The sequence below is a fragment of the Lactobacillus pasteurii DSM 23907 = CRBIP 24.76 genome (assembly GCF_000297025.1).
Lineage (GTDB): Bacteria > Bacillota > Bacilli > Lactobacillales > Lactobacillaceae > Lactobacillus > Lactobacillus pasteurii.
Window position 1 is genome coordinate 115,343 of sequence record NZ_CAKD01000023.1, and the last position, 57,671, is coordinate 173,013.

Sequence of the window (57,671 nt, forward strand, 5' to 3'; positions counted from 1 at the left end):
AGCCAAACTTTTGAAAAGCGTCCATACATAACTTGTTAAGCACGTCGTATGAAAATCTTACTTTGTTTCCTTCAGCCATAAAAAGCACTTCTTTCTTTAAAACGCTTACATAATTTTTACAAGTTATATTACACTCCTTTTTTTATTCTGAGTCAAGTAAAAATTTAAAATATTTCAAAAATGTGCTATATTTTTTCAACTTTTAAAAATTCTTTGATGTAATTTGCCACAACCATGCTTGCTTCTGCTTGCATCAAATGGCCGCAATTTGAAACCTTCTTGCCCTTAATCTTATTATTCAAATCAGCGATTTCATCAACAAAATCCGAATTGAAGTACGGAGACTGCTTACCAGCCAAAATCAACATTGGCACCGGTGTTTCTAACAACAAGTCGCGCCAGTCTTTTGTAGCATGATCAAGCAAAAAGTCGTAATTGCTCTCGGGATCATAAGGATGGCGTTGATTTTCCAATTTAGCTGCTTGAAAAAGTTCTGGATCAATCTGCGCATAAGTAGCCTTGCCAAGTGGCTGCTTCAAATATTCGGTTAGATTATCCCAGGTTAGATCCTTAAATCCATACTTCCAATTAGCATCATTAATCATCTTCGGCGATTGATCCAAATCAATCATGGCCTTCAGCCGGCCTTGTCCATATTGATCAAGATATGCCCAAAAAGTTGAAGCTCCCATTGAATTGCCAACGGCTACAACCTCAGTCAGCTTCAATTTAACCAGCAATTCTTCTACATCAGCAGCATGGCGGCCCATTCTCTGTCCTTTAAAAGTGCGCTGCGAGCGACCTTGATTGCGCGGATCGAGCATAATTATGCGAAAATTTCGTTCAAGATACTCATTTAGCTTTTGCCACATAATTAACGATCCACCAATCCCTGGTATTTCTAGCAAGGCAGGCTTAGCTGTCTGCGTATCTGTATAATGCAATTTAACATGATCAGTTGTAAGAAAATACATTTTATTCATCTCCTTATTTCTTATCCTAGCAAAAAAGATGCCTATACAGACATCTTTTTCTAAATATTTGCAAAATTATTTTTACCACATACCGATAATCTTCATCCAAAGCGTGCCAATTACGCCGAAGATAATTAGATATACAAAGCCTAGTACGACGTTCAATTTCCACCATTCGCCTTGCTTGACATAACCAGTCGATGCCAAAACTGAGGCAGGACCGTTAGCATAGTGAGTAGTTGATGCATTGAAGGCACCAGTAAAGGCCAAAAGCATTGCAGATAATGCAAGAGGGGCACCAGTTGCAACAGCAACTGATAAGAATGGCAAGTAAAGAGCTGTCATGTGAGCAGTACCACTAGCAAAGAAGTAGTGAGTGTAGAACATGAGCAAGACTAAGATTGCCAAGACAACGCCCCAACCGATTCCCTTAACATCAGTTTGGATAGTTTGTGAGAACCAGCCAATAAAGCCAAAGGCAATCAATTTACCAGCCATGAAGATCAAAATTGATAGCCAAAGCAAAATGTTCCAGGCACCAGTTTCTTTCAAGGCATCCTTAACCGTCAAAACGCCAGTGACAAACAAGATTGCAACAGCTAAGAAAGCAACAAATGTTGAATCAAGTTGTGGGATCTTGAAGAATCCAGCCAAAGTCCACATCATAATTGCAAGAACAAAGACGCAGGCCATAATCTTTTCAGGCGTAGACATTGGTCCCATTTCTTGCAACTTATCGCCAGCCCACTTCTTAGCGTTAGGGGTTTCCTTAATCTCAGGTGGGAAAATCTTGTAGATGATAAATGGAACAACTACTGCACCAATAGCTACTGGAACCAAAGCTGCAAAGAACCAACTGATCCAAGTCATTTGATAATTTTGCTTAGCGGCCATTTGTTGAGCAACCATGTTAGGCGCAGCCCCAGTGACGAACAAGGCAGTTGACAAGATGTTGGCATGAAAGGCAGTGAAGTCGATGTAAGCACCAATCTTCTTACGGGTTTCATCGTCTGGCTTTGAATCGTATCCTTCAGCAACTGACTTAACAACTGGCCAAACAACACCACCAGTTCTGGCACTGTTTGATGGAATCAAAGCACCCAAGATCAATTCCAAACCGGTAATTGCATAACCGATACCTAATGGTCTCTTACCGAATTTCTTAATCATGTTGTAGGCAATTCTGTGTCCAAGACCAGTCTTACTGATACCATGGGCCATAATGAAGGCCATCGCAATCAGCCAAGAAGCTGAGTTGCCAAAAGCACTCAAAACACCAGTGCTGACAACTGCGCCAGTTTTAGGATCTACAACATCCTTCATTGGTGCAAGACCAACTAAGACAGTTACAACCAAACCAACTAAAGTCGTACCACCAATTGGCAATGGCTTAGTAATACAACCAACGATTGTTGCTACAAAAATAGCAAACATTTCCCAAGCCTGGGGACTTAACCCGCCAGGTCTTAATGGCGTAAGAACCCATAAGAGAATTCCCACAATCAACGGGGCAATAAAGCCCTTGTAATTTACTTTCTCTAACTTCTTCATAAAACCAACCTAAAATCTAATCATGGACGATAGACATCATCGATAATGTCAAAGCCCTTATCCTCTAAACTACGATCCACCCAGCTAAGATCTACGCTACCTTGGCTAAAAGCAACTTGCTTAGCATCATCTTGCTGATGAAAGGCTTGTGCTTTTGGCAAAATTTGGTCTGCATCTTTTCTCGGAATGCAAATCACGCCATCTGGATCGCCTAAAATAACATCACCTGGATTTACGCTTACATTGCCACAGGCTACCGGAACATTAATCTCGCCCGGTCCTTCTTTATAGGGACCACCAGGAGTAGTTGATCTTGCATAAATTGGCAACTTCCAATTCTGCAAATTATCAATATCACGAATTGGGCCATCAACGACAATTCCGGCGATTTTCTTCTGATCGCGCAAATATGACATCATCACTTCGCCTATCAACGAACGAGTATTATCTCCTTCATCATCAATAACAACCACATCCCCTGGCTGACAAAATCTTAATGCGGCATATATCGCCAAGTTATCTCCAGCCCTAGTATGAACTGTGAAGGCAGGTCCGACCATTTCATGATCAGGCTTGGACATCAAACGGATTCTTGGATGCATAGCACAATTTCTGGCCATGCAATCCGCTACATTTGAAGCTGGAAGCTCAGCAAATGCCTTAACCACTTCTGGATCTGGTAAATTTCTCTTCAAGTAAATTCTTTTACCCACAGGCATTTAAGCTCTCCTCCTAAAAAACATGATTGTAAACAGCAACTTATGCATATATCTTTATATCGTTATGTTCCTCTTTACACAAGTTATTATAAGTCAGCGCTTCCATTTTTGCAATATTTTAAAAAATAAATTTATTTTTAAAATCATCCCTTGATTGGCTACCTTTCTTTGAATCATATTATCACTAATTTTCGCATACAAAAAAGCCCAAATACCCTTAAGTACTTGAGCTTTCTTAGTTTGTGAATTAACTATCTAACTACTTATTTTCTTTGATAAACTTAGCCATTTGAATACCAGCTTGACGACCAAAGACTACAGTTTCAGCGATTGAATTACCACCGATTCTATTTGATCCGTGTAAACCACCAGCTACCTCACCAGCAGCATACAAGCCAGAAATAGCCTTACCATTTGAATCCAAAACTTTAGTTTCTGGATCAATATGAATTCCACCCATTGTGTAGTGGATGGCTGGATGTACGTGAATAGCGTAGAATGGACCCACTTCAATTCCACGATCCATTCCAGTAGTTCTGCCAAAGTCAGTATCATCCCCAGCAGCAACTTGCTTATTCCAAGTAGCAACAGTTTCTGGCAAAGCACTAGCATCAACGCCAATCTTGTCAGCTAATTCTGCTAAACTATCGCCATGTTCAACTAGACCAATTGAATCATAGAATTCAACCGCCTTAACATGGTCACGGATGCCTTGATCAAGAATCAAGTATGCACCGTCTTCATTTAAGCCAGTAATAGCAGCTGAAACAATCTTACGGGTATTCAATTCGTTGACAAAACGCTTACCTGCCTTGTTAACCAAAATTGCACCTTCACCGCGGACTGCTTCACCGATCAAGAAGACTCTTTCGCCATCAGTTTGAGCAGTTGGGTGGACTTGAATAAAGTCCATTTGGATCAATTGCGCGTCTAGCTTTTCAGCCAGCATTAGGCCATCACCAGTTGCTCCTGCTTGGTTAGTGGTCTTGTAGTCTTCAAGATCTGGGCGGTATTTGTGGATGATTTCCTTTGAAGCACCAAATCCACCAGTTGCAAGCAAAACAGCCTTAGCGTGAACTTCCTTAACGCCTTCAGTTGTGCTTAACTTGATACCATTAACCTTGCCTGCTTCATCAGCCAAAAGTTCTTCAACTTTAGCTTGGTTAAAGACAGGAATTTGTTCAGCTTGGATATTTTTAAGCAAACCAGTTACTAAAAATCCACCTACTGGTGCCATTGAAGCTGGACGGTGAGCCCGCTTTTTGGACATACCACCAGTAATGGTCAAATCACTTAATTCAATTCCGCGATTTCTAAGCCAATCAACCGCTAAAGCTGAATGATCAACAAAGAATCTAAGCATATCGCGGTCATTAAGCAAACCACCACCGCGTAAAGTTTCCTTGTAAAAGTCTTCCTTGTTATCAATGATACCAGCTTGCAATTGATAATCTGATTCTGCCGCATTCATTCCTGATGAAGCCTTGTTAGTATTTCCACCAAGGCCAACATTTTTTTCAAAAACTGCCACCTTTAAACCCAATTCGTGAGCTTGAAGTGCTGCAGTCAAGCCAGTACCACCGGCACCGATAATTACTGCATCATAGCTGTCAGCTAAGTCAGAGATTGGATTTTGGGTAAAAACAAATTTCGCCATTAAGTATCCTCTATTCTTCAATATTTGAGCGATCAATGTTGGTCATTTGCATAAAGTCCATCCATTCATCGTATTGTTCTTCAGTAACCTTGCCACTCTTCAAGGCTGCTTCTTTCAAAGTAGTACCTTCCTTGTCAGCTGCTTGAGAAATCTTAGCTGCGTCGTGGTAACCAATGTGTGGTGACAAAGCAGTAACAGTCATCAATGAGTTTTCAAGTAAGTCGTCCATGCGTTCTTCGTTTACAGTCAAGCCATGGATCATCTTGTCAGCAAATCCTTCAATTGTACCAGTCAAAATGTCGCAAGAGTCTAAGAAGGCAGCAATCATAACAGTCTTGAAGACGTTCATTTCGAAGTTACCTTGTGAAGCAGTAAATGAAATAGTAGTGTCATTACCCAAAACCTTAGCTACAGCCATAGTTACAGCTTCTGCTTGAGTTGGGTTAACCTTACCTGGCATGATTGATGAGCCTGGTTCGTTAGCTGGAATGTTCAATTCGCCGTAACCTGCACGTGGACCTGAAGCCAAGAATCTAATGTCTTGAGCAATCTTGAACATGTCGCTAGCCAAAGTCTTAAGTGCACCGTGAACAACGTTAATGCCTGAGTGGTGTGCTAAACCCCAGAACTTGTTAGTATCAACCTTGAATTCGTGGCCATATACCTTGCTCAACTTGCCGGCAATCTTTTCAGTCATACCAGGAGCAGCGTTCAAACCGGTACCGACAGCAGTACCACCAATTGCTAATTCGTACAAGGTTGGCTTCAAAGTTTGGATATATTCTAAGTCATGCTTCAAAGCTGAAATGTAACCTGATAATTCTTGACCAAAAGTCAATGGAGTTGCATCTTGCAAGTGAGTACGTCCAACCTTGACAGTCTTCCAGTACATCTTTTCCTTAATTACTAATTCGTCGATCAAGTGCTTAATAGCTGGTTCAAGCTTGTCCAATGCTTCAACTGCAACGATGTTCATGGCAGTTGGGTAAGTATCGTTTGAACTTTGACCACGGTTAACATCATCGTTTGGCAAGATGTTAAGACCTGGATGAAGCTTATTAGCCAAGTTAGCTACTACTTCGTTAACGTTCATGTTGCTTTGAGTACCTGAACCAGTTTGCAAAACGTGAAGTGGGAAGTCCTTTCTCAATTCATCATCGCTTAATGCTAAAAGATGATCAATTGCATCTTCGATAGCTTCACCTTTTTCTTTAGGTTCGTCGCCAACTTCAACGTTTGATTCAGCGGCAGCCTTCTTCAAGTGTAAAAATGCACGAATGATTGCCAATGGCATTAATTCACCTGATGGGAAGTTGTTGCGACTTCTTTCGGTTTGTGGACCCCATAAAGCTTCCTTAGGGATCTTAACTGGACCGATGGTGTCACTTTCAATACGAAATTCTTGTTCTTCCATAATTTAAACCTCACTTTTGTCTTTTAAGCGTTTACATTTACATAAATTACACTAAAAATTTGAAATTTTTCGATTTTTTATAAAATAAAATATATTTTTGTAAATAGTAAATTATGGATTTAATATTAAAACATTTTCGTAAAAAAATCCCAAGAACTTGCCTATCTGAAGCAAATTTTTGGAATTTTTTAGCTATTACCGAGATTGGTGGTTGAGTTTTTTAGCAAAGTAATCGCCGATAACTTGAACGATAAAAATCAAGATAACTACTAGCAAAGTGGCCACAAGGGTTACATCATTGTTGAAACGGTTGTAGCCGTATGAAATGGCAGTGTTACCAAGACCACCAGCACCGATTGCTCCGGCCATTGCGGTTAAGCCGATCAAAGAAATGATTGTTACAGTTGAAACACGGATCAATTCTGAGCGAGCTTCTCGCAAGTAAACATCAAAAATAATGTCTGTAATTGTAGCACCGATACTTTGAGCAGCTTCAATTTTACCAGGGTCAACGCTTTCTAGTGCAACTTGAACCTGACGAGCATAAAATGGGAAAACTCCTAAAGTCAATGGTACCAAAGCCGCCTTGATACCGATTTGCGTACCAACGATTTTTTGCGTAACTGGGGCAACGAAAGCAAGCAAGATGATGAATGGCACAGCTCTAAAAATTGAAACCAATTTGTCGCTAAAGTTATACCAGAACTTGTTAGGACGAATGCCGCCTTCTTTAGTTAAAACTAGCAAAATACCAAAGGCAATTCCCAAAATTCCACCAAAGATACTTGACCAAAAAGTCATAAATAAAGTTTGAAAAATACTGGTCCCCCAGCCTGCATCTCCGCCCCAACCAAGTTGAAAGACATTAGGTAAAATTTGTTCTAGCCAATTAAGCATATACATTCCCCTTTTCATCTAATCGAGTCAAAGTTACCCCTTGCTCTAGCAAAAATTCTTGTGCTTCTTTTTGCTTAGTATTATCGCCTTTAATCAAAACTACCAAAGTACCGATTGGCTCCTCGTTTAACATTTCTACGTTACCGTAAAGCATTGATACTTCTACGCCCAATTGTTGGTAAAGTTCGATAATGATGGACTTGGTCACATTGCCTAAGCTGTAGACCAATTGGTAGATTGCTTCATTGTCAGATAGACTGCCAAGATTGAGCGAATTCAAAGTCGCAATTGCTTGTAAGGATCCACCAACAAAGCTCTTAGTTAATTCTTTAGTTGGTGTTAAGAAAATCTGACGCAAGTCGCCCTTTTCGATAACCTTTCCATGTTCCATTACGGCTACCTTGTTGGCAATTTGCTTAACAGCTTCCATTTCGTGAGTAATTAGGACAACTGTCAATCCTAATTCTTGATTCAACTTCTTCAATAATTTTAGGATCTGTTGAGTATTTTGTGGGTCTAGGGCAGAAGTTGCTTCATCTGAGATCAAGATATCTGGATCATTAGCCAAGGCTCTTGCAATCGCAACTCTTTGTTGCTGACCACCAGATAATTCTGCTGGATAAAAGTCTGCCTTATCCTTAAGGTCAACTAATTCCAATAATTCTAATGAACGCTTTTCAAGTTCATCATCTGATAAATTGGAGTGCTTTAAGGCAAAGGCAACATTTTCCAAAACAGTTGTTTCATTTAATAGGTTGAAATGTTGGAAAATCATACCGATTTTTCTGCGTTCAATTTGCAATTGCTTGTGGCTAATTACTTGCTTGCCATCTTCGACAAACTTAACGCCATTGACAGTAACATCGCCAGCTACCGGCTTTTGCAATAAGTTGATTGTTCTAACCAAAGTTGACTTTCCGGCACCTGAGAATCCTACGACACCATAGATATCCCCTTTTTCGATATGCAAGGTTACATCATCAACTGCGGTTACTCTTTGCTTTTTTTGTGTAAATTCGACCTTAATGTGGTCCAAAGAAATAATACTCATAGTCCACCTCTACTTCAGCTTAATGTCCCAAACAGCAATTTGCGTATTGCCATAATACTTCTTAGCCAATTCCTTAGTCTTCTTAGTTTGGTATGCCTTAACTACATCACGTAAAATTGGATCCTTTGCACGCTTCTTGCTTGCAACAATAACATTGATCCATTGTTGAGAATCCTTGTTAACTGGTTCAACGAAGATTGTTTGCTTGTCGGTCAAGCCTGCTGGAACTGCATAAGTGTTGTTAACAACTGATGCATCGACAGATTTAATCACACGACCAGTTTGTTCAGCTGAGATTTCCTTAATCTTCAAGTTGTGAGGATTGTCAGTAATATCACCAACAGTCACTAAAGTCTTGCCCTTGCGCAAGCTGATCAAGCCGGCATTCTTCAAAACGAACAGGGCTCTTGATTCGTTAGTTGCATCGTTTGGCACTGCGATGGTTGCTCCATCAGGCAATTGACTCAACTTTTTGTACTTAACTGAATACAAGCGAATTGGAGCGATGTAAGTTTCTCCAATTGGAGTTAAGTTAGCATGATTTGCCTCGTTCCAAGCATTCAAGAAAGCATAGTGCTGGAAAGAGTTAAGATCAATTTCGCCATCTTTTAAGGCTTTATTTGGTTGAGTATAATCAGTAAAGTTTTTTAATTTAATTGTAACGCCATACTTTTTCTTAGCAGTGGCAATCACACTATCCCAAATCTTTTCATCTGGTTTACTCAAGCCAACAACTCCCACTGTAACAACTTTAGCTGATGGGGATGACTGTGGCTGAGGTCCAAAACTGAACCAACCCGCAATTAAAATTAAAATTCCAATAATTGACCAAATTATGGTATTCCTTCTTCTTCTCCGACGCATATGTTTAACCTCCAGAATACTAAATATAAGCAAAAAAGCACTCATCCTAAAAGGACGAGTGCTCGTGTTACCACCTTTATTTCACTACTTACTTGCATAAGTAGCCTCTGCGACTATCAATCAATAGTCTGTTTGTTTAACGGAAACAACCCCGTTGCTGGCTAAATGTCACCAACAATGATCATTCCAAGCCCATATTCATCAGCGTCTTCTGATTAACTCTCACCATATGTTAACTCTCTTTGACAGAAAACTAGCTGACTACTCTGCTCTTCTAGATCTGAAATATTTATCTTGCAACTAATTTATCATCACTATCTAATATTGTCAAACTGTTTTTTTGAAAAAGTTAAAAATTTATAGTTGTACGAATTTCGGTCGTCTTTTGCAAAAGACTTAGACTTGATTAATTCGAATTTCTCCCAGTCTAAGTCTGGCATATAAGTATCGGCTGCAAATTCGCCGTCGATTTTGGTCATTTCTAGGCAGTCTACTTGATCACAGAGCAACTTAAATAGTGATACGCCACCAATTACCATGATAGACTCTGCTTGATGTTCATCTAGATAAGCTGATAATTGCGGTAAATCAAAGAATTCAACTTGTGAGTTGTCCGCAAACTGGCTATCTTGCTTTTTCTCATGAGTTAAAACCAGATGCCTTCTTCCTGGCAAAAGGCCCGGCAAAGAATCAAAAGTTCCCTTGCCCATTAGCATCTCATGCCCCATGGTCAATTCTTTAAAATGCTTCAAATCTGCCGGCAAGTGCCATGGCAAGTGACCTTGATAGCCTATTTCATGATTTTTTCCTTCAGTCCAAACATATGTAAGCATAATTTTCCCCTAAACTGCAACTGGAGCTTTAATAACTCCATGGTGTTGATAATCCTTGACCTTGATATCGGTCATCTCATAGTCGTTGATATCCTTCTTGGCTGGATTAAGCCATAGACTTGGACTGTCGTATGGTTTTCTAGACAACAATTCCTCAACTTGATTAAAGTGATTTTTGTAAATATGAGCGTCCCCGATAGTGTGAATAAATTCGCCAACTTCAAGGTTGCATTCCTTGGCAATCAAACTGAGCAATAAGGAATAACTAGCAATATTGAATGGTACGCCCAAAAACATATCGCCTGATCGTTGATAAAGCTGCAAACTCAAATGATTGTCAGCTACATAAAACTGAAATAGCACATGACATGGTGGAAGCGCACTGGTTGGCACATCTTCTGGGTTCCAGGCCGTCACAATCATCCGCCGAGAATCAGGATGGTGCTTGATTTGATCGATTACTTGGGCAATTTGATCAATAAAGCTGCCTTCACGCTTTTGCCAGCGACGCCATTGTGCACCGTAGACATCCCCTAAATTGCCATATTTTTGGGCAAAGTCATCATCTTCCAAGATCTTTTGAGTAAATTGGTCTAACTCTTGCTTATATTGCTCCTTAAATTCCGGATCAGCCTGACTTCTCAAACCAAAATCAGTCATATCAGGACCTTGATATTCATCGCTTTCAATCCAATTCTTAAAAGCCCATTCATCCCAAATGTGGTTATTATGCTCTAGCAAAAATTTGATATTGGTATCTCCGCGCAAGAACCAAAGCAATTCGCTTTTGATCAAACCAAAAGGCACCTTCTTAGTGGTAAGCAATGGGAAGCCTTGACTTAAATCAAAGCGCATTTGCGCACCAAAAAGACTTCTAGTTCCTGTACCTGTCCGGTCTGACTTGTCATTGCCTTCAGTCATAATCTTCTTTAGCAAATCTAAATATGCTTGTTCTAAAACTGCCATAATTGCTCCTTTTCTTCTAACCAGTTCAGTTTAACACAAGATATTGTTATTTAATAGAGTGCTATTACCATATTTTGTGTAAAAAGGAAACTAAGTACTTTGACAATGATATGGTAGACAGTCACTTAGTCAATAATTTCTGTTAGCATAATTTCATTGGCTAAGTCTAAGTTGTTCCAAGTGAAAAAATAAAAGCATTGTCCTGGACCGACAATGCTTTTTTGGTGTGTTCATCTAAGAATTCATTTTAGTTGCTACAGATATCATAGCATACCCTGACTAAAAGTAAAGGGAAATGATTGCTTTGAGTCTTGGCATACCTGATCTTTATACATAAAAAAGCTTGGTAAACCCAAGCTTTTTATTGGTAGATGACAAATGGGTGACATAGTTAAGATAAAGCTTTGATATATTAACATTTTCAACCCATATTTTAAGGAGAGTACAGGATTTGAACCTGCGCGCCGGTTATAAGCCAGTTCGCCGGATTTCGAGTCCGGTGCATTACCACTCTGCCAACTCTCCATAACCTAGCTTATTATAGCAATAATTCTCGTATCATACAATATAGTTTTGCTATTTTCAGACTTTTAACATAGTAGCTAAATAGATCCAATATAGTGACATCAAGATAATGCCAAAATAAGCCACTGATGCTAGAAGCTTTTCAAACCAGCCACCCACTTTATAATGAAGTAGCGGTTTGCCCGTGCGTTTAACCAGTGGCGCCAGCCAATTAACCCCTTGATTGCTGAAACTATCTTCAACCAGATGCAACAGATATCCAATGACAAGCCCCAGCCAGATGCATCCCCAATAATTATGAATAATGTTTGGCTCTATTTTAAAAGGATAAAGGTGATTCATCCCCCAATAAAGAGCATAGGAAAAAACGCCCCACCCGAGCAATGAATGTGTAATCCCGCGGTGCCTCAAAAATAAGCTAAAATTTATGATTGATTTTCGAGAAGCTGAACTGTTGTATTCATCGAGATCAGGCAAAGATGCTCCAATCGCTGTCGCTACCAAAAGTAGAACATTAGCAACTGGATTTTTCAAAATTAAGTTAGTCGACAATAAGCCCAATTCTACAATTGCTACACTACAAATTCGGTGCGAGCGTCCAAGCATCTTTATCCCCCTCTTTTCTAGATCTTTTTACTATATTGTATCATACAATTGCTATTAGCACGCGATTTGCTAGGACTGACGAGAATAATTATTAAGTTTTGCTCAAGAACAGAATCTAACCTGCAAATTCTTGTTACAATAGTAGAAGTGAAAGTAATTGAAGTAAAGGTTGAACTAAATGAACTTAAGTATTTTCTTATCTGCATCCCTTACCTTGGCTTTTTTAATCTTCAATGTAAAAAATTCTGAGCGATTCAATATCATCGATGATCGACTTCATCAACGACTCATTCGCAATCGTGATGGCTTTAGCTGGCAAGTGGTAGCCTTTTTAAATGATCCAAAACTAATGGTAGTCTGGGCAGTTTTGCTCGCTAGCACCTTGATCGATCAAAATAAATATCAAACAGCACTTTGGGTGCTTGCTACCTTAGGTGGGACAGATTTAGCAGGAATTATTCTTAAAAAATTGGTACGCAGACACAGACCAGACCTCCATTCAGATATGGAAAATGGCTACAGCTTCCCAAGTGGACACGTTCTTGGAGCTACTTCAATGGCCTTGATTTTAGTCCATCTATTTGGTGCAAAAATGGGAACAGGCTTTGTTATTGGGCTATTAGTCATCTGGCTAATGGTGGTTATTTCTAGACTAAGCTTGAAGGCTCACTACCCTTCTGACATCCTAGCTGCAACAAGTCTGGCGATCATCTGCTTCTCAATCACCCAGCAAGTATTTTTGTAAAAATGAAGTCTTACAGTTGTAGTTACAGCTGTAGGGCTTTTTAATTTTCTATATTATTGAATTTATACATAATATTTGATCAATGATTCGATTAAGATTGTCCTTAATTTTGGGATGCAATATTTTATAGAATATAGATTTAACCCCAGAATGGAGGTAGGAATCATGGTAAAATACAAGTGGTTAGAAAAAGAGCTTAGAGCAATGGATCCAGCTAAATTAAAAGAGTTAAGACGTGGCTGGATGAAGGAAAATATTGAAGTATTTATTCGCACGGGTAGTCCTGAATAAATTATTTTTAAGCAAACTAAGTTTTTCTATGGTCGTACATTTTCAGACGATGAAATCGAAAAATATATTGCAGAGGTTCAAAGAGATTTACAAGAAGCATAATTTACTAAAAGACGAGAGCCCTCTCGCCTTTTATTTTTTCCATTTATTGTTTGACCAGTAAATGTATAAGAACACACCAGTTATACTATACTCGAATTATAAGAAAGCGTTTTCTTAGATATTTGATATTTTACATAGAAAGTGGAAAAATGCACGGCTCTGGTGTTAACGAAGCTGTAGTTTCTGAAGAATCCGTCAAAGAATTCATCGCCGCTGGAGCTGATGTAATTTTGGTTCCTGCAGTTGGTACGGTGCCTGGTTTTACCAAATCAGACTTAATCAGCTCGCTCATAGCCGCAACGCTTTAGTAATGTCGACGATTGGTACCAGTCAAGAAGGTAGCGGCAGCCGAATTATTGAAGATATTGCGCTTAGAAATAAGACTTGCGGAGTTGATATTCAACATATCGGGGATGTTGCTTGGGGTATTCAATCACCATTTGAAAATATCTATCCTCTAAGTCGAGCTATCCGCGGAGAACGTCATACTATTTCGAGAATGGCGCGTTCGATTAATCGTTAAAATCAAAAAGGTCCTACTAAATCTTGGTATTAAACCTTGATTTAATAGGACTTTTGTTTTTGGTAAAAATCTAACTAAATTCCCCAACGACCACCATGAACTTTCATTACCCGAGAAGAAATAATAAACGCATCAGGATCGATTTGATGTATCTGGGCGATCAATTGGGCATATTCCTGCCGATCAACAATTAAGAGAATTGCTTCCTTTTTCTCTTGAGTGTAGCCGCCAACAAAGTTGTAAAGCGTTAATCCTTGATAATTGGCAAGCAAAAATTCTTTAATTTCAGCATGATATTGATTGGATAATATTTCCACTTGATACTTTAAATCAAGCCCTGCTTCAGTGGCTTGCATAACCAAAGTAGTTATTAACTGAGAAAAAGCTGCCATCAAGAATGCTTCCATCCCCGAAACGAACACATTCATGACAATAATCGACATATCAATGACTAATAAAGAGATCGTAGGATTGATGAAGAAGTATTTTTTCAAAATCATCGGCGGCACTGTTGTTCCACCTGCAGAGTAGTTAATCCGATATAAAAGCGATACCCCCACTCCATATAAACACCCTGCGATAATAACCGCTAAGAGTGAATTGTTAGTTAGTTTAAAGCTAGGCGTAATTGCCATTAAGACTGGAAGAAGAAAGCTGCCAATGATGATTCGTTTCACTTGTGCTTTCCCTAAGAAAATCCAGGCCAGAATGACCATGATTACGTTAATCACTAAAACAGAAATTGCGGTCGGAATTTTTAAAATTGCTTCCAGCAAAATTGCAATACCTGTTCCGCCACCTACTGCAATATTAATCGGGGCATAGAAGAAGTTAACGGCAATTGCAATCAACTCGGTTGCAACCACTAATAACAAGTAACGATAAATAGTTTTTTCCTTTTTCAAATTCTGTGCTCCTTTCAACTTTACATAAAACTATTATATCGTTACTTAATTAATTATTTCTAATATTTTGCCTAAAATAGCGTATTTTGACAAATGTCTTGCTTAATTAACCTGATTAAATCATCCAGTCTTTGTTTTTGATTATTGCGGGATGCTAATAAAACTAGTTCAACTTCAGCTTGCCAATTTAATGGAACATATTCTAAATAGTCCTCAAGCTGATGATACAAACAATATAACCCTAAGGCGATTCCCTGCTCTGATTTAATCAGCATATTTAAAGCAGAGATGTCATTGGCATAAATTATCTTTGTATCTTGAATATTATTTTTAATTTTGTTTTGCAAGGTAATCAAATCAATTGCTGCCCAAGTATTATCTAAAAATAGCAGACTCTGTCCTGAAAGATCTTCAATGTTTAGCTGTTTTTTGCTAGCCAACGTATTATTTTTAGGAACGATAGCTTTGAATTGCTCAGAAAACAAGACAGTTTTTCGCATTCCAGGTAAATCTTCTGCATCCCTACCCGTGGTAATCACTAAATCAACCCGATTATCCAGCAAATCATGCTTAAAATCATTATGATTCAAATTGCGCAAAACTATTTCTGTATCAGGGTATAAATTCTTAAATTTTCTGATCCATTTGGGTAAAAATATGTCATTAAATGGTGTATACGAATAACCAATGATTAGTTGATGCTGCTTCTCTTCGCTTTTACGCTGAACAGATTGAATTGCCGAATAATAACTATTAATCAAGGGTTTGATTTCTTTATAAAAATTCTTTCCATCCTCAGTTACATTGACAAATCTCTTATTCCGATTAAATAGCTTAACCCCTATTTCATCTTCCAAAGCTTTAATGTCATGAGTAACTGTTGGTTGAGTTACATGAACTGCTTCAGCAGTTTTAGTATAATTTCTTGTTTCTACCAGATTGATAAATACTTCGAGTTTCTTAATGTCCATCTTTATTAATTATTTCTATTATTAATAACTGATATAAATTTCTCTTATAAGTATAAATCATCTATAATTAATTTGTAAACGATTGCAGAAGATTCACATTGAGAGAAAGGTAATATTATGACACAATATAGTGCTGAAGAAAAAGGTTTCCATGCTATTGTTAAAGCAGTTGTTGATATTGACGATTCTGGCAATATTAATAAGATTTGGGCAGAAAATGTTGCCCCAAACACGATTGGTGCTGCTGGAATCGCCAATTGGCTCGAAATTGCTAATAAAGAACACTCGGTAACAGTTGATGCGATCTCCGGGGCTTCAATTTCAACCAGTGCATTTAGACAAGCAGCTATTAAAGCAAGCGAGAAATCTGGACTAGTTATTAATTCAGTTGATGCTACAACTGGTGCTTCTAATTCAAGCAATAATATTCTTCCTAAACCTGCAAACTACCCTTTAATCAAGGAGAAAGTTAGCGAATTCGACATCGATTACGATAGTGAATATGATATTGTCGTTGTTGGATCTGGTGGTGCGGGATTGGCAGCTGCAGCAACTGCTGCTGAAAATGGTGCTTCGGTTTTAGTAATTGAAAAGCAAGGAATTGCAGGTGGTACAACTAACTATTCAGGCGGTGTAATTCAAGCTGCCGGCGATAAATGGCAAAAAGAATTTACCCAATATCAAACTGATACTGCCGAAAATCATGAAGCTGAATATTTAAAAGCTGGCGAAAATCGTTTAGATAAAGAATTAGTTCATGATTTTACACAAAATTCCGCTAAGAATCTAGAATGGCTAGCTCAAATGGGAATTAAGTGGGTTGATGTATATGGCCACACTGAAATTCCATATGCCAAAGAAAATTTTGCCGATCGAATTCATGTGTATGAGGGTGGTGGCGCTGCTGGCAATGGTATCATTTTGACTAAATGCTTGTTAGATTATGCTATTAGTCATGGAGCCAAAATCATCTACAATACTGCTGCTATCGGTTTAATCAATAAAGCAGATAGTCAAGAAATTACAGGTGTTATCGCTGAAGGCCAAGACCGCCAACTCTGTTATATCAAGGCAAGACGAGGAGTTATTTTGGCAACTGCTTCAATTGACCAAAATGTCGAATTAGCTAAAGACTTAAGTCCGCAACACTACGAAGATGTTAAAGCTCATCGCTGCTGGTCTGTACAAACTGACCGCGGAGACGGAATTGTCATGGGAATGGCTGCAGGCGCTGCAGTAACTGGTTTTGGCGGCACAATCGATTTTGATGCTCGCACGGGCAACGGCACAAATAATCGGATTCCAACAATTCCATCAATTTTTGTAAACGGCAATGGATTAAGATTTGTCAACGAAGATGCTACCTACGCATATGGCTTCAGAGCAATCTTTAACCAAGAAAAGCAACTGGCTAAGCCAACTTACCAGATTTTTGGCCAAAATGCTGTTGGTCTAGCTACTTCTCCTTGGAATGAAGAATCCCTAGCAAGCGACTTAGCTTCTGGATTAGTAGTTAAAGCAGACAGCATCGCAGAATTGGCTGAAAAAATTAATGTTCCAGCAGAAAACTTAACTAAGAGCATCAAGACTTGGAATGAAAATGCTCAATTAGGCAAAGATATCGAATATGGCAGAACAATGGGCGTTGAGCCAATTTCTGCACCATATTATGCATATCAAAATACCCCAGGCAATTTAGGTGCTATTGGTGGATTAAAGATCAATAAAAATTGCAATGTTTTAAATATCTTTAATGAACCAATCATTGGCTTATATGCAGCTGGACTAAATGCTGGTGGCTGGATTGGCTCCTATTATCCAGGTTCTGGTACTGCAGTTGGTGGCATAATTCACCAAGGTAGACGAGCTGCAAAAGCAATTTTGGGAATTGACTAAAATTCAATTTATTAACATCACTATCAATCTATCTATACTTTCTATATAGTTAGGAAGTATCAAAAAAGCGAGGTCTCCCCTCGCTTTTATTTTGCTCGAAACAATTCTAATCAGATTAATCTTTTACCATGTTTAACCATTGGCGAGCTAATGATACAAATTCATCTACTGAAATATCACCACTAGAAAATGAGCCGTTATATGCAACAGCATTTCTGCCGGATTCGCGCATTAAGTAAGCATAGCCCATTGACTTTAGATTGATATTCACTAAATTCAAATAGTGACCTGCTACTCGATAACCATTTCCGCCATAAAATGGATAACCCGATAACCCTTTATATTCTTGATCAGCTAATGATGAATTTATACCTACATTGTATTTCCAATTAGCTTCTTCTCTCATCCAAGCATTTATTGGATCCTGACTAGAAGCTAGATTTTCGAATCCACCATAACTTGAATGCTCTAATCCACCACGTTTTTGATAATCAACACTAACTATTGACTTAGCAATCATTCTAAAACTGACCTTCATCGCAGGTATTCCCTTGCCAGTTCTAATTTGATTAGTTCGACCATAGTAATCCAAAGTCTTAGCAAAATTATCTGCACTAGCTGCATCTTTTACGTCATTGATGTCAACGTAAGTTGAGTACCAAGAAGGTGCATCCCCGCCACCACGAATTATTTCTGCGGCATTCATCGCAGAAGATTTTTGTGCATCACTCAATTCCGAGTTTTGTGATAGCCAATCCATAAAGTCGGTGACATTACCATGATATTGAGCTTTATCAACTGCTTTAGTTTGATTATCATGTTGCTTAGCTGGCACTGTTACTTGCGGAATCTTCGTTTCGTTCTTAACGCTATTTTGGCTATCGGTTGAAAAAGTATTTGTATCCTTTTGAGTATCAACTGGTGGAATAGCTCCTTTAGCCTTACGTGGGATACTGGTATCTTTGGAGCTTACCCACTCACCTTTTCTAATCCGATACCAAACATAACCATCGTAGCCATTGACCTTTTCTCTAATCTTAATCTGCCAGCCACCAATTACACCATCTTCATCCGTTGAGAGAGAAGTTGGCGATTTATGTAGAGGTGCTCCTCCATCTTTAGTCGCAAAAAGATTCCAAGTGAAATCACTAGCTTTCATATAGCGATTTTTTGCAACCTTATAATATTTCTTACCGTTGATATACTTGGTTCCTTTGATTTTTTCTGTGTTACCCTTATATTCCATCCGAACTTTAAAAATTTTCTTGCGATGCGTTCCATCATAAACAAGAGTCAGAGGCAACCAACTACGATGGCCATTCTTGTTATAAATATAAGCATTGCGCTTTAAAATCAATGAGGTACCACTTGCATTTGCAGTTTCAGTCGAAAAGACTGCCACTCCCACAGCAATTCCTGCTAGCAAAGTAATTGCTTTATTTTTGAATTTCATATTTCCACCCCTATCCTTACAAAGATTATTTTTGATTTTATCATAATCTACGTCGTTCAAAAAAGCGCTTTACTAAAAAATGAGTATTTTGAAAATTATCTTTTAAAATATAAAAAGCAACGAGCTATGATATTGCTTATTAGCAACATTATTAGTTCATTGCTTCTTTATCCCTTTTCGACTACGATTTTTTCATCCGCAAAATTGGATATGGATTGCCTTGATCATCTAGTTCTAATCTTTCAACTGTCTTGAAACCCATATGTTCATAAAAGCCAACAGCTTGTGGGTTTTGTTCATTAACTGCCAACTCATCGACATTCAAGTTTTCAATTCCATAATTCAAAAGCTTGCTGCCATAGCCCTTGCCACGTGCAGTCGCATCAATAAACAGCATCTCGACTTTGCGCTCATTAATGCCCATAAAGCCCTTGATTTCTGGTCATCAATAATAACGAATAAATGCTCTACGCCTGCAAAAGCCTGAGGAACGAACTGGCGAATTTCGAGAATTTCTTCTTCACTCAAGAATTTATGCGTTGCACGCACGCTATTTTCCCAAATCGTCAATAGAGTCTGGGTAGTACTTTCATCCAAGTTGGTTAGTTCTTTAATTTCCATCTAGTTCATCTCACTTTCTAATTAGCCAAAAATCTCTATGGCATCGATCAATTTCAAACGTTTAAAGTCTACCTTATCTCTTCCATAAGTATCAATAAATAGGCTAGCATACTTATCAGTCTTAAAGTTGAATTTTAAAGAGTGCAAAGCCCAGTAAATATCAACATGGCGGTCTCCAACTCCAGCACAGTCTAAGTCAATATAACCACTAAAATTCCAATTATCCAGAATAATGTTTGGCTGACAAAAATCCCCATGAATCAAAATATCTGCTTTAAGCCAATCTCTATGAGCCAGGATATAATCATGGGCGCTTTCAATATCTGAAAAACTTGATTCTGCCAAAAAATTCGAATCATAGTGCCCTTTTTCAAAATTATCTAGCGCCTTTTCAAGATAATTTGAAGTGCGAGTAATCGGGCATCCCTGAAAATCAAGTTGATGCAGCCAAGCTAAATTCTCAGCCAAAAGCTTAACCAATCTTTCTGGTTGATCAAGATATTCTGCTTGAACGCAATCATAGCCTGGAACTTGCCTTGTTAGCAAATAATCTTGATCAAGCGATAAATATTCAACCACTTCCGGTCCTATTTTCTTCTTATAGAAGTAATCATCCATCGTCGCTTCATCTTTTAAGCTGTCAGTGGCTGCCACTTTTAAAAAATAGCCCCGATCCCTCTTAATAAAGTAGGTTCTAGCTTCTGGCGAAGAGCTGCTATCGTAGGTCTTGGCCTGCTTTAGATATTTCTGTAATTTATCTGGAAATTGCCCTAACTCTAACTGGACGTGCTTTCTTTCCATAAAAATATTTCCTTACATTATCCTTCAATAAAGCCGAGCATCAAGCCGCCTTCTTCAGCATAAAAGCTGCATAGTGCTCCCATCGGCCGAATTGTTATCTGGGCTTTTGGATATTTTCCCAAAATCATATCTCTAACCTTTTCGGCATCTGCTTGATTGTTGCAATGATCAATGATCAATCTTCCGCCTTGATAATTAAATTCATCCATTTGCTTGAGCAAATCTCTCAACGTTTTCTTCATTCCTCTAGCCTTAGATAATTGCTCAAACTTACCATCCATGCTAGCTGTACCCAAAACATTGATGTGCAACATTTCGGCAACCTTGGCAACTGCTGGCGAAATTCGCCCATTCAATGATAAGTTGTGCAAAGATTGCAAAATAAATAGCAAATGTGTCTTGGTTCTTAGCTTGGCAATTTCTTCATCCAAATCAACAAAGCGCTTATCTTCCATCACTAGTTGCTTGATTTCTTCCAAAACAACGCTCAATTCTGGACCGGCACTTCGAGAATCAACTACGATAACTTGACTAGTTGGATGTTGCTCTAAATATAAGTCCTTAGCCTGCAAGGCAGATGAATAAGTTCCACTTAATCCACTGGTCATTGTCACAATAATCGCTTTTTCTGCTCCTTCTAGTGCATCAAGCCATTCTTGAATACTTGGACAGGTTGTTCGACCTGCCACCTTGCTACTAGCCATTTCTTCTAAAAATTTATCTAAGTCCAGGCTATCATCATCACGATAGTCTACTCCAGACAAAGTAACTGTTAAAGGGACAACGCGTAAATTGTTTTCTTGATTGCTACGCTCATTTGAGCTTGAATCAATAATTAATCTGATCTCGTTCATTTTTTACCTCTACAAATCATATATCATATATAATATTCTAGAGAATTTTCAAAAACAAGCCTCTTTACTAAAATTTATAATGTAAACCGCTTTCATATGTTTACAATATCACAAAGTTAAGCTAAAATTCTAGATGTAGATTGGAAGCAAGTAGCTCCCATGATGTGGTGTCTTAGAAGAATTTACACCACAGATTTTTAGGAGGTTTTTTGATGTTAAAATCAGTCATTGAAAATGTTCATGCACTTGAAATTTTTGACTCACGTGGTAACCCAACTGTTGAAGTTTTCGTTACTCTTTCAAACGGTGTAGTTGGTAAAGCTGAAGTTCCTTCAGGTGCTTCAACTGGTGAAAACGAAGCTGTTGAATTACGTGACGGCGACGCACGTCTTGGCGGTAAGGGTGTTATGAAGGCTGTTAACAACGTTAACACTGAAATTGCTAAGGCATTAAAGGGTATGGACCCACACAACCAACCATTAGTTGACAAGACTATGATCGACTTAGATGGTACTGAAAACAAGGGTCGCCTTGGTGCTAACGCTATTTTAGGTGTATCTATGGCTGTTGCAGCTGCTGCAGCTAAGGATACTAACCAACCATTGTACCGTTACCTTGGTGGTACTGACCTTGAAATGCCTCAAACTTTCCACAACGTTATCAACGGTGGTGAACACGCTGACAACGGAATTGACATTCAAGAATTCATGATCACTCCAGTTAAGAAGACTTCATTCCGTGACGGTTTCGAAAAGATCGTTAACACTTACCACACCTTGAAGAAGGTTTTGGAAGACATGGGTTACGAAACTGGTTTAGGTGACGAAGGTGGTTTCGCTCCTAACATGAAGAACTCAGAAGAAGCTTTGAAGGCTTTGCACGAATCAATCATCAAGGCTGGTTACGTTCCTGGTGAAGATATCGCTATTGCCTGCGACTGCGCTGCTTCATACTTCTACAACAAGGAAGATGGCAAGTACCACCTCGAAGGTAAGGTTCTTACTGCTGACGAATTGAGTGACTACTACGACAAGTTGCTTACTGAATTCCCAGAATTGATTTCTATGGAAGACCCATACGACGAAAACGATGTTGAAGGTATGGTTAAGTTTAGCGAAAGCCACAGAGATCGTCTTCAAATCGTTTTGGATGACTTCATTTGTACCAACCCTAAGCTTTTGAAGAAGGCTATCAAGGAAGGTGCCGGTAACGCATCATTGATCAAGTTGAACCAAATTGGTACTGTTACTGAAACTCTTGAAACTATCCGTCTTTCACGTAAGAACGGCTACAACACTATGATTTCTCACCGTTCAGGTGAAACTGGTGACACATTCATCGCTGACCTTGCTGTTGCTATCAACGGTGGTCAATTGAAGACTGGTGCCCCAGCTCGTTCAGAACGTGTTGAAAAGTACAACCGCTTACTTGAAATCGAAGAAGAACTTGGCGAAGGCGAACGTTTGGCATTCTTCCCAGACAGCCTTGACTTAGACTAATTTAAATATCTAAGACCAAGCGAAAAACGTCCGAAAATTCGGACGTTTTTCTTTTGCTTAAAATAAATCAACTACTCTCACAATCAATGGCGAGAGTTTTTCTTTTTTCCAAATTAGTTGCAAATGCGTCTGCCAGCTTGCATGGTCAATCGGCAAAAATTGTCCCTTAGCATATAAAGAAGCAATTCCTTCCGGCACTAAGGCGACTCCCATGCCTTGTTTAGCCCAAAGAATGGCTGTACGCGAATCATCACATTTGACTGCATAAAATGGCCTAAGCCCCATATGAGCAAAACTGGAATTAAAAATGCTCTCAAATCTTCGATAGATAATTAATGGTTCTTTAGCCAAATCCGCAAGTGACACATGTCCTCTTTGAATAAGATTTTGATCAGCTGTCACTAGCACCATCTTTTCGCTAGTTAATTCCTTAAAGTCAAAGCCAGTATGATCAAACGGCGTTCTAACGATTCCCAGATCAATCTTGCCGCTACGAATACCGTCGATGATGCCGTAAGTGTTGTCTTCATAAATATCAAACGACAGATCAGGATAAAATTGCTTGAGTTGTTTGAATTTGGCTGATGGCAGTTCTCCTACCGACGAAGAAGCTGAACCGATCCGAATACTGCCCAGCTCCCCCTTTTCAATTTTGCCAACTTGTCCCTTAGCTTTTTGCGCCAAACTAACGATCTTTTCGGCATATTCTTGCAATTCCTTGCCTGCATCAGTCAACTTAACGCCATGAGATTCTCTAATAAATAGCTTGGTTCCAAGTTCTTTTTCCAACTGCTTCAATTGATAGCTTAGTGGTGGCTGAGCTACGAATAGGCGCTTGGCAGCTGCTGTGATTTGTTTTTCCTCGGCTACTGCCAAAAAATATTCCAATTGTTTCAAATCCATTCGCAATCACCTTTTTTGATATAAAAATTTTAGATATCACGTATATTATAACGGTATTTTATTAATAACAGAAACTATGATACCTTAGTTAATGAAGAAAATGGAGGAAAGAAAATGAGTCAACAAATTCATGGTCTCACTTCAAAAGAGGCCGAGGAACTACTGGCAAAAAATGGCCTGAATGAAGTTCCTGAACCTAAATATAACTTCTGGAAAGAATTTGCCAGTAAATTGTGGAACTTATCCGCATGGATTCTGGAAGCTGCCTTGATCTTGGAATTTATTCTAGGCAAGCAAATTCAAGCCCTCTTTGTATTAGGGATGCTTTTATTTGCGGCTTGGAATGGTGCTTCCAAAAAACGTCAATCCCGGGCAGTACTGGATAATATTTCCCACAAATTAACGCCAACAGTCGCCGTAGAGCGCGATGGCAAATGGGTTAAGCTAGATTCCAAGCAACTTGTTGTCGGCGATTTAATCAACCTTAAACGTGGCGATATTCTAGCTGCCGACGTACAAATTGTCGATGGAACGATGTCTTTTGATGAAAGCTCAATTACTGGTGAATCAAAAGCCGTTAAAAAGCAACTCTCTGAGACTGCTTATGCCGGTACGACTGTGGTTGAAGGTCATGGCTTAGCCGTAGTTACTGCAACAGGCAAAAACTCACGTTCTGGTAAGACTATCAACTTGATTAACAATTCAGCTGCTCCTGGTCACTTGCAACAGCTTTTGACTAAGATTATCTACTACCTTTGCTTATTAGATGGAGTTTTGACTTTAATTATTGTGATTGCCTCCTTCTTTAAAGGTGGAGACCTGGCCAACCTGCTAGATATGTTGCCATTCTTAGCGATGATGTTCATTGCATCGATTCCGGTTGCCATGCCTTCAACTTTTGCTTTATCAAACTCCTTTGAGGCAACTAGACTTAGCCAAGAAGGCGTCTTGACGGCTGACCTGACAGGTATTCAAGATGCAGCCAACCTTAATTTGCTCTTATTAGACAAGACTGGAACAATTACTGAAAATAAAACAGCCGTAAGTTCTTGGACCAACTTTTCTGATTTGACTGATGAGCAAGTTTTAAGCTTAGCAGCAGCTGCTGTCGATCAAAGAAACAGCAGCATTATTGATACGGCTATTTCAGAATATTTGATGCAATTGCACTTAACTCCTGCAAAGGCTGACAATTTTACGCCATTTACTTCCGATAGTGGCTATTCAATGGCTCAGGTTGATCAATATAATATTAAGCTTGGATCATTTAAGCAATTATCCTTGATTGACCCGGAAGCCAACAACTTGATCAAAGATATTGACTTTGCAGCTGGTCGTTCAGTTGCCGTCTTAATTAATGACCATCTTGCCGGCGTCTTTATCTTGCAAGACAAGGTTCGCTCTGATTCTAAGCAGGCACTAGCTGAATTAAAAAAGCGCGGAATTCGCCCAATTATGTTGACTGGTGATAACCAAAAAACAGCTGCTTTTGTCGCTAAGGAAGTTGATTTAACTGGCGACGTAATTTCTATTCATGATTTCAATAATCAAGTCGATATCAACAACTTGGCAGGAATTGCGGATGTTTTGCCAGAGGACAAGTTGAAGATGGTTAAGTTTTTCCAAGAAAAAGGCTACATTGTTGGAATGACTGGAGATGGGGTCAATGACTCTCCTGCCTTAAAGCAAGCCGAAGTCGGCATTGCCGTTTCAAACGCGGCTGACGTGGCTAAAAAGTCCAGCAAGATGGTGCTTCTAGATGATGGATTAAGCTCAATCATCAAGATTTTGGATGCTGGTCACCGAGTATATCAACGAATGACCACTTGGTCTTTAACCAAATTAGCAAGAACTGCTCAGTTAACTATGTTGTTAACCTTCGGCTATCTGCTATTTGACTACATTCCTATGGCGCTAAATGCAATGGTTATCTACACAGTTATGAATAATATGGTAACCATGATGATCGGTACCGACCGAACTCATATCACTTATCAACCAGAAAATTGGAATATGGCTCGTTTAGCTAAGATTGCCTTCTCGCTTGCTAGTGGTTGGACCTTGCTAGGGATGATCTTCATCTGGTATCTAAATACTCATGGCTGGTCACATGGTGAAATCTCAACTATGGTTTATGTTTACCTAGTTTTGAGCGCGATGTTGATTGTTTTGATTACTCGTACCAAGAAATATTTCTGGCAAGATTACCCATCAAAACTAGTTGGAACTGTTCAAGTGGTAGATGTTATTTTAACATTTATATTGGCTCTAGCTGGTTTGGCCATGGATCAAATTTCTTTGACCAACCTCCTATTGACGATTGCAATTGCCTTGATTGCTGCAGTAATCATTGACTTATTCTATCAACCAATTATGAAAAATCGCTAATCAAAAAAGCGTTAATTCTCATGCATCCCTATTAGGGTTTGCGTAAGAACTAACGCTTTTATTTTGCATTAATTTTTAAATGATAAGCTATCCTTCTCTAAGGCCATAAAGATCGTTACGATCAAGATATCCGCACAACCACCCAAGGTATAATTATGCTCAACAAAAATTGTATTCATTTCTCGCAAATATTCTATGCCCTCAGCCGTCTTACTACCACCAAGGTCAAAGTACTGCCGACAAACTTTCTTTAGCCATGGAAGCTGATCCATCCCTCCAGAGCGCTTAATAAAAGTCGTATCTGCGATTACACTAGCCGTTTTGATTAAGGTGTCAAGCAAACGCTGGTTGATTGTTCCCGTAGACTTTTCCAAAAAAGGCAAAGTTGTTTTTTCAACTACTGGATAGCCGCTTTCAGCTAACTCTCTTGCTCCAGCATAGCCATATTTGAAATAAATCTGCTCGCCGATCGTTTTATTAGTCTTTTCTTTATCTTTCATATCATGTGCAACTAATCCCTTGCACATCTGCCTAATTACTTCATAGACATTCTGTTGGTGCACCCCGGCATAGCTTTGCGCACAAGTGAAAATTCCCAAAGAAAAGATCGCTCCCTTATGGGTATTAACATTATTAGTTGCCGCAAACATTGCCTTTTCAGCTTGAATTCCTTTTTCGCGCAAACTAGCAAACATCTCTATCAGATCATTTCCAGTAAAAGACTCGCCTAACTGGCTAGCTTGCTCAAAATATTCTCTTAAAGCAACCGAGCTATTGATGAAAGTGTAAACATCCATATCAGAATGAGAACCATTGTTATTTGGATCAACTAAACCTGGTTTAGGTTCGGTAACAACTTCATACAATAAAGCCTCTAATGCATGATCAACGATTGATTTTGACATAACTAAATGCCCGACTTTCTCTCTTGATAACTGTAGTAAATCCAAGCAATTAAGCCAAATGCTACTGGTCCGATTGCGGTCCAGAAAGAAGTCATGTAATCGCCAGAAAATAGTGGTTCGATACAAGTGAAGATAATTCCCACTGCTACAACTAACCAGACTATGATTGTTACTAGCCAAATATTGCGTTTTTTATGGATAAAGACAAATGGTCGATCCAAGTTTTCCTTCATCTTAAAGAATGGGAATGCCCCAATCAAGAACAAGTATGGAGCTGAAGATGAAACATTCATCATATCCATCAAAATTGTGTAGAATTGGTTAGCAGCACTACCACCAAAGGAAATGAACAAAATAATTACGCTAACAATTACTGCTTGTAACCACATTGAACGCTCAGGCATTCCGTGCTTATTAAGCAAAACAAGCTTCTTAGGCAAAAGCTTAGGGTCACATCCTTCAATGAAGGACTTAACTGGTGAGTAAACCATCAAAAAGGCAGCTGAAATTCCAGCCAAAACGTCTGCAATTCCGGCAAATCGTGAAAAGATTGTTCCTAATGCTAATGAGGCTGAATTAGATAAGCCAAGCCCGTGGCCCATTTCGATTCCCAAATTATTGATCAAAACGTATTCGACATTGGCCAAGTCGACATTTTTGCCACCAAGTGCATCACGCCAGTTAGCCGCTACCCCACACATGAAGATATTCAAAACATATAGCCCAGTCATTGCAGCCATTGCAATAATCAAGGCTTTAGGAAAGGTTTCCTCTGGTTTATCAACGGAGTCAATAACTCCAGCAGAAGTCTCCAAACCACCATATGCAAACAAAGCATAAACAATAAATGAAAGCACAGCCATTGGCGATTGAAACTGTGGATTAGGTGAAACAGCTAAAGCTTGAGCTGTAACTGGCTCAGCTAATCTTCCATGATTCAAGAAAAATACCAATAGAGAAATCAAGGTAAAGCCAATGGTAATTGCCAAAGTGAAAATACCACCGATATTACTTACAAAAGCAATCTTATCGACACCTTTAGCAGCAAAAAATGTGACAATGACTAAAAAAAGCACTTCCAAAACACCCAATAATTGAGTTGAAGTTAAACCGCCTAGGTGCCAGCTTTGCGTCGTATCACGGCCAAAGGCTGCAGTTGAGACAGAGACTAAAAAGAATTGAGTTGAAGAAACTAGCCAAACAACCCAAGCAGCTAGCCAAATAAAGGTTCCAACAAAAGCCGTCTTTTCATTAACTGAACCTCTCAGCCATGAAAAGATTCCCCCCTTAACACCCTTAAAGGCTGCACCATACTCTGCAAAGATTAAAGCAGATGGTAAAAAGAAGAGCAAGGCAGTAATAACATACCAAATGATACTTGCATAACCCATTTGGTAGTAGGCAGTCAGTGAATTACTGAAGCCGAAAATTCCTGAAAAAATCAGCAAGACCAAACTTCCCAGCTTGATCTTAACAGACGAACCAGATTTCATAACAATAATAAATCCTTCCTAAAATTAACAACAATTATTACTCTACACCAATCAAATAGATTCTTCAAAATTTTTATAAATAAAGTTCGTCTTTCTTAAAAAGTAAAAAAATAACAGGACTTACGCCCTGCTATTATCGTTATTCAATTATGCACCGTGATATTGAACCAAAGAGAAGATATCTACTCCAGGTAAAGTCTCACGACCGTGCAAATCTGGTAATTCAATATAAAATGCTGCACCAACTAATTCTCCGCCTAAACGTTCAATTAATTCCTTTGATGCTCTTAAAGTTCCTGCTGTTGCAAGTAAGTCGTCACATACAACTACTCTTTGACCAGGCTTGATTGCATCCTTGTGCATTTCCAAGCTATTAGAACCATATTCCAAATCATATGAAGCACGTTCAACTTCTCTTGGAAGTTTATGTGGCTTTCTAGCTGGAACAAAACCTAAACCCAGCTCAGTTGCGACTGGACAACCCACGATAAAACCGCGGGCTTCTGGTCCAACGATTACATCCGCATTCTTGCTCTTAGCGTATTCTGCTAAGCGGCGGGTAGCTTCTTTATATAATTCAGGATCCTGTAATATTGGCGTAATATCGCGGAAGATAATTCCTTCATTAGGGAAATTCTCAACACTTGCAATATGTTCTTTAAAATCAATTGCCATTCAGAAGACCTCCATTAAGATTGTTATGGTTTTAAACCACTCTGACCATATAATTTTACCAGAAAGTTCGCTAAAAATCAGCAAAAACTGAACTTTTTACAGCTAATTAAGGTGATTATTAACATATTCTATCAATTGCCCGGTTGGCATAGTTCTCAATTGTTTAGCAAAATTAAGCTGATAACTGGTTGCCATGAGATACTTTGAATCGGTCAGTGGCTTCTTTTCCGGATTTTTCACCGGAACAATCAGGCCATTATCAAGCTTAACAAAGCCTAATTCAAAAAATACTCGCAAGACAAAAGTCATGCTATCGCCGTTAAGCCCCAAATATGGTCCCACCAAAGCATAGTCTTCTGGCTTCAAACCAGGATGAGCATAAACATATTTCAAAGCCTTGCCAAAATAGCTTTTAGCTGGAATCTGCTCTACTGGAAGTTGATCAAGCAAAAAGCGCAAATAAATTTGCTTATATTTAGCTGACAAAACTTGCTCCAGCTCTTGCTGATTATGTGGCAGATCAAGTAAAACAACTACTTCATCGTCAGCCTGGTAATCAGCAACTAACTGGATTTTACTTGGATCAATTCCAAGTGCATGTTGTGCTTCGGGAAGATTTTTCTTATCAAATAAGAGATATTTATCGGCAAAACCCATCACATATGGCTGCGAGCGCATATCGATGATCTTCTCTGGCCTGATCAAACTTGGCGCAGCATAATCAATGCCTTCAATAATTGCCTGAACAGTCTGTTGGTTGCGGAAAGTATTAAGAGAAGCCTGAACGTAAACCTTATTGATATATGGCAATAAATCATCATCAATGTATGGCATATTAAAGCCGACAATTTGTAAATTATTTTTGCCAATTGAGAGCTTGATATGATTATGATCCTTGCCCATCTTGAGAAGCTTATTGATCTGAGGCTGACTAATGCTAAAGATTGGCTTAGGGTTAGCTGTTCCAAAGGGACCAACTGACGCAATCTGATCAAGCAAATCCAAAGTAAATTCGCTTGGCTTTAAATCAAAATCGTATTGTTTACTATCTTGAGTGCCTTCAGCCAATTTAAAGCTGTCTTCAAAAGCTTCAATTAATTCTGGCAATTTGCTTTCAGTTAGCGAAAGACCACAAGCAAAATCGTGACCGCCAAATTTGGTTAAGATATTCTCTTTCAATGGCTCTAAGGCATTAAAAAGATTGAAGCCAGATTTTGATCTCCCTGACCCCTTTAGCATCCCCTCTGGATCTTTAGTCAAAACAAGCGTAGGCTTATGTGTCTTCTCAACGATTTTATTAGCTACTAGTCCCAAAACTCCCTCGTGGAAATCTTGATCATAAATAACATATGTATTGCGCTTGCCGAATTGCTTGATTTGCTTCATGCAAGAAGCATAAACCTCATTAGTGCATTCTTTTCGCTCATCATTGAGTTGTTCGATTTGCTTGGCTAGTTCTACTGCTTCATCTTCATTATCAGATAAAAGCAACTTAACAGCCAAACTTGCATTAGCCATTCTACCTGTTGCATTTAGCCTTGGAGCAATGCTAAAGCCAACATCTGTATCGCTGATATTCCCTAGGCTTAATCCAGCTTGTTCAATCAAAGCTCTAAGGCCTGGACGCTCAGTTTCATTTAAAACGGCTAAGCCACGCTTGACGATAATGTGGCCTTCGCCATTTACCTTAACCATGTCACCGATAGTTCCGATCATGGCTAAATCCAATAATTCAGTCATTGGGTCCTGCATCAAAGCCCGACAAATGGTATAAGCAACTCCTGCTCCGCAATAATCGTCAAAAGGATACGCTTGGCCTGGATAATTGCAGTGAACCAAAGCATAAGGCTTAGGAACATCATCTTGGAAAGTATGGTGGTCGGTTAAAATGACGTCTACTCCATGCTCCTGGGCATATGCGACTTCCTCTACCCCAGTCACACCGTTATCAACGGTGATGATTAGCTTGGTGCCACCTTCGACAATTTCTTTGTATCGAGCCAGATTTGGGCCATAGCCATCTTTGAAGCGATCAGGAATGAAATAATCAACTTCCGCTCCTAAAATGCCCAAAGTCTCTACCATAATGCTGGTTGCAGTAATTCCATCGGCATCATAGTCACCATAGATTGTAATCTTTTCGCCATTATCGATTGCCTGCATAATTCGATTTACAGCCTTGTTCATATCATGCATCAAGAATGGATCGGCTAAATCTTCTTCAGTTGCATTGAACCAATAATCTAATTGTTCTTCGCTTGTAATCCCCCGCAAAGAAAACAACTTAGCCACAACCGGGCTAAGTTGATATTCATTTACTAATTCTGGATCAAGCTCTTTACCTGTTCTTTGAATCCACTTCATTAGCTAAGTTTAAACACCTTTAAATTCTTACTAGTTGCTTTTTCTGTCTTAATCAGACTTCCTCTAATTGCCCAGCGGTTAACCCCGCCATCGGCACAAGTAATTAATGTGACGATTGACTCCTGCGTATTATCGACCAAATAAACAGCGTATGGATTGACCTTCTTCTTCATGTAGATCTTGTAAACGAACACTTTCTTAAGGTCAGTCAAATATACTCGTTGACCCAACTTGGTATCTTCAAGCGGTGAAAATAAAATCCCTTTTGCAGTCATATAGTGTCCTGCTAATGGATAGTTGCCTTTTCCCATCACCTGATCGCTTCGCATCGTTCCACCACCAGTGGTCATTGCTGCATCAGACATCCCCAGCATAATTGGCAAATACATGTTTACATCAGGTATTGCCAAAGCACCAATTGCATAAGCATCCTGATTGGATTTAGCTTTGACCACCTGGTTTAAGTCAACTTCTTTAACCTTAGAGAAGTCAAACATCCCTTTTTTCTTTTTGTTTTCAGAAATCTTCTTAACGGTCAGCGTAGTGATCGCCTTAGTTTGATTATGGCTAATCATTTGGTCGCTGATTTGCTTGTTAAAAACCAAAACCAAACCAACAACTAATAGCAAAACCGCCAGAACTCTTAAAAGAATTACTTTGGTTTTACTCTGCTTTTTATCCTTTGCCATGCTTATCTACCCTCTTAGTGGGCAATTACTTACCCTTAATATCGTCATCGTTCATCTTCAAAACTGCCATGAAGGCGTCTTGTGGCACTTCAACTCGGCCGACAGCCTTCATTCTAGCCTTACCACGCTTTTGTTTATCAAGCAATTTAGCACGACGATCTGGGTCACCAGTATGGATCTTCCAAGTAACATCTTTACGGTAAGGCTTGATTGTAGCACGAGAAATAATTTTCGCACCAATGGCACCTTGAATATCCACTTCGAAGTTTTGTCTTGGGATTAATTTCTTTAGCATTGATGTCATTTGACGAGCGCGAACTTGTGCTTCATCGCGGTGAGCAATAAAGCTCAAAGCATCGATTGGATCCTTGTTGAGCAGGATATCGATCTTGACTAAGTTAGTTGCACGGTAGCCGATAATTTCATAATCAAGCGAAGCGTACCCCTTAGTTGATGACTTCAAATCATCAAAGAAGTCATAGATAATTTCAGCTAGCGGAATATGATAAATCACATTGACACGATACTTATCTAAGTAATCCATTGTGATAAATTCGCCGCGCTTGCGTTGGCATAGATCCATCACAGCACCAACGTGATCGTTTGGTACCATGATTTCAGCCTTAACATAAGGCTCTTGAACTTCCTTATACTCACCAGCATCAGGCAAATCTGAAGGGTTATCAATGACCTTAGTTGAACCATCGTTCATAATTGCGTGGTAATCAACACTAGGAGCAGTCATAATTAGATCAAGATCAAATTCTTGCTCTAAACGCTCTTGCACAACATCCATATGCAATAAGCCTAAGAATCCACATCTAAAACCAAAACCTAAAGCAGTTGAAGTTTCTGGTTCAAATTCCAAGGCTGCATCGTTTAATTGCAACTTTTGCAAAGCTTCCTTCAAGTCGTCATATTTAGCATTATCGACTGGATACATACCTGAATATACCATTGGTGGAATTTGACGATAACCAGGAAGTGGTTCTGCAGTTGGGTTTTCTGCATCAGTAATCGTATCACCCACTCGAGTTTCACGAACAGACTTGATATTAGCGGTAATGTAACCAACATCCCCAGCAATCAATAAATCTTTCTTTACAGGGTGAGGACTTGAGACACCGACTTCAGTAACTTCATAGTCACGGCCAGTATTCATAATTTGAATTCGATCGCCAGGCTTGACAGTACCTTCTTTAATTCTGACTGACAAAACAACTCCGCGGTAGTCATCGTACTTGGAGTCGAAAATCAAAGCCTTAAGTGGCGCTTCTAGATCGCCATCTGGAGCTGGAATATCGGTTACGATTTTTTCTAGCATGTCCTCAATTCCTTGACCAGTCTTACCAGAAACTTCAGCTGCATCTAAAGCATCAAGTCCAAGCATTTCATCGATTTCTTCTTTAGCCTTGTCTGGGTCAGCAGATGGCAAATCAATCTTGTTCAAAACTGGCAAAATTTCCAAATCACTGTCAATTGCCAAATAAGTATTAGCCAAAGTCTGTGCTTGAACACCTTGAGAAGCATCTACAACTAATAGCGCACCTTCACAAGCAGCCAAAGAGCGTGAAACTTCATATGAAAAGTCAACGTGTCCTGGCGTGTCAATTAAGTGGAAGGTATAATCTTCGCCATTTCTAGCCTTATATTTAACTTCGACAGAGTTCATCTTGATCGTGATCCCTCTTTGACGTTCCAAAGGCATATCATCAAGCATTTGATTCTTTAATTGACGCTCGGAAACTGTATCAGTTAATTCCAAAATTCGGTCCGCAATTGTCGACTTACCATGATCGATATGGGCAACAATCGAAAAGTTACGGATATGTTTTTGATAGTCTTTTAATTTGTTAATATCCATTGAATCACATTCATCCTTAAATATTTATCTAATTTATTATATCAAAGGCTAGCTAGCTAGGGAAATATCATGCAAAAAAGACATTGACTAATTCATCAATGTCTTTTCTACTTATTCTTCGCCACTAAGTTTTTCTTTTAGTCTTTCAAAGAAGCCTTTACCTTGTGGGGTAATTGATTCGCCACTAGCACTGACAAAGTCAACCAAGGCTTGTCTTTGACGTTCGTTAACTGATTTAGGAATTCTAACTTCAATGGTTGTAATTTGGTCACCATTGCCGCCACCGCGCAAGTAAGGAACACCTTCACCTTTAAGAGTAAACTTCTTGTTTGGCTGGGTACCTGCTGGAACCTTCAATTTGCTAGTGCCGTGAACAGTCTTGACTTCGATTTCATCACCCAAAGTAGCTTGAGCAAAGGAAATTGGCACAGTGGTGTAAATTGTCGTGCCTCTTCTTTCGAAGTCTTTAGATGGTTTAATCCGGTAACTAATGTACAAGTCTCCGTAAGGACCACCATTTCTACCGGCTTCACCTTGTCCTTGGTAGCGCAATTGTTGACCGTTGTCGATACCTGCTGGGATATCAACTTCAATTGTATTCTTAGCATCAACTACACCTTCACCGTGGCATGTTTGACATGGATGTTCAATGATTGCACCCTTACCATGACACTTATCACAGACAGTTTGGCGTTGAATTACACCAAATGCGGATTGCTGGGTGATTGTCATATAACCTGAACCGTGACACTTATCACAAGTAATTGGATGAGTGCCTTTTTCAGCACCAGTACCATGACAGGTCTCACAAGTTGTGCTTCTAGTATATGAAACTTGAGTCTTCTTACCAGTAATTGCATCCATGAAGTCGATGGTCAATGTGTAGTCAAGATCTTGACCACGAACAGGATCTGTTGGATTAGCCCGGCGTCGTTGGCCACCGCCAAATCCTGAACCAAAAATGTCGCCGAAGATATCGCTAAAATCACCAAATCCTTGGCCATTAAATCCGCCATAAGCACTTTGACCACCAAATCCGCCTTGACCATTGACGCCAGCAGATCCAAATTGATCATATTGCGCACGCTTTTGCTTGTCGTGCAGTACTTCATAGGCTTCATTTACATCTTTATATTTTTGCTCAGCACCAGGCTCATGGTTCAAATCTGGGTGGTACTTCTTGGCTAATTTTCGATATGCCTTGCTAATGTCTTGATCGCTAGCGTTACGATCAACTCCAAGGATTTTGTAGTAGTCTTCTTGTGCCAAAATCAAAACTCCTTACATTTAAAAGAAAAGAACTACCCATAAGCAGTTCTTTTCTATAGGTTATTTAGATTATAAACCCTTTACTTCTCTGGGTCTACTTTATGGAAAGTACCGTCTTGTGGACCATTGTCGTTAGTATTGCCACCTTCTGGACCTTGAGGGCCTGCTTGGCCAGCAGCACCTTGGGCACCACTTTGTTGGTAAAGCTTAACTGCTAAGTCTTGAGCAGCCTTGGACAATTCATCCTTCTTAGTCTTCATTTCGTCAAGGTTGTTGTTCTTTTGAGCTTCCTTGAGGGCTTCAAGAGCATCCTTAACCTTCTTGGTGTCTTCTTCAGGCAATTTATCCTTAGTTTCATCAAGAGTCTTTTGAGTGGTGAAGATCAATTGATCAACTTCGTTGCGCAAATCTGCTTCTTCCTTACGCTTCTTGTCTTCTTCAGCGTGTTCTTCAGCATCCTTTTGCATACGTTGAATTTCTTCATCTGAAAGACCGGATGAACTCTTGATAGTAATCTTTTGTTCCTTACCGGTACCCATATCCTTAGCTGATACGTTTACAATACCGTTCTTGTCGATATCGAAGGTAACTTGAATTTGAGGAACGCCACGTGGTGCAGGTGGAATATCAGTCAATTGGAAACGACCAAGAGTCTTGTTGTCAGCTGCCATTGGACGTTCACCTTGCAATACGTGAACATCAACAGCTGGTTGGTTATCTGCAGCAGTTGAGAAGATTTGGCTCTTTGAAGTTGGGATAGTAGTGTTTCTATCGATTAACTTAGTAAAGACACCACCCATAGTTTCGATACCAAGTGACAATGGAGTAACATCAAGCAAAACGATGTCCTTAACATCACCAGAAATAACACCACCTTGAATAGCTGCACCTAAGGCAACAGCTTCATCAGGGTTGATTGAGTGGTCAGGAGCCTTGCCAGCCCATTGTTCTACAGCCTTTTGAATAGCTGGAATACGAGTTGAACCACCGTTTAAGATAACCTTATCGATGTCGTTAACAGTTAAGCCAGCATCTCTTAAAGCGTTGTCAAATGGAATCTTGGTCTTTTCAACTAAGTCGTGAGTTAATTCTTCAAACTTAGCGCGTGTTAAATCTGCTTCAAGGTGAAGTGGGCCAGATTCACCAGCAGAAATAAATGGTAATGAAATGTGAGTTGATGATACACCTGACAAGTCCTTCTTAGCCTTTTCAGATGCATCCTTTAAACGTTGCATAGCCATCTTGTCGTTAGAGAGGTCAATGCCGTTTTCAGCCTTAAAGTTTTGGATTAACCAATCCATAATACGGTTATCGAAGTCGTCACCACCAAGGTTAGTATCACCGTTAGTTGATAAAACTTGGAAGACGCCGTCGCCTAATTGAAGAACAGAAACGTCGAAAGTACCACCACCAAGGTCATAAACCAAAACAGTTTCGTCATTTTCATCCTTATCAAGACCATAAGCAAGTGATGAAGCGGTTGGTTCGTTAATGATACGTTGAACGTTCAAACCAGCAATCTTACCAGCATCCTTAGTTGCTTGACGTTGTGCATCGTTGAAGTAAGCTGGAACAGTAATAACTGCATCGTTAACTGGTTCTCCAAGGTAATCTTCTGAGAACTTCTTAATGTATTGCAAGATGAAAGCAGAAATTTCTTGTGGAGTGTATTCCTTGTCTCCTACCTTAACCTTGTAATCAGCTTCACCCATGTGACGCTTGATAGATACGATAGTGTTAGGGTTGGTGATAGCTTGACGCTTAGCTGCTTCACCAACTTGAATTTCTCCATCCTTAAAAGCTACAACAGATGGAGTAGTTCTGTTACCTTCTGGATTAGTAATAATTCTTGGTTCTTTACCTTCAAGAACAGCAACTGCTGAGTTGGTGGTTCCTAGGTCAATACCAATAACTTTTGACATTTAAATTCTTCCCTTCTATTGTGCAACGATAACCATTGCTGGTCTCAATGTACGGTCTCTATATTGATATCCTTTTTGTAAAACTTGAACGACAGTGTCTTTTTGATCATCATTCTCAGCTGCTACAGTTTGTACAGCTTGATGCAATGTCGGATCAAACTTAACGCCATCAGCCTCAATTTCAACGATTCCATGATCTTTCATTGACTTAACTAATGATTCAAGGGTCATTTCGACACCCTTCTTCAATTGTCTTGATGCATCGTCATCAGCTTCAACGCTCAATGCTCTTTCAAGATTGTCCATTGCAGGCAAGACATCCTTAGCTAAGCTTTGTGACTCGTACTTAATCAATTGTGCACGTTCTTTAGCATAACGATTTTGTGCATTTTGAATTTCGGCTTCGCTACGCAAATACTTGTCTTCCAATTGCTTATTTTGCTCTTTTAACTCTGCTAGTTGCTTTTCTAATTCAGCTAGCTTATCTTCATTGCTGTCTTCTTTAACAGGCTCTTCTTGAGCCTTTTCTTGAACTTTGTCTTTTGCAACTACTTCTTCTGCTTTAGCTGGCTTTTCATTAGTTTCTTTAGCAAGATCTTCTTCGCTTGGAAATTCTTCCCTACTCATTGCCTAGCCTCCTTGTATTATTGGAATCTTCCATAATAATCTATCAATTTCTTGGCTAATTCATTTCTAAAATATTCCAGCAAGCCAATCATCTCTGAATACGGCATGTTGGTAGGACCTAGCAAAGCAATTGTACCCTTGCCATGTTCGCCAACGCTATATTCAGCTGTTAGCAAGCTATAATTTCTTAGAAGTTCATTCGGCAATTCTGATCCTAATCTGACTTTGATTGGATATTGATCTGAATCAGATCCTAGATCCGTCGCCATCAACGATGAAATTAAATCATCATGTCCAACTAACTCATACAAAGATCGCAGATCTTTCATACTACTATTAGCACTGTTGTTTAATAAGTTGATTTGACCATCAACATACATTTGCTCGCTAGCAGCATCCCTGATGACATCCTGAATCAAACTCAAAAAATCACTCGCATGCTCGCCACCGATTCGATTCAAAGACAAACTATTGAGCAATGCTGGCGTAATTTGATGCAAGCTCTTGCCAACAAGTTCATCATTAATCATTGTTACAGCCTTTTCGATCTCATCGCCATGAATATGGTGAGGCAATGTATAAACTTGATTCTGAACATTGCCGTCGCTGGTAACCAAAATTGCCATTATCTGTCTGCTTGACAGCGGAACAATTCTAAAGCCAGTTACCATGACATCATGACTTTCTGGACCTTCTGCAAAAGCAGTGTAGTTAGTAAGATCTGACAGAATTTTTGCAGCCTCTTGAACTATTTCATTAACCTGATGAAATGGTCTATTCAATTGGAAAACAATCTTTTTATAAACGGATTCAGGTAATTGCAATGGTTGAACCAGATGATCCAAATAATAGCGATAGCCATCGCTTGATGGCACGCGACCACTTGAAGAGTGAGTCTTCTCAATTAACCCCATCTCTTCCAAGACCGCCATTTCATTACGAATGGTGGCACTTGAAACCTTGATAGGAAGTTGACTCATCACTGTCTTGGATCCTACTGGCTCATGATTTTGCGTAAAATCCTGAATAATTGTTTTTAATATCAGTTCTTGACGCTCGGTCAACATAAATATCGCCCTCACTTTTAGCACTCTAACCTCTTGGGTGCTAACAAATACTATGATACTAAAAATTAGCAAAAAAGCAAGTTAACTGCTAAATTTTTTGTGATTTTTTCAAAAATATTTTTTGATCAGCAACTTGATCAACAAAGTAACGGTCGTGTTCAATCAAAATCATTGCTGGTTTAACTTCTTTTAACAATTTGATCAATTGATCCTGATTGAAAACATCCAGATAATTAGCTGGTTCATCCCATAAATATAAATTGGCTTCTTGAGCTAGTGACTTGGCCAAAGCGACCCTTTTTTGTTGTCCCATACTCATGTCTTCAATTTTAGTGTTGAAGCTCGAGCGTGGGAAACCCATCTTCTTCAAATTATTGAGCAGTTTTTCATAATCTACTTGTTCTTTTTGAGCAAAATCAGCAAGATGACCACTATAGATCGTAAACTCTTGTGGCAAATATGATATCTTCAAGTTTTCGACCTTTTGAATTTCTCCATCTTCTTCAAATTGTCCTTGTTCAAGCAAATACTTAAAAAAGCTAGTCTTGCCTGCCCCATTTTCACCCTCTAAAGCAATAATGCCTTGATTATTGACAGTCAGGTTAAGATCATGCAAAATTTTTGGTCCTTGGCTAATTGCTAAATCAAGATGGTTGATAGTAATCAAATCGCGGTGGTAATCAGCTTGGAAATTCATTGTTAAATCTGGAATTTCTTCAATATTGGTCATCAAGCCCTGCTTTTCTTCAATATCTCGGTCAATTCGCTTCTCGGCGTTCTTAGCCTTGCGCATCATTTTTTCAGATTGGTGACCAATGAAACCTTTATCAAGCTGGGTTCTTCGGTTTATCTCTCCTTGAGTCTTTTGACCAATATGCTTTCGGCCTTCAATTACATTTGACCAATTCTTGAAATTGGACTTGCTAGCACTTAAGCGACCTATCTCGCCTTTTAGCTTCGCATTTTTAGCTTGATTGAAATTATCTCTTTTTTCCTTAGTATCTTCATACTGTTCAAAATTTCCTTGGTAAAGATGGATTTCGCCATTCTCAATTGCCAAAATATGGTCGGTCGTTTGGTTTAAGAAGCTACGGTCATGACTAACCACAATGTAGCCTTGCTTGTGGTTTTGTAAATATTGCTCTACTTGTTCTCTGGCTGCCTCATCTAAATGATTGGTCGGTTCATCAATTAAGGGGAAACTATCTTCATCCGTAAAGGATAAGGCTAGTAAGACTTTGGTCTTTTCACCACCAGATAAAGTTGAAAATGGTTGCCAAATAATGTCTGGATCAACCTTCATCAAATTCAATTCTCGCTTTAATTTCCATTCTTCAACTTCTACTAATTCTTGCAAAGCAAACAAGGTAATGTTGTCTTCATCCTCAACTTTCAGTGGGAAATAGCTAAATTGTAAATTCGTCTGTATTTCACCTGTGCCATGCAATTTATTTAGCAGCAGTTTCAAGAAAGTGGTCTTCCCGCGGCCGTTTCGACCCACTAGGCCTAGTTTCCAACTAGAATCCAAATTCAAGCTCAAATCTTTAAAGATATCTTGATCACTATCGTCGTATCTAAAGGTCAAATTATTAATTTTAATATTGCTCATCTAATATACCCTCAATGCCAGGATAGAGCATCATTGCACCATTGATCAAAATTTATGAGCACACAAAAAGAGTGCCCATTAACGTCTAAATCTTGTCAAAAGTGCATAGTCTATCCCTCAAAAACTAATTTGATATTTCAACTATGCTTTTTAAACAAGATTATAGACGCAACGGACACCCTTCTTTCATTTGCAAATTGTTGAGACCAGAGTAACAAATTATTGATTATTTTTCAAGATTACTTGCAAAGTATTCTTCCACAACTTCTTTATCTTTGTGAAGTTGCTCTTTCAATTCATCTAAGCCTGCGAACTTTTCTTCGCCTCTGGTATACTTGTACCACTTAATGGCGATTGGTTGACCATAAATATCTTCGTCAAAATCGAAAATGTTTGATTCGATATAAATTTGCTTTGAATCGCCAATTGTTACATTGTATCCGACACTAGTCATTGAATCATACCATTTACCGGCAATCTTGGTCTTAGTTGCGTATACTCCGATCTTAGGAATAGCCTTTTTAGAATTCCAAATCAGATTGGCAGTAGGATAGCCCAACTTATGACCATTGCGCTTTCCGTGGCCGACAATACCATTCATCACATAATGATGGCCTAATAAGTCATAGACTAATTCCATATCACCTGCAGCAATTGCCCGGCGAATTTCGGTGGAGCCGATCTTTTCCCCTTCAAAAGTTTGCTTAGGAACATTTATAATTTCAAATCTATTTTTGGCAAATTCTGGCAAGTGCGCCATATTGGCAATTTCCTTAGGCCCGTATGTATAATCAAACCCTGCTACAACAGTGTCAGCATTTAATTCAACAATGACATTGTCAACGAATTCTTGTCCAGATATCCTGCTAAAGGCTTCAGTAAACTTTAGAACAGCTAAGTAATCAACCCCCGCTTTTTCCATCTTATAGGCTTTTTCTTCTAAATCATCAATGTAGACAAAATTCTTGTTGCCAGCATAAACTTCACTAGGGTGTCGATCAAAAGTTAAAACCATCAAAGGCAAATGTTTCTCATTAGCAACATCCTTAGCAATCGATATTAAATGCTGATGGCCTCGATGCACACCATCAAAGAAACCTAGTGCTAAAACAACTTTACTAGGTAGGGTGCTCTGCTTAACTGGATAGTTTAAATGAATTAATTGCACAATAGATTCCTTCGTTTCGTTATTGATTAGTTAACAACATTAGATCAGGTTTGTAGCCATAGCTGGTTTTCTGATATATTGCCTTAACTTTTTTATTGTACCGTAAAGCAAGCTTTTTTGCATGCGTTTTCACTTGAATTGTTGCTCCATTTTTAACCCGATTCCACTCCTGCTCGGTCAATTCATGGATTTCATAATCAGCAAAAAATGCATCAATTGGCTGAATCAATTCAGCTGCACGCTCTGGATTAGCTTCAATCTCCGATAATTTTACCGCTTGTTCGATACTAAATCCAGAACTTTCAATTCTTCTTAGGCCAACCATAACTGCAGGCTGATCAAGCTTTTGACCTAAATCATTAACCAAGCTTCTGACATAAGTTCCTTTAGAACACTTCACCATAAAATTGAATTGCTCTTCAGATTTTTCTTCGTCAAAAATTGGCTCACCTAACAATTCATAGCTATAGATCTTGACCTTTCTTTTTGGTCTTTCAACTTCAATTCCTTCGCGAGCATATTCATAAAGTCGTTTGCCATTAACTTTAACCGCTGAATAGATTGGTGGCACCTGCTCAATTTCGCCTTCAAATTTGTGCATTGCTTGCTTGATCGTTTTAGCTGAAATTGCCTTAGTAACTGGCTTTTCGCTTAATTTGCTGCCACTGATGTCGTAAGAGTCTGTAGCATAAGCAAATAAGCCTGCTCCTATGTATTTTTTGGGACGTTCATGCATTAATTCAATCAGCTTGGTTGCTTGTCCAATCGCAATTGGCAAAACGCCCGTTACGTCAGGATCAAGCGTGCCAGCATGACCGATCTTTTTTATATGTAGTGCCTTACGCAAATGGTAGACTACATCTGCACTAGTCATCCCTTTGTCTTTGTCAATTATCAAAATTCCATTCAACATACTTTGCTCTCCAAATCAAAAAGCGTGGGAATTAACCCACGCTTTTCTTAGTTATTACGTTCTTGTTCTTGCTTTTTGAGTTCAGCAATCAACCGGTCGATCTTGCTACCATACTTAACAGAGTTGTCACGTTTAAAGATTAATTCTGGAACCTTGTAAACAGTTAAAACTTGTCCAAGCAAATGACGCATCATTCCATTGGCCTTTTCAAGTCCTTGAGCAACTTCTTTTTCTTTAGCAGGATCTTCAGTTAATAAGCTGTAGTAGATTGTGGCATATGACAAGTCATTTGTACATTCTACTGCTGTAATAGTAAGATCACGCAATCGTGGATCTCGAATATTTTTCTGTAAGATTTTAGTCAATTCGCGAAGGATTTCTCCTTCAACACGACCTATTCTGTGCTTCATTTATATCCTCACAAAAATATTAATCAGGCTTAACTTCTTGCATTTCGTATGCTTCAAGTTGGTCATCAAGCTTGATGTCATTGTAGCCTTCAATTGTCAAACCACAATCAAATCCTTGCTTAACTTCCTTGACGTCATCCTTGAAACGCTTCAAAGAGCCAATCTTACCATCGTAAACAACAACACCGTCACGAATTACACGAATACCTGAATCTCTTGTTACGTAACCTGAATCAACAAAAGCACCGGCAATTGTACCAACCTTTGAAACTTTCCAAGTTTCGCGAACTGTTAAGTTACCAGTTACCTTTTCTTCGAAGGTTGGTTCAAGCATACCCTTCATGGCAGCAGTAACATCGTCAATTGCCTTGTAAATGATGCTGTAAAGACGAATATCTACACCTTCGCTAGCAGATTGAGACTTAGCAGTTACAGTTGGACGAACGTTGAAACCGATGATGAACGCATTTGAAGCACCGGCAAGAGTAACGTCTGATTCATTGATGGCACCAACGCCGGAGTGAATAATATTTACTCTTACGCCTTCAACATCGATCTTTTCAAGTGATTGTTGCAATGCTTCAACAGAACCTTGTACATCGGCCTTCAAAACAATGTCAACTTCCTTCATGTTGTCGCGCTTCATAGTTGCAAACAAGTTATCAAGAGTAACGTGTTGTACCTTTTCACGTGACTTTTGCAAGGCTTGTTGAGCTCTTTGTTCACCAACTGAACGAGCAGTCTTTTCATCTTCAAAGACAACTAACTTATCAGCAGATTCTGGGACTTCGTTCAAACCAGTAATTTCGACAGGCATTGATGGAGTAGCCTTCTTAACTTGACGACCACGGTCGTTAGTCATAGTTCTGATTCTACCAAAAGTATTTCCGACAACAACTGGATCACCAACGTGCAAAGTACCTTGTTGAACCAAAACATCGGCTACAGAACCTTTACCACGTGATAAGCGGGCTTCAATAACAGTACCGATAGCCTTTTGCTTAGGATCAGCCTTCAATTCCATCACATCAGCTTGCAATAGAATCATTTGCAAAAGATCTTCAACGTTTTCGCCAGTCTTAGCAGAAATATTTACGTAAATAGTATCTCCACCGTAATCTTCTGGAATCAAACCATACTTCATCAACTGTTCAGTAACGTGTTGTGGGTTTGCTCCTGGTACATCCATCTTGTTGATGGCAACAATGATTGGCACCTTGGCACTCTTAGCGTGGTCGATAGCTTCGATAGTCTGTGGCATAACACCGTCGTCTGCAGCTACAACCAAGATAACGATATCAGTTACTTCAGCACCACGTGCACGCATGTTTGAAAAGGCAGCGTGTCCTGGAGTATCAAGGAAAGTGATCAAACGGTCATCTAATCTAACTTGGTAAGCACCGATTCTCTGGGTGATACCACCGGCTTCGTTAGCAGAAACGTGAGTATGACGCAAGCGGTCAAGTAAAGTAGTCTTACCGTGGTCAACGTGTCCCATGATAGTAACGATTGGTGGACGATCTTCTTGGTTCTTAGAACTCTTTGATGCTTCCATCTGAGTATCGTAAATCTTATCGATATCAGAAATATCTTCATGAACCTTTTCTTCTGCTTCAATACCATATTCAGCAGCAAGCAATTCAATGGTATCTTTGTCAAGAGATTGGTTTTGGTTGGTCATAATTCCAAGCATAAACAATTTCTTAACGATTTCAGCTGGTTCACGGTGCAACAACTTACCTAAGTCTTGAGCGTTCATTCCTTCATCATAAACCAAAGTTTCAGGTAATGGACGTTCCTTACGTACAGTAGGTTGCTTCTTTACTTGACTTTGTTCTTGATGCTTCTTGTTCTTGCGACGCTTACGATCTGAACGAGCTGAATCTACATGATCATTTCTGTTATCGTATTGCTTCTTGCCCTTCTTGTTAGACTTGCCAGTATTTCTACCGTAGCCATTGCCGTTGCGTCTTTCTTCCTTGTTAGGAGCTGGAGCGTCAGCTAAGTCGATCTTTGGAGTAGATTGTGATCTAGGCTTCTTAACCACATTTCTCTTTGGACGTGGCTTTTGTTCTTGATCGTTTTCTTTCTTGAATCGTGCAGGTGATGGCTTTAAGATCTTTGGTCCAATTACCTTAGTTTCGGTAGTTGTCTTCTTGCTATCTTGACCTTGATTCTTGGTATCTTGCTTATTAATAGGCTCTGCTTCTTTCTTTGGTTGATTTAATGATTCATGATACTCTTTTTTAGCTTGCTTAGCTTGTTCATTCAGAGTATTTGCTTCTGCGCGTTGCTTTTGCTTGAATTGCTTCAACAAATCACCTGTAGCAACCTTGCTTGCAGGACGTGCTTGCTTAGTTTCTACTGAATTGCGCTTATCATTAGCATTGTTCTTGTTACGATGGTTAAAGTGACGTGATTTCTTAGTTTCTGCTTTCTTTTCATTCTTTCGAATTGAAGAAACGGAAATCTTAATTTTATTACTCTTTTCTGCCATCCTATCACACCCCTTTACTAATCAATTTATCAAGCGCCTTGGCAAAACCCTGATCTGTTAAGGCTAAAACCTTGCGTTCTTTGCCAACTGCATGTTGCAATTCTTGAGATGTAAACAAATCAATTATTCCAACATTTGCCTTTTTGGCTGCTCGTTGAACTTTTTCCAGCGAGTGATGCTGCAAGTCGCTTGCTACGATTACTTTCTTAACTTTTTTCTTGCCAAGTCCCATAATAACCGTCTCTGTACCAGTGATCAACTTTCCGGCTCGAGTGGCTAGACCTAACAAATTCAAAACTTTATCTCTATTCTGCAACTTATTTATCACCAAATAATTCTTTTCTAGCCTTTTGATGATCTACATATTGGTAAAGTTCATCATAAAATTGTTCAGAAACTTGAGCACCTAAACTCTTTTCTAGAATTCCTTTGCTCTTAGCTTCTTGAATCTTATTCGGATCTAGAGATACATAAGCACCTCTACCTGGCTTTTTACCAGTTGGATCAACGGAAATGTTCTTTTCTTTATCGATGACAACTCTAACCAATTCTTTTTTAGGTTGCATAGTATTAGTCAACAAGTCTTTCCGCATTGGGATTTTTCGTTTTTTCAAAAAAATCACCGGTCCTTACTCTTCTGAATTATCGCCTTCATCGATATCTTCATCAGCATCAACGTCTTCAGCTTGATCTTCGGCTACTTGATCATCTGCAGTTTCAGTTAATTCTTGGCTTTCAACCGCTTCAGTAGTTTCAGTTGATGCTTGATCTTCAGCTGCTTGTTCTTCACTTGCATCTTCATCAACAAATTCTACTTCAGATTCAGGTCTGATATCAATCTTATAGCCAGTCAAGCGTGCAGCTAAACGAACATTTTGACCACGCTTACCGATTGCAAGAGATAATTGATAATCTGGCACAATTACCAAAGCATTCTTTTGTTCTTCGTCTTCGCCAAATTGAACAGCGATAACTTCTGCTGGATTCAAAGCATTGGCAATGTAATCTGATGGATCTTCTTCGTATTTAACGATGTCGATGTTTTCGCCGCCTAATTCGTTAACTACGTTTTGAACTCTAGTACCACGAGGGCCAACGCAAGTACCTACTGGATCGATGTTAGGGTCTGTTGATCTAACAGCAATCTTAGTACGATCGCCTGCTTCACGAGAAATTGAAACAATTTCTACAGTTCCATCATAAATTTCAGGAACTTCTTGTTCGAATAAGCGTTTAACCAAATCTGGAGCAGTTCTTGAAACAACAATTTGTGCTCCTTTTGAATCAGTGCCAACATGGGTAACGATCACTTTAACTTGGTCTTGTGGATTGTAGTGTTCATTTGGCATTTGATCGTGGGTAGGCATTACAGCTTCTACGTTGTCGATCTTGATGTAGACAAAGCGGTTGTCGCGTCTTTCAACTGTACCAGTAATCAATTCATCTTGATATTGAGAATATTCTTCAATGATATGATTTCTTTCAGCTTCGCGAAGTCTTTGCATAATAACTTGCTTGGCAGTTTGTGCAGCGATTCGGCCAAAATTCTTTGGCGTTACTTCAAAACGAATTTCGTCGCCTACTTCATAAGCACGGTTAATTGCCAAAGCATCTGACAAGCTCATTTCCAAACGACCATCTTGAACTTCATCAACAACAGTCTTAACTGCGATAACCTTGAAGTTGCCAGTCTTTTCATCGAAGTTAACCTCAACGTTTTGTGCTTGATTGTAATTCTTCTTATAAGCAGCTACTAATGCAGCCTTGATTGCATCAACAATAATTTCTTTTTTGATACCCTTTTTTTCTTCTAGAACAGCAAACGCTTCTAGCATTTCCTTAGACATAAGTTTTGATCAACCTTTCTAAAATTCAATTGCAAAGCGAATGTTTGCAATCACATCACGGGGGATAGTTAAAATCTTTCGTCTAGTTTTAATTTTAACTTCAAGCTCTATCTTTTCATCATCGTAAGCCACTAAAGTACCCTCATAGACTTTACTGTCATCTAGTTTCTTGTAGAGACCAACATGAATGTAATTGCCTTGAGCTTTTTCCAAATCTTTAGCAGTCTTTATAGGTCTTTCTGCACCAGGTGATGATATTTCCAAAATATATGGATCTGGTAAAGGATCTGGATCTAGTGTATCTAACTTCTCAGAAATCAATTCACTTAAATCTGCAATTTCGTCAATATCAATACCACCAGGTTGATCACGGTCAACATAGATTCGAAGATAGTTCTTCTTTTCTTTAACGTATTCAATATCAACCAATTCGTCATCTCTTTTTTCGATGATTGGTTCGATTGCTACACGAATTAGATCTATAACTTTTGACAAAACTTTCCTCCGCAATAAAAAGAGCGAGCATTGCTGCTCACTCGAACTTACCTATTCGAACTTCTTGGTTATTGTATCATATCAATCATAATTTTTCAAAGCAGAAAGCTTAGAATAATGACAATTGATTCTGATCTGGCATCCCTTCCAAGACACCATTTTCTTCAAAGTAATTCATAATTGTCTGTGAAACTTTGCCGCGTTTAGCTAAGTCTTCTTTAGACAAGAACTTTTGCTCGGTTCTAGCTGCTACAATCTGCTTAGCCGCATTATCGCCTAAACCTGGAACTGCATTGAATGGAGCTAAAATAGTGTTTTTATCGATAATCTTGAAGTTCAAAGCTTCTGATTGATCAATATCAACCATTTTAATCTTAATGCCTCTTTCCAAACATTCGTTAGCAATTTCTAAGACCGTTTGTAAGCTTTTATCCTTAGCAGTCACATCATTTCCCTTGTCGGTAATTGCCTTAATTGCTGCCTTGACCGTATTTTTGCCATGGCTCATTGCAACTAAGTCGAACATATCTGCTCTAACAGAGAAGTAAGCTGTGTAATATATTTCTGGATAATAAACCTTGAACCAAGCAATTCGCAAAGCCATTAAAATATAAGCTGTGGCGTGGGCCTTAGGGAACATGTACTTAATCTTCAAACAAGATGGAATATACCAGTCTGGGATATTCTTGTTTTCCTTTAAGACTGCCATGTTTTCATCGCTAATTCCCTTACCTTTACGAACTGATTCCATCGTTGAAAAGGCGATTTCTGGCTTAATGCCCCAGTGAATCAAGTCCATCATAATGTTGTCACGACAACCAATTACGTCTTTCAACTTGCAAATACCATCATTGATCAATGATTCAGCATTTCCTAGCCATACATCAGTACCGTGAGATAGACCTGAAATCTGCAACAATTCTGAGAAAGAAGTTGGCTTAGTTTCTTCAAGCATCCCTCTTACAAAGCGCGTTCCAAATTCAGGCACGCCCAAAGTACCCGTTTCTGATTGAATCTGTTCAGGCGTAACTCCTAAAATATCCGGACTTGAAAATAGTGACATAACACCTGGATCATCAGGTGGAATGGTCAATGGATCAACTCCTGATAAATCCTGCAACATTCTGATCATCGTTGGATCATCGTGTCCTAGAATATCAAACTTCAAGATATTGTCGTGAATTGAGTGGAAGTCAAAGTGTGTTGTTAGCCAAGCAGCATTGACATCATCTGCAGGATATTGAACTGGCGTAAAGTCATAAATATCCATATCATTTGGAACCACAACTATTCCTGCAGGGTGCTGACCAGTAGTTCGCTTAACCCCTGAAACTCCAGTAGCCAAGCGATCTAGTTCAGCATTTCTAAGCTTCAATTCCCTTTCTTCGTCAAAGTGCTTAGCATAACCATAAGCCGTTTTATCAGCAACCGTGGCAATTGTTCCGGCACGATATGAGTTATCTGGTCCAAACATAACCCGAATGAAGTTATGTGCAACTGGTTGATAGTCACCTGAGAAGTTCAAATCGATATCAGGAACCTTATCACCATGGAAGCCTAAGAAGGTTGCAAATGGGATATCCTGGCCGTCTTTAACTAATTGTGCTCCACACTTAGGGCACTTTTTATCAGGCAAGTCATAGCCTGAACCATATTCACCATTAGTGTAAAAATGCGAGTACTTACATTCTGGACAGCGGTAGTGCGGAGCTAGCGGATTTACTTCCGTAATTCCTGACATAGTTGCAACCAAACTAGAGCCAACTGAACCACGCGAACCTACCAAATAGCCATCTTTATTAGACTTGGCTACCAAACGTTGCGAAATCAGGTAAATAACAGCATATCCGTTAGAAATAATCGAATTCAATTCCATTTCAATTCGATCTTTAACAATGTCTGGCAAAGGATTGCCATATAATTCGTAAGCCTTGTTATAAGTCAAATCCTTCATTTCTTGATCCGCATTTTCAATATGTGGTGGGTACAAGCCATCTTTAATTGGGGCAATTTCGCTCAAGGAATCCGCAATCATGTTTGTATTGTCGATTACTATTTCTTTGGCTACATCTTCACCTAAGAAGGCAAAAGCATCCAGCATTTCTTGAGTGGAATAGAAATGTAAATCAGGTTGCGGATTATTTCGATTAGGATTGCTGCGCTGCGCAGAAATCAAAATAGTTCGATAAATCGATTCGTATTCATTTACATAGTGGGCATCGCTAGTAACAACAACCGGCTTGTTTAATTCTTTACCTAGCTTGTAGATATTGCCTAAAATTTCTTCAAGCTCAGCTTCATCAGCAATTAAACCATCCTTGATCAAGTTGGCATAAGTTGCAGGTGGCTGCAACTCTAGATAGTCGTAAAACTTCGCCTTTTCGCGTGCTTCGTCATAGCCTTTTTGCATCATGGCAATAAAGACTTCGCCTTGCCAGCAGCCACTTCCATAAAGAAGACCTTCATGAAGTCGATTCAAATCAGACTTAGGAGTTCTTGGTATGCGGTAGAAATAAGTTGTACTTGCTAGTGAAACTAATTTGTACAAATTCTTTAGTCCTGCCTGGTCTTTTGCCAAAATTGATATATGCATCGGTCTAGCTCTGCGATAAACCTGACCTTGGGCAGCATATTCATTCATCTTGCCCAAATTATTTTCATCAAAACGTTCTTTAAAGGCATCAAGCAACTTAAACATCAAATAGCCAGTCGCTTCAGCATCCTGATTGGCCCGGTGGTGATGTTCCAAAACAACATTATACTTTTTAGCTAAAGAATCCAAGGTATGACGTGATTGCTCTGGGTGAAGCAAACGAGAAACTTCTAGCGTATCAACCACTGGCTGAGTAATTTCAGCCAAATTGTTGCGTCTTAAGGCAGCATTGACAAATCCAACGTCAAATTGAACATTGTGACCACACAATGGAGCATCCCCATAAAAATCCTTAAATTGTTTAATTACAACATCTTCATCATCAGCAGCACTAACCATTTCATCAGTGATTGAGGTCAAGTTGATTGTCTGTTCGCTTAATGGGTGATGCGGATTGATAAACTTATCAAAGCGATCAATTACTTCACCATTGCGCATCTTGACTGCACCGATTTCGATAATTGTGTCATAAACCGATGACAAACCCGTCGTTTCAACGTCGAAGATAACAAAATCTCTATCTTCATAGGTCATATCCGCTGGATTTAGCACTAACATTGCATGATCGTCAATCATATTGGCTTCTAATCCATACAAGATCTTTACGCCTTGCTTTTTACCAGCTGAATAGGCTTCAGGGAAGGCTTGAACATCGCCATGATCAGTAATGGCAATTGCAGTTTGACCAAATTTTTTGGCTATTGAAACAAAATCAGTCGCAGTGTTAGTTGCGTCTAACTGACTCATATTAGTATGCAAATGAAGTTCTACACGTTTTTTTTCGCCTTCATAAGCTTCTGTGCGGCCAATGTGTTCAACTGTTTCAAAGCCATTAACATTTAAAACTAAGTCATGTTCCCATTGATCGTCTTGAACCGACCCTTGCATCTTAGCCCAAGTTCCAGCCTTGATCTTATCCATTTCTTCGATCTGGTCTTGGCTAGAAACAAACTTCTTAAAGGCAATTGAATCAGTATAATCTGTAATTTCTCCGGTAAAGATGACAGAGCCTGACTTCAATTCTCGCTTATCAATACTGAAAATATGACCTTCAATTACCACATTTCGCGATCCATCTTCCAAATCATGAATTTGTGTAATCTCGGCATCTTCAGCTATTTTATTGCTTCCATAGCTTCGTCTTTGTGTTGGATATGACTTTGGCGTCGGTGCTTCTTTAGGCTTTTCTGGGGTTGCTTCAAAAACTTGTTGCATGTTGCGTTCATGTTCTTCTTGAAGCTTTTGCAAACTTAGAAAGTCATTATCGACGTTTTCCTCATTCAAGATGGTCGTAAATTTCAGATTGAAAAAGCCATAGTTGCGCATCTCTAGTGCTAGATCATCCAAAGCTTTTTGCTCAATTAATCCATCTACTACAGAATTATCAACTGGTATAATCCAGCGTCCATCCTTTTTTTGAGGATTTTGTTTAGCCAAAAATTCTCTAGTTACTGCTTGCAATTGGCTGGAGTTTTGCACCACATATTGCCAATAGTCTGTCAAATACTGATCAGAACCATCCTTGCTTCGGACAGAAATAGCTGCTTGCACAAAATCGTGAAAGCTTTCCAAAATGGATTTTTTTAAGTTTAGATATGTCTCAAACTTTAAAGGCGTATCAAAAAGAACGTGGATATTCCACATATGTTCTTTTGCATAAACATCCACGTTCTCAATTTCACCCTTTTGCAAGATCGCATTGTCTTCAAAGGTTTCTGGAAATTTGATTTGCTTTAAAAGTTTTAAGAATAGTTCGTTCTTATCGCTCACTTAATTATCTCAACTCTTTTTCAACAAAATCAGTTAAATCATCAATATGTACTTCGACTGCTTCGCTATCGCCTGGGTGTTTTACTTCAACAATACCTTCGCTGGCCTTGCGTCCGATTGTGATTCTAATTGGTGCACCAAGCAAGTCAGCATCGTTGAACTTAACACCTGGACGTTCCTTACGGTCATCGTATAAAACATCGTATGAAACAGAAAGTTCTTTTTCAAGTTTTTCAGCCAAAGCAGTTTGTTCATCATCGTTCATCTTCATTTGAATAATGTGAACTTCAAATGGAGCAATTTCTTTTGGCCAAGCAATTCCATTTTCAGTTAAGTGTTGTTCAACAACTGCTGACAACATTCTAGTTACACCAATACCATATGATCCCATGATAACTGGTTGAGTCTTTCCATTGTTGTCTAAGAAGTCAGCACCCATAGTTTCAGTGTAGTAAGTACCTAACTTAAAGATGTGACCTACTTCAATTGAAGTTGTAAATTTAAGTGGTTCGTGATCAATTGGGTCTGGTTCGCCTTCGTTAGCAGTTCTAATGTCAGCAAATTCATCAACCTTAAAATCACGATCTAAATTAGCATTTTCGTATTGGTAGTCAGTTTCATTAGCACCAACAACTACGTTGAACAGGTTCTTAACAGTTTCATCAGCAACAATCTTGTCTGCCCAAGCTGCATCAACAGGACCAACTCCGCCTTTAGCACTACCTGTAATTTCAATTAATTCTTCAGCAGTTGCTTCACGTACTTCATCAGCATCAAGAACATGGCCCAACTTAACTTTGTTGATTTGCTTATCACCACGGATCAAAACTAAAACCTTTTGATCATCAGCAACAAATAAAATACTCTTAACAATTCTAGTAGCTGGAACTTTCAAGAAAGCAGCCAATTTTTCAATTGAGTCACAATCTGGTGTTGCAACCTTAGTCAATTCCTTTAATTCTTCTGGTTCTTGCTTAAAGGTATCGATACTCTTAGCCATTTCCAAGTTAGCAGCGTAAGTACCACTTTCGTTAGTTGCAATAGTATCTTCACCGATTGCAGCTGGTGCTTGGAATTCAGTTGAGTTCTTTCCACCCATTGTTCCTGAGTCTGCAATAACTGGGTGAACCTTAACCCCGCAGCGGTCAAAGATTGCCTTGAAGGCACGTGCTTCATCATCAAATTGTTCATCCAATTGTTCTCTAGTTGCTGCAAAGCTGTAAGCATCAAGCATGATGAATTCACGGCCACGCAATAATCCGAATCTTGGACGGTTTTCATCACGGAACTTAGTTTGAATTTGGTACAAAGCAATTGGCATTTGCTTGTAACTCTTTAAATTCTTAGCAATGATTTCGGTGAAAGTTTCTTCATGTGTAGGACCTAATAAACTTTCGCGACCATGACGATCAGATAGTCTAAACATTTCATCGCCATATTTTTTATACCGACCAGATTCTTGCCACATAGTAGCCGGAAGCAAGTGAGGCATGATCATTTCAGGTACGTTGATCTTTTCCATTTCTTCTTCCATGATGTTTTCAGCCTTGCGCAAAACTCTGTAACCAAGTGGCAAGTATGAGTAAACACCAGCCGTAACCTGTCTAATATATCCACCACGTAACATCAACTTGTGGCTTTCTGCCACAGCATCTGAAGGTGCCTCTTTCAAAGTAGGCATGAAAAATTTTGATTGTCGCATTTTTTCTCCTAAAATCTAACACATAAATTACTTAATAAAATATCGATAAATATCATTGCCAGTTACCGCAATGATCAACAATAAAAGTAGTCCAAAACCAATCAACTCAACGATTGCTTCATGTTCCTGGGAAATTGGCTTGCCTCTGACTAATTCAATCAGATTCAAAAGCAATTTTCCACCATCTAGTCCTGGAATTGGAATCAAGTTAACAATTCCTAAGTTGATTGAGATCATTGCTAAAAAGGCTAATACGTAGGTTACACCCATTTGCGAAACTTGTGCAGTTTGCGAGTATATTCCAACGGGACCTGAAAGCTTATTTAAGCTGAAGTGTCTAAACAGATTTCCTACAGCATTAAAAATCAATCCAGTAGTTGATACGGCAGTTGACCAACCTCGAGACAACTTCAGGCCAATTGCTTCGTTGGTCTTAGCTTGAATACCAATTTGATAGTAATCGCCATTAGCTGTTTTGACCTTCTTTGGCTTTATTATAACCTTGCGAGTTTGACCTTTAGTTTGAACTTCAAAGGCCATCTTTTTGCCCTTGCTTTGTTCAATTGCAGTTGAAATATCGTTGAAGTTTGCAATCTTTTTATTATCAATTTTGACAATTTTATCTCCAGCAACCAGCTGAGCTGTCTTTGCAGGAGAGTTGGTCATTACCTTGGAAATTTCATTTGTTCCAGGACCTGGAATTGTCAAAGACCAAATGATAAAGACCACAAAGCCTAAGACGATATTCATGAAAGGTCCAGCAAAATTTACTGCCAACTTCTGCCATACATTAGCCTGTTGAAATTGTCGATTTCGCGGTGCAATTACCAATTCGGTTTTATTTTTTTCGATAATAGTCGCATCAGGATCAACTTCAAAAGTTCTTTGCTTTTCTTCATCGCCATTCTCATAGCCATGAATCTTCAAATCGTCAACTAAATCTGCTTGAGTAATTTGAACTGGAATTCCTTCAATTGGCAAATCTGACTCTGATGCATCGATTCTAATAACCTTGCCTTGGTTATTCAAAGCCAAGACAACTGTAATACCTGGATCAAGTTTGCTTTCATCATCAACGCCAGCTAGACGAACATATCCACCTAGCGGCAACCATCTGATTGTGTAAGTCGTAGTGCTTCTTCTTAATTGGAAAAGCTTAGGACCCATTCCGATTGAGAATTCTCTAACTAAAATCCCAGATTTTTTAGCCACGATAAAATGCCCGAATTCATGGACGAAAACGAGCAGGCCGAATACTACTAAAAAGATTAATATACCTTTCACTAGCGATCAACTTTCTAATGAACAATTCCTAAGACAGATGCTACTACTGGCAAAACAAAGAGCATACTGTCAAATCTGTCTAAAATACCACCGTGGCCTGGTAGAATTTTACCTGAATCTTTCACACCATAGAATCTCTTGTAAGCAGATTCGACCAAATCACCCATTTGGCCTACGATTGACAAGAAGAAGGCCATAATAATCAAAGTGGTTTGTGAGAAATCAATGTGTACGAAAGCAAGGTAAATAGCTGAAAAGGCCAAAGCACAAACAACTGCACCGATGGATCCTTCCCAGGTCTTGTTTGGACTGATAACTGGCCATAACTTATGACGACCAAACTTGCGTCCGATCATGTAAGCACCAATATCAGTAGACCAAACAACTACGAATACGTAGCAAAGTAAGAAGAGTCCATCACTGCTAAAGTTTCTAATGGCTGACATGTAATGGAAACCTGTACCAATGTAAAGTGATGCAATAGTATAAACACCAACATCATCAAAGGTTGTCTTATTCTTTGACAAGACAGTCCAAGTCAACATAAGCATGATCAAAGCAAAGTATACTCCGTACTTGCTCCAACCAAAAGGCATATTCTTAAAGAATGCATCAGGTACAGTCCAAGTCAAAGTAGCCAATAAAGCTAACAAGAAATCGATTGAAACCAAAAGTTGTTTCTTCATCAAAAAGACTTCACTAATACCTACCGCTGCTAAGGCGACGGTCAACCAATCCATCCAAACCCCACCTAAGAGGACAATTGGAATAAATAATATCAAAGCAATAACTGCTGTAATAACACGTTGTTTCATAAAACCTATCTTAATCTAACTATCCGACTCGTCTACTTTACCAAAGCGCCGATCTCGGTGCTGGTAATTTTCAACAAACATTTTTAAATCATTCTCATCAAAGTCTGGCCAATTCTTATCGCTAAAAGCTAATTCCGTATAAGCAAGCTGCCACAATAAGAAATTGGAAATTCTTTGTTCGCCAGAAGTTCTAATCAACAGATCTGGATCGCTGTAGGTTTGGAATTTTGCAGTCATTAAATGCTGACTAATTGTAGCCTCATCGATTTCATCTGCTGGTAGCTTTCCTTGAGCTACTTCCTTGGCAATTCCTTGCACAGCGCTGACAATTTCTCGTCTAGAACCATAGTTAAAAGCAAAGTTCAAAACTAAACCAGTATTATCCTTAGTATCCTCCATTGCCTTAGTAACAATATCTAATGTTTTAGCAGGAAGTTCATCCAAGTAACCCATAATGTTTACTTTGACGTTATTTTCGATCAAAGTTGGCATATACTTGTCAAAAAAGCGAACTGGCAAATTCATCAGATAAGCAACTTCTTCTTTCGGACGGGCCCAATTTTCAGTTGAAAAAGCATAAAGCGTCAAAACCTTAATTCCAAGCTTATTGGCCGCTAGAGCAATTTTTTGAACATTGTCCATGCCTTCACGGTGGCCATAAAATCTTGGCTGATGACGCTTTTTAGCCCATCGTCCGTTACCATCCATGATGATTGCGAGATGATTTAATTCATTTTCCTTTTTACCCATTATTTACCTTGAGTAATTTCTTTTCTCTTTTCATCAGCAAGTTGGTCGATCTTCTTAGTTGCATCGTCGGTTACCTTTTGTACTTGCTTTTCCAAATTTCTTTGTTCGTCTTCAGTAATTTCGTCATCGTTCTTCAAACGCTTCAAAGCGTTCATTGCATCACGACGAACATTTCTTACTGCAATCTTTGCATCTTCTGCTTCCTTACCAACTTGCTTGGCAATTTCTTGACGTCTTTCACCAGTCAATTGTGGGATAACCAATCTAATTACCTTACCATCGTTTGCTGGAGTCAAGCCCAAGTTTGAAGCAAGCAATGCATGTTCAATGTTGTCTAAACTGTTGATATCGTATGGAGTAATCAACAAAACTCTTGGCTCTGGAATACTTACGCTTGACATTTGAGTCAATGGAGTTGGAGCTCCATAGTAATCTACTTGAATACCTTCCAATAAACCTGCATTAGCTACGCCCGCACGAATAGATGCTAGATTTCTTTGGAAAACCTTGATTGATTTTTCCATATTTTCCTTAGCAGTTGAAATTACTTCGTTGTTATCCATTATTTCTTTCCTCCTTCGATTACAGTACCGATGTTTTCACCTAATACTACCTTTTCAATATTGCCTGGTGTATTGATGTTAAAGACGATCAATGGGATATCTGTATCCATTGACAATGAACTAGCAGTTCTGTCCATAACCTTCAAATTCTTAGCAATAATTTCAAGTTGAGTTAATTCACTGTACTTAGTTGCTGTTGGATCAAGCTTTGGATCAGCTGAGTAAACTCCATCAACACCATTTTTGGCCATCAAAATTACATCTGCATTGATTTCTGCAGCACGCAAGGCAGCAGTAGTATCAGTAGAGAA

At 39.1% G+C, this 57,671-nt stretch carries 49 protein-coding genes, 1 tRNA gene, 2 pseudogenes and 1 other annotated feature (2 of these 53 running past the window's edge); of the genes and pseudogenes, 6 read left to right on the forward strand and 46 right to left on the reverse strand.

Annotated features, from left to right (window positions below):
- From BN53_RS06760 to BN53_RS06820, 13 genes are all read right to left on the reverse strand, one after another.
- Window positions 1–79, reverse strand: partial view of an Ldh family oxidoreductase gene (locus BN53_RS06760; protein ID WP_009560198.1) — the start only. Its footprint begins 1,058 nt before the window's first position; the window shows 79 of its 1,137 coding nt (coding positions 1–79); it begins with the start codon at window positions 77–79; its stop codon lies beyond the left edge, outside the window.
- Window positions 80–185: 106 nt separating this feature from the next.
- The gene (locus BN53_RS06765) at window positions 186–974 is read right to left on the reverse strand and encodes an alpha/beta fold hydrolase (protein WP_009560199.1); all 789 of its coding nucleotides are present in this window, start codon (window positions 972–974) and stop codon (window positions 186–188) included.
- 81 nt (window positions 975–1,055) lie between these two features.
- Window positions 1,056–2,525: a DASS family sodium-coupled anion symporter gene (locus BN53_RS06770; RefSeq protein ID WP_009560200.1), complete on the reverse strand. Its 1,470-nt coding sequence runs from the start codon at window positions 2,523–2,525 to the stop codon at window positions 1,056–1,058.
- A 20-nt stretch (window positions 2,526–2,545) separates the two neighbouring features.
- Window positions 2,546–3,244: an RraA family protein gene (locus tag BN53_RS06775; protein WP_009560201.1), complete on the reverse strand. Its 699-nt coding sequence runs from the start codon at window positions 3,242–3,244 to the stop codon at window positions 2,546–2,548.
- A gap of 259 nt (window positions 3,245–3,503) precedes the next feature.
- Window positions 3,504–4,901, reverse strand: a complete 1,398-nt coding sequence (locus tag BN53_RS06780) for a flavocytochrome c (protein WP_009560202.1) — start codon at window positions 4,899–4,901, stop codon at window positions 3,504–3,506.
- A gap of 10 nt (window positions 4,902–4,911) precedes the next feature.
- Window positions 4,912–6,315 carry a class II fumarate hydratase gene (locus tag BN53_RS06785; RefSeq protein ID WP_009560203.1) on the reverse strand — a complete coding sequence of 468 codons (1,404 nt, stop codon included), beginning with the start codon at window positions 6,313–6,315 and terminating at the stop codon, window positions 4,912–4,914.
- Window positions 6,316–6,510: 195 nt separating this feature from the next.
- Window positions 6,511–7,212, reverse strand: a complete 702-nt coding sequence (locus BN53_RS06790; protein WP_009560204.1) for a methionine ABC transporter permease — start codon at window positions 7,210–7,212, stop codon at window positions 6,511–6,513.
- Window positions 7,205–8,263 carry a methionine ABC transporter ATP-binding protein gene (locus BN53_RS06795; RefSeq protein ID WP_009560205.1) on the reverse strand — a complete coding sequence of 353 codons (1,059 nt, stop codon included), beginning with the start codon at window positions 8,261–8,263 and terminating at the stop codon, window positions 7,205–7,207. Before BN53_RS06795 ends, BN53_RS06790 begins: the two co-directional genes overlap by 8 nt.
- A gap of 9 nt (window positions 8,264–8,272) precedes the next feature.
- Window positions 8,273–9,127 carry a MetQ/NlpA family ABC transporter substrate-binding protein gene (locus BN53_RS06800; protein ID WP_009560206.1) on the reverse strand — a complete coding sequence of 285 codons (855 nt, stop codon included), beginning with the start codon at window positions 9,125–9,127 and terminating at the stop codon, window positions 8,273–8,275.
- 47 nt (window positions 9,128–9,174) lie between these two features.
- Window positions 9,175–9,413: a binding site (T-box leader), on the reverse strand.
- A 28-nt stretch (window positions 9,414–9,441) separates the two neighbouring features.
- Window positions 9,442–9,960: a dihydrofolate reductase gene (locus BN53_RS06805; RefSeq protein ID WP_009560207.1), complete on the reverse strand. Its 519-nt coding sequence runs from the start codon at window positions 9,958–9,960 to the stop codon at window positions 9,442–9,444.
- 9 nt (window positions 9,961–9,969) lie between these two features.
- Entirely contained in the window at window positions 9,970–10,926 is a 957-nt protein-coding gene (locus BN53_RS06810; protein ID WP_009560208.1) for a thymidylate synthase, read from the reverse strand.
- Between the two features lie 436 nt (window positions 10,927–11,362).
- Window positions 11,363–11,451, reverse strand: a tRNA-Ser gene (locus tag BN53_RS06815).
- A gap of 57 nt (window positions 11,452–11,508) precedes the next feature.
- Entirely contained in the window at window positions 11,509–12,057 is a 549-nt protein-coding gene (locus BN53_RS06820; protein ID WP_009560209.1) for a metal-dependent hydrolase, read from the reverse strand.
- A gap of 178 nt (window positions 12,058–12,235) precedes the next feature.
- Here BN53_RS06820 and BN53_RS06825 point away from each other — a divergent pair, with 178 nt between their 5' ends.
- The 3 genes and pseudogenes from BN53_RS06825 to BN53_RS09500 all read left to right on the forward strand — a co-directional run.
- Complete coding sequence (locus tag BN53_RS06825) at window positions 12,236–12,802, forward strand: phosphatase PAP2 family protein (RefSeq protein WP_009560210.1); 567 nt, start codon at window positions 12,236–12,238, stop codon at window positions 12,800–12,802.
- A gap of 165 nt (window positions 12,803–12,967) precedes the next feature.
- Window positions 12,968–13,093: a hypothetical protein gene (locus BN53_RS09995; protein WP_009560211.1), complete on the forward strand. Its 126-nt coding sequence runs from the start codon at window positions 12,968–12,970 to the stop codon at window positions 13,091–13,093.
- A 218-nt stretch (window positions 13,094–13,311) separates the two neighbouring features.
- Window positions 13,312–13,718 (forward strand): annotated as a pseudogene (locus BN53_RS09500) (DUF7916 family protein); the annotation flags it as partial.
- 74 nt (window positions 13,719–13,792) lie between these two features.
- Here the strand turns inward: BN53_RS09500 and BN53_RS06835 are convergent.
- A complete protein-coding gene (locus BN53_RS06835) occupies window positions 13,793–14,623 on the reverse strand; it encodes a YitT family protein (protein ID WP_009560214.1) in 831 nt (276 codons plus the stop codon).
- A gap of 71 nt (window positions 14,624–14,694) precedes the next feature.
- A complete protein-coding gene (locus BN53_RS06840) occupies window positions 14,695–15,594 on the reverse strand; it encodes a LysR family transcriptional regulator (protein WP_009560215.1) in 900 nt (299 codons plus the stop codon).
- A 117-nt stretch (window positions 15,595–15,711) separates the two neighbouring features.
- Between BN53_RS06840 and BN53_RS06845 the strand changes: the two genes are divergently transcribed.
- On the forward strand, window positions 15,712–17,490 hold the full coding sequence (locus BN53_RS06845) for an FAD-dependent oxidoreductase (RefSeq protein ID WP_009560216.1): 1,779 nt from the start codon (window positions 15,712–15,714) through the stop codon (window positions 17,488–17,490).
- A gap of 115 nt (window positions 17,491–17,605) precedes the next feature.
- Here BN53_RS06845 and BN53_RS06850 read toward each other — a convergent pair whose 3' ends face one another.
- From BN53_RS06850 to BN53_RS06865, 4 genes and pseudogenes are all read right to left on the reverse strand, one after another.
- Window positions 17,606–18,943 (reverse strand): SLAP domain-containing protein, encoded by a 1,338-nt coding sequence (locus tag BN53_RS06850; protein ID WP_009560217.1) that lies wholly within the window; start codon window positions 18,941–18,943, stop codon window positions 17,606–17,608.
- Window positions 18,944–19,124: 181 nt separating this feature from the next.
- Window positions 19,125–19,564: pseudogene (locus BN53_RS06855) on the reverse strand (GNAT family N-acetyltransferase).
- Between the two features lie 21 nt (window positions 19,565–19,585).
- Window positions 19,586–20,365 carry an aminoglycoside 3'-phosphotransferase gene (locus BN53_RS06860; RefSeq protein ID WP_009560220.1) on the reverse strand — a complete coding sequence of 260 codons (780 nt, stop codon included), beginning with the start codon at window positions 20,363–20,365 and terminating at the stop codon, window positions 19,586–19,588.
- Between the two features lie 17 nt (window positions 20,366–20,382).
- Window positions 20,383–21,219, reverse strand: coding sequence for a DegV family protein (locus tag BN53_RS06865; protein WP_009560221.1), 837 nt, complete (start codon window positions 21,217–21,219; stop codon window positions 20,383–20,385).
- Between the two features lie 212 nt (window positions 21,220–21,431).
- On the opposite strand from BN53_RS06865, the gene eno reads away from it, so the two are divergent.
- Complete coding sequence (gene eno / locus BN53_RS06870) at window positions 21,432–22,718, forward strand: phosphopyruvate hydratase (protein WP_009560222.1); 1,287 nt, start codon at window positions 21,432–21,434, stop codon at window positions 22,716–22,718.
- Window positions 22,719–22,775: 57 nt separating this feature from the next.
- Here eno and BN53_RS06875 read toward each other — a convergent pair whose 3' ends face one another.
- Entirely contained in the window at window positions 22,776–23,621 is an 846-nt protein-coding gene (locus BN53_RS06875; RefSeq protein ID WP_009560223.1) for a LysR family transcriptional regulator, read from the reverse strand.
- Window positions 23,622–23,735: 114 nt separating this feature from the next.
- On the opposite strand from BN53_RS06875, the gene BN53_RS06880 reads away from it, so the two are divergent.
- Window positions 23,736–26,009: an HAD-IC family P-type ATPase gene (locus BN53_RS06880; RefSeq protein WP_009560224.1), complete on the forward strand. Its 2,274-nt coding sequence runs from the start codon at window positions 23,736–23,738 to the stop codon at window positions 26,007–26,009.
- 68 nt (window positions 26,010–26,077) lie between these two features.
- On the opposite strand, the gene citG is transcribed toward BN53_RS06880, so the two are convergent.
- The 26 genes from citG to pyrH form a co-directional block, all read right to left on the reverse strand.
- Window positions 26,078–26,914: a triphosphoribosyl-dephospho-CoA synthase CitG gene (citG, locus tag BN53_RS06885; protein WP_009560225.1), complete on the reverse strand. Its 837-nt coding sequence runs from the start codon at window positions 26,912–26,914 to the stop codon at window positions 26,078–26,080.
- Window positions 26,915–26,916: 2 nt separating this feature from the next.
- On the reverse strand, window positions 26,917–28,407 hold the full coding sequence (gene yjeM, locus BN53_RS06890; RefSeq protein ID WP_009560226.1) for a glutamate/gamma-aminobutyrate family transporter YjeM: 1,491 nt from the start codon (window positions 28,405–28,407) through the stop codon (window positions 26,917–26,919).
- A 147-nt stretch (window positions 28,408–28,554) separates the two neighbouring features.
- Window positions 28,555–29,082: an adenine phosphoribosyltransferase gene (locus BN53_RS06895; protein WP_009560227.1), complete on the reverse strand. Its 528-nt coding sequence runs from the start codon at window positions 29,080–29,082 to the stop codon at window positions 28,555–28,557.
- A gap of 102 nt (window positions 29,083–29,184) precedes the next feature.
- Entirely contained in the window at window positions 29,185–31,446 is a 2,262-nt protein-coding gene (gene recJ / locus BN53_RS06900) for a single-stranded-DNA-specific exonuclease RecJ (RefSeq protein ID WP_009560228.1), read from the reverse strand.
- On the reverse strand, window positions 31,446–32,135 hold the full coding sequence (locus tag BN53_RS06905) for a class A sortase (RefSeq protein ID WP_009560229.1): 690 nt from the start codon (window positions 32,133–32,135) through the stop codon (window positions 31,446–31,448). Before BN53_RS06905 ends, recJ begins: the two co-directional genes overlap by 1 nt.
- Before the next feature lie 25 nt (window positions 32,136–32,160).
- Window positions 32,161–33,999: a translation elongation factor 4 gene (gene lepA / locus BN53_RS06910; protein ID WP_009560230.1), complete on the reverse strand. Its 1,839-nt coding sequence runs from the start codon at window positions 33,997–33,999 to the stop codon at window positions 32,161–32,163.
- 111 nt (window positions 34,000–34,110) lie between these two features.
- Entirely contained in the window at window positions 34,111–35,268 is a 1,158-nt protein-coding gene (dnaJ, locus tag BN53_RS06915) for a molecular chaperone DnaJ (RefSeq protein WP_009560231.1), read from the reverse strand.
- Window positions 35,269–35,348: 80 nt separating this feature from the next.
- The gene (gene dnaK, locus BN53_RS06920; protein WP_009560232.1) at window positions 35,349–37,190 is read right to left on the reverse strand and encodes a molecular chaperone DnaK; all 1,842 of its coding nucleotides are present in this window, start codon (window positions 37,188–37,190) and stop codon (window positions 35,349–35,351) included.
- Window positions 37,191–37,205: 15 nt separating this feature from the next.
- On the reverse strand, window positions 37,206–37,817 hold the full coding sequence (gene grpE / locus BN53_RS06925) for a nucleotide exchange factor GrpE (RefSeq protein ID WP_009560233.1): 612 nt from the start codon (window positions 37,815–37,817) through the stop codon (window positions 37,206–37,208).
- A gap of 17 nt (window positions 37,818–37,834) precedes the next feature.
- On the reverse strand, window positions 37,835–38,884 hold the full coding sequence (hrcA, locus tag BN53_RS06930) for a heat-inducible transcriptional repressor HrcA (RefSeq protein WP_009560234.1): 1,050 nt from the start codon (window positions 38,882–38,884) through the stop codon (window positions 37,835–37,837).
- 88 nt (window positions 38,885–38,972) lie between these two features.
- The gene (abc-f, locus tag BN53_RS06935; RefSeq protein WP_009560235.1) at window positions 38,973–40,493 is read right to left on the reverse strand and encodes a ribosomal protection-like ABC-F family protein; all 1,521 of its coding nucleotides are present in this window, start codon (window positions 40,491–40,493) and stop codon (window positions 38,973–38,975) included.
- A gap of 226 nt (window positions 40,494–40,719) precedes the next feature.
- A complete protein-coding gene (ribF, locus tag BN53_RS06940) occupies window positions 40,720–41,661 on the reverse strand; it encodes a riboflavin biosynthesis protein RibF (protein WP_009560236.1) in 942 nt (313 codons plus the stop codon).
- A gap of 19 nt (window positions 41,662–41,680) precedes the next feature.
- Window positions 41,681–42,574: a tRNA pseudouridine(55) synthase TruB gene (gene truB / locus BN53_RS06945; RefSeq protein WP_009560237.1), complete on the reverse strand. Its 894-nt coding sequence runs from the start codon at window positions 42,572–42,574 to the stop codon at window positions 41,681–41,683.
- 47 nt (window positions 42,575–42,621) lie between these two features.
- Entirely contained in the window at window positions 42,622–42,984 is a 363-nt protein-coding gene (locus tag BN53_RS06950) for a ribosome-binding factor A (protein ID WP_009560238.1), read from the reverse strand.
- Between the two features lie 19 nt (window positions 42,985–43,003).
- A complete protein-coding gene (infB, locus tag BN53_RS06955; protein ID WP_009560239.1) occupies window positions 43,004–45,481 on the reverse strand; it encodes a translation initiation factor IF-2 in 2,478 nt (825 codons plus the stop codon).
- 4 nt (window positions 45,482–45,485) lie between these two features.
- Complete coding sequence (locus BN53_RS06960) at window positions 45,486–45,797, reverse strand: L7Ae/L30e/S12e/Gadd45 family ribosomal protein (protein WP_040537391.1); 312 nt, start codon at window positions 45,795–45,797, stop codon at window positions 45,486–45,488.
- 1 nt (window position 45,798) lies between these two features.
- Window positions 45,799–46,095 carry an RNase P modulator RnpM gene (gene rnpM / locus BN53_RS06965; RefSeq protein ID WP_133286442.1) on the reverse strand — a complete coding sequence of 99 codons (297 nt, stop codon included), beginning with the start codon at window positions 46,093–46,095 and terminating at the stop codon, window positions 45,799–45,801.
- Between the two features lie 15 nt (window positions 46,096–46,110).
- A complete protein-coding gene (gene nusA / locus BN53_RS06970) occupies window positions 46,111–47,328 on the reverse strand; it encodes a transcription termination factor NusA (RefSeq protein WP_009560242.1) in 1,218 nt (405 codons plus the stop codon).
- Window positions 47,329–47,346: 18 nt separating this feature from the next.
- Window positions 47,347–47,823 carry a ribosome maturation factor RimP gene (gene rimP / locus BN53_RS06975; RefSeq protein WP_009560243.1) on the reverse strand — a complete coding sequence of 159 codons (477 nt, stop codon included), beginning with the start codon at window positions 47,821–47,823 and terminating at the stop codon, window positions 47,347–47,349.
- Window positions 47,824–47,932: 109 nt separating this feature from the next.
- Complete coding sequence (locus tag BN53_RS06980) at window positions 47,933–52,246, reverse strand: PolC-type DNA polymerase III (RefSeq protein WP_009560244.1); 4,314 nt, start codon at window positions 52,244–52,246, stop codon at window positions 47,933–47,935.
- 4 nt (window positions 52,247–52,250) lie between these two features.
- Window positions 52,251–53,948, reverse strand: a complete 1,698-nt coding sequence (locus tag BN53_RS06985) for a proline--tRNA ligase (protein ID WP_009560245.1) — start codon at window positions 53,946–53,948, stop codon at window positions 52,251–52,253.
- A 27-nt stretch (window positions 53,949–53,975) separates the two neighbouring features.
- Window positions 53,976–55,232: an RIP metalloprotease RseP gene (gene rseP / locus BN53_RS06990; protein ID WP_009560246.1), complete on the reverse strand. Its 1,257-nt coding sequence runs from the start codon at window positions 55,230–55,232 to the stop codon at window positions 53,976–53,978.
- 14 nt (window positions 55,233–55,246) lie between these two features.
- Window positions 55,247–56,047 carry a phosphatidate cytidylyltransferase gene (locus BN53_RS06995; protein ID WP_009560247.1) on the reverse strand — a complete coding sequence of 267 codons (801 nt, stop codon included), beginning with the start codon at window positions 56,045–56,047 and terminating at the stop codon, window positions 55,247–55,249.
- A 15-nt stretch (window positions 56,048–56,062) separates the two neighbouring features.
- On the reverse strand, window positions 56,063–56,797 hold the full coding sequence (locus BN53_RS07000; RefSeq protein ID WP_009560248.1) for an isoprenyl transferase: 735 nt from the start codon (window positions 56,795–56,797) through the stop codon (window positions 56,063–56,065).
- A complete protein-coding gene (gene frr, locus BN53_RS07005; RefSeq protein ID WP_009560249.1) occupies window positions 56,797–57,360 on the reverse strand; it encodes a ribosome recycling factor in 564 nt (187 codons plus the stop codon). The genes BN53_RS07000 and frr overlap by 1 nt, the downstream gene beginning before the upstream one ends.
- On the reverse strand, window positions 57,360–57,671 hold the 3' portion of the coding sequence (gene pyrH, locus BN53_RS07010) for a UMP kinase (RefSeq protein WP_009560250.1). It continues 417 nt past the right edge of the window; only the last 312 of its 729 coding nucleotides appear in the window; its start codon lies off the right edge, out of view; the stop codon is at window positions 57,360–57,362. The genes frr and pyrH overlap by 1 nt, the downstream gene beginning before the upstream one ends.

Bases quoted from the DNA above. Each gene is read 5' to 3' on its own strand.
- BN53_RS06765 (WP_009560199.1), bottom strand. From the start codon at position 974: ATGTATTTTCTTACAACTGATCATGTTAAATTGCATTATACAGATACG.
- BN53_RS06770 (WP_009560200.1), bottom strand. From the start codon at position 2,525: ATGAAGAAGTTAGAGAAAGTAAATTACAAGGGCTTTATTGCCCCGTTG.
- BN53_RS06775 (WP_009560201.1), bottom strand. From the start codon at position 3,244: ATGCCTGTGGGTAAAAGAATTTACTTGAAGAGAAATTTACCAGATCCA.
- BN53_RS06780 (WP_009560202.1), bottom strand. From the start codon at position 4,901: ATGGCGAAATTTGTTTTTACCCAAAATCCAATCTCTGACTTAGCTGAC.
- BN53_RS06785 (WP_009560203.1), bottom strand. From the start codon at position 6,315: ATGGAAGAACAAGAATTTCGTATTGAAAGTGACACCATCGGTCCAGTT.
- BN53_RS06790 (WP_009560204.1), bottom strand. From the start codon at position 7,212: ATGCTTAATTGGCTAGAACAAATTTTACCTAATGTCTTTCAACTTGGT.
- BN53_RS06795 (WP_009560205.1), bottom strand. From the start codon at position 8,263: ATGAGTATTATTTCTTTGGACCACATTAAGGTCGAATTTACACAAAAA.
- BN53_RS06800 (WP_009560206.1), bottom strand. From the start codon at position 9,127: ATGCGTCGGAGAAGAAGAAGGAATACCATAATTTGGTCAATTATTGGA.
- BN53_RS06805 (WP_009560207.1), bottom strand. From the start codon at position 9,960: ATGCTTACATATGTTTGGACTGAAGGAAAAAATCATGAAATAGGCTAT.
- BN53_RS06810 (WP_009560208.1), bottom strand. From the start codon at position 10,926: ATGGCAGTTTTAGAACAAGCATATTTAGATTTGCTAAAGAAGATTATG.
- BN53_RS06820 (WP_009560209.1), bottom strand. From the start codon at position 12,057: ATGCTTGGACGCTCGCACCGAATTTGTAGTGTAGCAATTGTAGAATTG.
- BN53_RS06825 (WP_009560210.1), top strand. From the start codon at position 12,236: ATGAACTTAAGTATTTTCTTATCTGCATCCCTTACCTTGGCTTTTTTA.
- BN53_RS09995 (WP_009560211.1), top strand. From the start codon at position 12,968: ATGGTAAAATACAAGTGGTTAGAAAAAGAGCTTAGAGCAATGGATCCA.
- BN53_RS06840 (WP_009560215.1), bottom strand. From the start codon at position 15,594: ATGGACATTAAGAAACTCGAAGTATTTATCAATCTGGTAGAAACAAGA.
- BN53_RS06845 (WP_009560216.1), top strand. From the start codon at position 15,712: ATGACACAATATAGTGCTGAAGAAAAAGGTTTCCATGCTATTGTTAAA.
- BN53_RS06850 (WP_009560217.1), bottom strand. From the start codon at position 18,943: ATGAAATTCAAAAATAAAGCAATTACTTTGCTAGCAGGAATTGCTGTG.
- BN53_RS06860 (WP_009560220.1), bottom strand. From the start codon at position 20,365: ATGGAAAGAAAGCACGTCCAGTTAGAGTTAGGGCAATTTCCAGATAAA.
- BN53_RS06865 (WP_009560221.1), bottom strand. From the start codon at position 21,219: ATGAACGAGATCAGATTAATTATTGATTCAAGCTCAAATGAGCGTAGC.
- eno (WP_009560222.1), top strand. From the start codon at position 21,432: ATGTTAAAATCAGTCATTGAAAATGTTCATGCACTTGAAATTTTTGAC.
- BN53_RS06875 (WP_009560223.1), bottom strand. From the start codon at position 23,621: ATGGATTTGAAACAATTGGAATATTTTTTGGCAGTAGCCGAGGAAAAA.
- BN53_RS06880 (WP_009560224.1), top strand. From the start codon at position 23,736: ATGAGTCAACAAATTCATGGTCTCACTTCAAAAGAGGCCGAGGAACTA.
- citG (WP_009560225.1), bottom strand. From the start codon at position 26,914: ATGTCAAAATCAATCGTTGATCATGCATTAGAGGCTTTATTGTATGAA.
- yjeM (WP_009560226.1), bottom strand. From the start codon at position 28,407: ATGAAATCTGGTTCGTCTGTTAAGATCAAGCTGGGAAGTTTGGTCTTG.
- BN53_RS06895 (WP_009560227.1), bottom strand. From the start codon at position 29,082: ATGGCAATTGATTTTAAAGAACATATTGCAAGTGTTGAGAATTTCCCT.
- recJ (WP_009560228.1), bottom strand. From the start codon at position 31,446: ATGAAGTGGATTCAAAGAACAGGTAAAGAGCTTGATCCAGAATTAGTA.
- BN53_RS06905 (WP_009560229.1), bottom strand. From the start codon at position 32,135: ATGGCAAAGGATAAAAAGCAGAGTAAAACCAAAGTAATTCTTTTAAGA.
- lepA (WP_009560230.1), bottom strand. From the start codon at position 33,999: ATGGATATTAACAAATTAAAAGACTATCAAAAACATATCCGTAACTTT.
- dnaK (WP_009560232.1), bottom strand. From the start codon at position 37,190: ATGTCAAAAGTTATTGGTATTGACCTAGGAACCACCAACTCAGCAGTT.
- grpE (WP_009560233.1), bottom strand. From the start codon at position 37,817: ATGAGTAGGGAAGAATTTCCAAGCGAAGAAGATCTTGCTAAAGAAACT.
- hrcA (WP_009560234.1), bottom strand. From the start codon at position 38,884: ATGTTGACCGAGCGTCAAGAACTGATATTAAAAACAATTATTCAGGAT.
- abc-f (WP_009560235.1), bottom strand. From the start codon at position 40,493: ATGAGCAATATTAAAATTAATAATTTGACCTTTAGATACGACGATAGT.
- truB (WP_009560237.1), bottom strand. From the start codon at position 42,574: ATGTTGAATGGAATTTTGATAATTGACAAAGACAAAGGGATGACTAGT.
- BN53_RS06950 (WP_009560238.1), bottom strand. From the start codon at position 42,984: ATGAAGCACAGAATAGGTCGTGTTGAAGGAGAAATCCTTCGCGAATTG.
- infB (WP_009560239.1), bottom strand. From the start codon at position 45,481: ATGGCAGAAAAGAGTAATAAAATTAAGATTTCCGTTTCTTCAATTCGA.
- nusA (WP_009560242.1), bottom strand. From the start codon at position 47,328: ATGTCTAAGGAAATGCTAGAAGCGTTTGCTGTTCTAGAAGAAAAAAAG.
- BN53_RS06985 (WP_009560245.1), bottom strand. From the start codon at position 53,948: ATGCGACAATCAAAATTTTTCATGCCTACTTTGAAAGAGGCACCTTCA.
- BN53_RS06995 (WP_009560247.1), bottom strand. From the start codon at position 56,047: ATGAAACAACGTGTTATTACAGCAGTTATTGCTTTGATATTATTTATT.
- BN53_RS07000 (WP_009560248.1), bottom strand. From the start codon at position 56,797: ATGGGTAAAAAGGAAAATGAATTAAATCATCTCGCAATCATCATGGAT.
- frr (WP_009560249.1), bottom strand. From the start codon at position 57,360: ATGGATAACAACGAAGTAATTTCAACTGCTAAGGAAAATATGGAAAAA.